This is a genomic window from Marinobacter aromaticivorans (genome assembly GCF_002806975.1).
Classification (GTDB): Bacteria; Pseudomonadota; Gammaproteobacteria; order Pseudomonadales; family Oleiphilaceae; genus Marinobacter; species Marinobacter aromaticivorans.
On record NZ_NIHD01000009.1, the window covers coordinates 112680 to 159732 of the forward strand.

At 55.7% G+C, this 47053-nt stretch carries 45 protein-coding genes and 1 rRNA gene (1 of these 46 running past the window's edge); 36 read left to right on the top strand and 10 right to left on the bottom strand.

Features of this window, described 5'->3' with window-relative positions; all coding sequences use genetic code 11:
* From glyA to CDH48_RS13875, 8 genes are all read left to right on the top strand, one after another.
* On the top strand, window positions 1–662 hold the 3' portion of the coding sequence (glyA, locus tag CDH48_RS13840) for a serine hydroxymethyltransferase (RefSeq protein WP_100689334.1). It extends 592 nt beyond the left edge of the window; the window shows 662 of its 1254 coding nt (coding positions 593–1254); its start codon lies beyond the left edge, outside the window; it ends in the stop codon at window positions 660–662.
* 70 nt (window positions 663–732) lie between these two features.
* Window positions 733–1251 carry a transcriptional regulator NrdR gene (nrdR, locus tag CDH48_RS13845; protein WP_100689335.1) on the top strand — a complete coding sequence of 173 codons (519 nt, stop codon included), beginning with the start codon at window positions 733–735 and terminating at the stop codon, window positions 1249–1251.
* Window positions 1248–2363, top strand: coding sequence for a bifunctional diaminohydroxyphosphoribosylaminopyrimidine deaminase/5-amino-6-(5-phosphoribosylamino)uracil reductase RibD (ribD, locus tag CDH48_RS13850; RefSeq protein ID WP_100689336.1), 1116 nt, complete (start codon window positions 1248–1250; stop codon window positions 2361–2363). The genes nrdR and ribD overlap by 4 nt, the downstream gene beginning before the upstream one ends.
* Window positions 2364–2439: 76 nt before the next feature.
* Window positions 2440–3558 (top strand): bifunctional 3,4-dihydroxy-2-butanone-4-phosphate synthase/GTP cyclohydrolase II, encoded by a 1119-nt coding sequence (gene ribBA / locus CDH48_RS13855; protein ID WP_100689337.1) that lies wholly within the window; start codon window positions 2440–2442, stop codon window positions 3556–3558.
* A gap of 44 nt (window positions 3559–3602) precedes the next feature.
* On the top strand, window positions 3603–4079 hold the full coding sequence (gene ribH, locus CDH48_RS13860; protein ID WP_100689338.1) for a 6,7-dimethyl-8-ribityllumazine synthase: 477 nt from the start codon (window positions 3603–3605) through the stop codon (window positions 4077–4079).
* Window positions 4079–4555 (top strand): transcription antitermination factor NusB, encoded by a 477-nt coding sequence (gene nusB / locus CDH48_RS13865; RefSeq protein WP_100689339.1) that lies wholly within the window; start codon window positions 4079–4081, stop codon window positions 4553–4555. The genes ribH and nusB overlap by 1 nt, the downstream gene beginning before the upstream one ends.
* A gap of 3 nt (window positions 4556–4558) precedes the next feature.
* Complete coding sequence (gene thiL / locus CDH48_RS13870; protein WP_100689340.1) at window positions 4559–5515, top strand: thiamine-phosphate kinase; 957 nt, start codon at window positions 4559–4561, stop codon at window positions 5513–5515.
* On the top strand, window positions 5512–6039 hold the full coding sequence (locus CDH48_RS13875) for a phosphatidylglycerophosphatase A family protein (protein ID WP_100689341.1): 528 nt from the start codon (window positions 5512–5514) through the stop codon (window positions 6037–6039). Before thiL ends, CDH48_RS13875 begins: the two co-directional genes overlap by 4 nt.
* Window positions 6040–6090: 51 nt before the next feature.
* Here CDH48_RS13875 and CDH48_RS13880 read toward each other — a convergent pair whose 3' ends face one another.
* Complete coding sequence (locus CDH48_RS13880) at window positions 6091–6294, bottom strand: DUF6316 family protein (RefSeq protein ID WP_100689342.1); 204 nt, start codon at window positions 6292–6294, stop codon at window positions 6091–6093.
* A gap of 156 nt (window positions 6295–6450) precedes the next feature.
* Between CDH48_RS13880 and CDH48_RS13885 the strand changes: the two genes are divergently transcribed.
* On the top strand, window positions 6451–7152 hold the full coding sequence (locus CDH48_RS13885) for a DUF2057 family protein (RefSeq protein WP_100689343.1): 702 nt from the start codon (window positions 6451–6453) through the stop codon (window positions 7150–7152).
* 24 nt (window positions 7153–7176) lie between these two features.
* On the opposite strand, the gene CDH48_RS13890 is transcribed toward CDH48_RS13885, so the two are convergent.
* Window positions 7177–8718, bottom strand: a complete 1542-nt coding sequence (locus tag CDH48_RS13890) for a WS/DGAT/MGAT family O-acyltransferase (protein ID WP_100689344.1) — start codon at window positions 8716–8718, stop codon at window positions 7177–7179.
* Between the two features lie 116 nt (window positions 8719–8834).
* Window positions 8835–9755 carry a LysR family transcriptional regulator gene (locus tag CDH48_RS13895; protein WP_100689345.1) on the bottom strand — a complete coding sequence of 307 codons (921 nt, stop codon included), beginning with the start codon at window positions 9753–9755 and terminating at the stop codon, window positions 8835–8837.
* 172 nt (window positions 9756–9927) lie between these two features.
* On the opposite strand from CDH48_RS13895, the gene CDH48_RS13900 reads away from it, so the two are divergent.
* The gene (locus tag CDH48_RS13900; RefSeq protein WP_100689346.1) at window positions 9928–10914 is read left to right on the top strand and encodes a glutathione S-transferase family protein; all 987 of its coding nucleotides are present in this window, start codon (window positions 9928–9930) and stop codon (window positions 10912–10914) included.
* Here CDH48_RS13900 and ispB read toward each other — a convergent pair.
* Window positions 10907–11875 carry an octaprenyl diphosphate synthase gene (ispB, locus tag CDH48_RS13905; RefSeq protein WP_100689347.1) on the bottom strand — a complete coding sequence of 323 codons (969 nt, stop codon included), beginning with the start codon at window positions 11873–11875 and terminating at the stop codon, window positions 10907–10909. The genes CDH48_RS13900 and ispB overlap by 8 nt on opposite strands.
* Window positions 11876–12138: 263 nt before the next feature.
* Here ispB and rplU point away from each other — a divergent pair, with 263 nt between their 5' ends.
* The 4 genes from rplU to proB all read left to right on the top strand — a co-directional run bounded on the left by rplU (window position 12139) and on the right by proB (window position 15271).
* Window positions 12139–12450: a 50S ribosomal protein L21 gene (gene rplU, locus CDH48_RS13910; protein ID WP_096784044.1), complete on the top strand. Its 312-nt coding sequence runs from the start codon at window positions 12139–12141 to the stop codon at window positions 12448–12450.
* A 35-nt stretch (window positions 12451–12485) separates the two neighbouring features.
* Window positions 12486–12746, top strand: a complete 261-nt coding sequence (rpmA, locus tag CDH48_RS13915) for a 50S ribosomal protein L27 (protein ID WP_100689348.1) — start codon at window positions 12486–12488, stop codon at window positions 12744–12746.
* A 146-nt stretch (window positions 12747–12892) separates the two neighbouring features.
* The gene (gene cgtA, locus CDH48_RS13920) at window positions 12893–14083 is read left to right on the top strand and encodes an Obg family GTPase CgtA (RefSeq protein ID WP_100689349.1); all 1191 of its coding nucleotides are present in this window, start codon (window positions 12893–12895) and stop codon (window positions 14081–14083) included.
* 63 nt (window positions 14084–14146) lie between these two features.
* Window positions 14147–15271 carry a glutamate 5-kinase gene (gene proB, locus CDH48_RS13925; RefSeq protein ID WP_100689350.1) on the top strand — a complete coding sequence of 375 codons (1125 nt, stop codon included), beginning with the start codon at window positions 14147–14149 and terminating at the stop codon, window positions 15269–15271.
* 101 nt (window positions 15272–15372) lie between these two features.
* Here proB and rpsT read toward each other — a convergent pair whose 3' ends face one another.
* Complete coding sequence (gene rpsT, locus CDH48_RS13930) at window positions 15373–15642, bottom strand: 30S ribosomal protein S20 (RefSeq protein WP_100689351.1); 270 nt, start codon at window positions 15640–15642, stop codon at window positions 15373–15375.
* Window positions 15643–15948: 306 nt separating this feature from the next.
* Here rpsT and murJ point away from each other — a divergent pair, with 306 nt between their 5' ends.
* The 13 genes from murJ (at window position 15949) to CDH48_RS13995 (ending at window position 30325) form a co-directional block, all read left to right on the top strand.
* On the top strand, window positions 15949–17529 hold the full coding sequence (murJ, locus tag CDH48_RS13935; RefSeq protein ID WP_100689352.1) for a murein biosynthesis integral membrane protein MurJ: 1581 nt from the start codon (window positions 15949–15951) through the stop codon (window positions 17527–17529).
* An 83-nt stretch (window positions 17530–17612) separates the two neighbouring features.
* Window positions 17613–18587, top strand: a complete 975-nt coding sequence (ribF, locus tag CDH48_RS13940; RefSeq protein WP_100689353.1) for a bifunctional riboflavin kinase/FAD synthetase — start codon at window positions 17613–17615, stop codon at window positions 18585–18587.
* A gap of 58 nt (window positions 18588–18645) precedes the next feature.
* Window positions 18646–21465, top strand: coding sequence for an isoleucine--tRNA ligase (gene ileS / locus CDH48_RS13945; RefSeq protein WP_100689354.1), 2820 nt, complete (start codon window positions 18646–18648; stop codon window positions 21463–21465).
* A complete protein-coding gene (gene lspA, locus CDH48_RS13950; RefSeq protein ID WP_100689355.1) occupies window positions 21465–21992 on the top strand; it encodes a signal peptidase II in 528 nt (175 codons plus the stop codon). Before ileS ends, lspA begins: the two co-directional genes overlap by 1 nt.
* Window positions 21993–21997: 5 nt before the next feature.
* Complete coding sequence (locus tag CDH48_RS13955) at window positions 21998–22450, top strand: FKBP-type peptidyl-prolyl cis-trans isomerase (RefSeq protein WP_100689356.1); 453 nt, start codon at window positions 21998–22000, stop codon at window positions 22448–22450.
* A 2-nt stretch (window positions 22451–22452) separates the two neighbouring features.
* Entirely contained in the window at window positions 22453–23406 is a 954-nt protein-coding gene (ispH, locus tag CDH48_RS13960; protein WP_100689357.1) for a 4-hydroxy-3-methylbut-2-enyl diphosphate reductase, read from the top strand.
* A gap of 181 nt (window positions 23407–23587) precedes the next feature.
* Window positions 23588–24046, top strand: a complete 459-nt coding sequence (locus CDH48_RS13965) for a prepilin-type N-terminal cleavage/methylation domain-containing protein (protein ID WP_100689379.1) — start codon at window positions 23588–23590, stop codon at window positions 24044–24046.
* 13 nt (window positions 24047–24059) lie between these two features.
* On the top strand, window positions 24060–24464 hold the full coding sequence (pilV, locus tag CDH48_RS13970; protein WP_100689358.1) for a type IV pilus modification protein PilV: 405 nt from the start codon (window positions 24060–24062) through the stop codon (window positions 24462–24464).
* Complete coding sequence (locus CDH48_RS13975) at window positions 24465–25547, top strand: PilW family protein (protein WP_100689359.1); 1083 nt, start codon at window positions 24465–24467, stop codon at window positions 25545–25547. It begins immediately after the preceding gene.
* A gap of 9 nt (window positions 25548–25556) precedes the next feature.
* A complete protein-coding gene (locus CDH48_RS13980; RefSeq protein ID WP_100689360.1) occupies window positions 25557–26132 on the top strand; it encodes a pilus assembly PilX family protein in 576 nt (191 codons plus the stop codon).
* Complete coding sequence (locus tag CDH48_RS13985) at window positions 26129–29512, top strand: pilus assembly protein (protein WP_100689361.1); 3384 nt, start codon at window positions 26129–26131, stop codon at window positions 29510–29512. Before CDH48_RS13980 ends, CDH48_RS13985 begins: the two co-directional genes overlap by 4 nt.
* Window positions 29513–29555: 43 nt before the next feature.
* Window positions 29556–29900, top strand: a complete 345-nt coding sequence (locus CDH48_RS13990; protein ID WP_157807834.1) for a hypothetical protein — start codon at window positions 29556–29558, stop codon at window positions 29898–29900.
* The gene (locus CDH48_RS13995; RefSeq protein WP_188437759.1) at window positions 29897–30325 is read left to right on the top strand and encodes a type IV pilin protein; all 429 of its coding nucleotides are present in this window, start codon (window positions 29897–29899) and stop codon (window positions 30323–30325) included. The genes CDH48_RS13990 and CDH48_RS13995 overlap by 4 nt, the downstream gene beginning before the upstream one ends.
* 5 nt (window positions 30326–30330) lie before the next feature.
* On the opposite strand, the gene CDH48_RS19720 is transcribed toward CDH48_RS13995, so the two are convergent.
* From CDH48_RS19720 to CDH48_RS14010, 3 genes are all read right to left on the bottom strand, one after another.
* Entirely contained in the window at window positions 30331–30888 is a 558-nt protein-coding gene (locus CDH48_RS19720; protein WP_100689363.1) for a GspH/FimT family pseudopilin, read from the bottom strand.
* An 81-nt stretch (window positions 30889–30969) separates the two neighbouring features.
* Window positions 30970–32352 (bottom strand): sigma-54-dependent transcriptional regulator, encoded by a 1383-nt coding sequence (locus tag CDH48_RS14005; RefSeq protein ID WP_100689364.1) that lies wholly within the window; start codon window positions 32350–32352, stop codon window positions 30970–30972.
* Window positions 32353–32382: 30 nt separating this feature from the next.
* Window positions 32383–34023: a sensor histidine kinase gene (locus tag CDH48_RS14010; protein ID WP_100689365.1), complete on the bottom strand. Its 1641-nt coding sequence runs from the start codon at window positions 34021–34023 to the stop codon at window positions 32383–32385.
* 93 nt (window positions 34024–34116) lie between these two features.
* On the opposite strand from CDH48_RS14010, the gene CDH48_RS14015 reads away from it, so the two are divergent.
* A complete protein-coding gene (locus tag CDH48_RS14015; RefSeq protein ID WP_100689366.1) occupies window positions 34117–35781 on the top strand; it encodes an NAD+ synthase in 1665 nt (554 codons plus the stop codon).
* Between the two features lie 9 nt (window positions 35782–35790).
* Here the strand turns inward: CDH48_RS14015 and CDH48_RS14020 are convergent, their stop codons facing one another.
* Window positions 35791–36624 carry an outer membrane protein assembly factor BamD gene (locus CDH48_RS14020; protein WP_100689381.1) on the bottom strand — a complete coding sequence of 278 codons (834 nt, stop codon included), beginning with the start codon at window positions 36622–36624 and terminating at the stop codon, window positions 35791–35793.
* A 144-nt stretch (window positions 36625–36768) separates the two neighbouring features.
* Between CDH48_RS14020 and rluD the strand changes: the two genes are divergently transcribed.
* From rluD to clpB, 3 genes are all read left to right on the top strand, one after another.
* Window positions 36769–37746: a 23S rRNA pseudouridine(1911/1915/1917) synthase RluD gene (gene rluD / locus CDH48_RS14025; RefSeq protein ID WP_100689367.1), complete on the top strand. Its 978-nt coding sequence runs from the start codon at window positions 36769–36771 to the stop codon at window positions 37744–37746.
* Entirely contained in the window at window positions 37736–38503 is a 768-nt protein-coding gene (pgeF, locus tag CDH48_RS14030; RefSeq protein WP_227521093.1) for a peptidoglycan editing factor PgeF, read from the top strand. The genes rluD and pgeF overlap by 11 nt, the downstream gene beginning before the upstream one ends.
* 134 nt (window positions 38504–38637) lie before the next feature.
* The gene (gene clpB, locus CDH48_RS14035; RefSeq protein ID WP_100689368.1) at window positions 38638–41214 is read left to right on the top strand and encodes an ATP-dependent chaperone ClpB; all 2577 of its coding nucleotides are present in this window, start codon (window positions 38638–38640) and stop codon (window positions 41212–41214) included.
* A gap of 69 nt (window positions 41215–41283) precedes the next feature.
* Here the strand turns inward: clpB and CDH48_RS14040 are convergent, their stop codons facing one another.
* Window positions 41284–41751 (bottom strand): DUF4124 domain-containing protein, encoded by a 468-nt coding sequence (locus CDH48_RS14040; protein ID WP_100689369.1) that lies wholly within the window; start codon window positions 41749–41751, stop codon window positions 41284–41286.
* A gap of 523 nt (window positions 41752–42274) precedes the next feature.
* Between CDH48_RS14040 and CDH48_RS14045 the strand changes: the two genes are divergently transcribed.
* The 5 genes from CDH48_RS14045 to CDH48_RS14065 all read left to right on the top strand — a co-directional run.
* Window positions 42275–43993 carry an acetolactate synthase 3 large subunit gene (locus CDH48_RS14045; RefSeq protein ID WP_100689370.1) on the top strand — a complete coding sequence of 573 codons (1719 nt, stop codon included), beginning with the start codon at window positions 42275–42277 and terminating at the stop codon, window positions 43991–43993.
* A 2-nt stretch (window positions 43994–43995) separates the two neighbouring features.
* Window positions 43996–44487: an acetolactate synthase small subunit gene (ilvN, locus tag CDH48_RS14050; RefSeq protein WP_100689371.1), complete on the top strand. Its 492-nt coding sequence runs from the start codon at window positions 43996–43998 to the stop codon at window positions 44485–44487.
* A gap of 65 nt (window positions 44488–44552) precedes the next feature.
* Window positions 44553–45569, top strand: a complete 1017-nt coding sequence (ilvC, locus tag CDH48_RS14055) for a ketol-acid reductoisomerase (RefSeq protein ID WP_100689372.1) — start codon at window positions 44553–44555, stop codon at window positions 45567–45569.
* A gap of 89 nt (window positions 45570–45658) precedes the next feature.
* Complete coding sequence (gene pssA, locus CDH48_RS14060; protein ID WP_100689373.1) at window positions 45659–46510, top strand: CDP-diacylglycerol--serine O-phosphatidyltransferase; 852 nt, start codon at window positions 45659–45661, stop codon at window positions 46508–46510.
* Window positions 46511–46947: 437 nt separating this feature from the next.
* Window positions 46948–47053 (top strand): 16S ribosomal RNA (locus CDH48_RS14065); the annotation flags it as partial.

Genomic DNA, 47053 nt, shown 5'->3' on the forward strand with positions numbered 1-47053 from the left:
TGTTCGTGGACATGGCTCATGTTGCTGGCCTGGTTGCTGCCGGCGTTTATCCCGATCCGGTTCCGCACGCGCACGTGGTCACAACCACCACCCACAAAACCCTGCGCGGACCCCGTGGCGGCCTTATTCTGGCCTGCGACGACGAAGCATTGCACAAAAAGCTGAACTCGGCGGTTTTCCCGGGTAACCAGGGCGGCCCGCTGATGCACGTGATTGCTGCCAAGGCGATCTGCTTCAAGGAAGCCATGAGCGATGAGTTCAAGGCCTATCAGCAGCAGGTGGTGAGGAATGCCTCGGCCATGGCACAGGTATTTGTTGACCGCGGCTACGATGTGGTTTCCGGCGGCACTAAAAACCATCTGTTCCTGGTGAGCCTGATCAAGCAGGATATTACCGGTAAAGATGCCGACGCGGCGCTTGGCCGTGCCCACATCACCGTGAACAAGAACGCTGTTCCCAATGACCCGCGCTCGCCATTTGTGACCTCTGGCCTGCGTCTGGGTACGCCAGCCATCACAACCCGTGGTTTTGGTGAGGCGGAATGCCGTGAGCTGGCAGGCTGGATTTGCGATATTCTTGATAACCTGGAAGACGAATCTGTCATCACCCGTGTTCGCGAGCAGGTAGAAGCCCTGTGTGCGCGTTTCCCGGTATACAGCTAAGCACCTTCAAGACCCTGCCGGGCAGGGTGTGCGTTAGTCGCGCCACCCGGCCCTCTCCGGAGTACCTGATATGCATTGTCCCTTCTGTGGTGAAGCAGATACCAAGGTTATTGACTCGCGGCTCGTGGCCGAGGGTGATCAGGTGCGCCGCCGCAGAGAGTGCCTCTCCTGCCGGGAGCGTTTTACCACATTTGAGTCTGCCGAGCTGGTTATGCCCCGGGTGGTCAAGCAGGACGGCATCCGGCAACCGTTTGACGAAGAAAAACTGCGCTCCGGTATTATGAAAGCCCTGGAAAAGCGCCCTGTCAGCATTGAGCAGATCGATGCTGCCCTGAATCGCATAAAATACCGTTTGCGGGCCACCGGTGAGCGCGAGGTAAAGTCCATGCAACTGGGCGAAGAGGTGATGACCGAACTTCGCCAGCTCGACAAGGTTGCGTATGTACGGTTTGCGTCTGTTTATCGCAGTTTTCAGGATATCAATGAATTCAAGGAAGAAATCGAGCGGCTCTCGGCCACCAACGGCGAAGCGGCCGTTGATGTTGCAAAGGCGCTGGCGGACAACCATTCTCCTGAAGGAAAAAAATGACCGAACTCCGGGAACGGTCCATGATGGCCCGGGCTGTGCAGCTTGCATGGCGGGGCCGCTATTCAACGCATCCCAACCCCCGGGTTGGCTGTGTGATAGCCCGTGGCGACAGGATTCTGGGCGAAGGCTGGCATGAGCGGGCCGGAGAGGCCCATGCTGAAACCCGCGCCCTGAGCCAGGCTGGTACGGCGGCCCGGGGTGCGACGGCTTATGTCACTCTGGAACCCTGCAGTCATTTTGGTCGCACGCCGCCCTGTGCCCGTGCCCTGATTGATGCGGGTGTGTCGCGGGTTTTTGCGGCCACGCAAGATCCCAACCCTTCGGTCTCCGGGCGGGGGCTGGCCATGCTTCGGGAAGCCGGTATCAGGGTCGAGCTGGGGCTGCTCGCGGAGGAGGCTGCACGCCTGAACCCGGGATTTATGAAGCGTATGAAGACCGGTCGCCCCTGGGTCCGGCTGAAAATGGCGGCGAGCCTGGATGGGCGCACGGCCATGGCCTCCGGTGAGAGCCAGTGGATTACCGGTAGTGAGGCGCGCCGGGACGTTCAGCGGCTGCGGGCTGTCAGTGATGCGATCCTTACCGGCGTTGGTACGGTGCTTGCGGACGACCCTTCGTTAACCGTGCGCCGTGAAGAGCTCGGTGACATAGGTGACGCCACGGAACCGTCGCGACAGCCGTTGCGAGTGATTGCCGACAGGGACGCCAGGACACCACCCTCCGCTACAATTTTACGTGGTGGCAAGGTGCAGGTGTTCTGCGCATCGTCTACGCTGGCAACAGCGCCCGCACAGGATCTTGCCGCATTGGGGATACGGCTGAAAGGCGTTGCCTGGAAGGATAACGGTGTTGATGTCTCCGAGCTTCTGGATTCGCTGGGTGAGCTGGGCATCAACGAATTGCTGGTTGAGGCCGGGCCCACGCTGGCAGGCACGTTTATCAGCGAGCAACTGGTAGACGAACTCTGGTTGTACCAGGCTCCGGTTTTTCTGGGCAGTACCGGCCGGCCCACGGCGCATCTGCCACTGGAAACCATGGCTGACAAAATCGAATGGACGGTGCAGGACCGGCGACAGGTAGGAAACGATCAGCGTCTGATTCTGGTCCGCCGCTAAACGTTTAAATTCACAGTGCGTCTCAAAACCTCTGCGTTGGGCAGTGGAAGGTGCATTGAAAGGGTGCAAAAACAGTATGGCACTGAACAGTGTTGAAGAAATCATTGAAGACATCCGCCAGGGCAGGATGGTTATCCTGATGGATGATGAAGATCGTGAAAATGAAGGCGATCTGGTGATGGCGGCAGAACACTGCACCGCCGAAGACATAAACTTTATGGCGCGCTTTGGTCGCGGCCTTATCTGCATGCCCATGACCCGTGACCGGTGTGAGCAGCTGGGTCTGTCGTTGATGGTGCAACAGAATGCTTCAGGCTTCGGCACCAAATTTACCGTGTCCATCGAAGCGGCCACGGGCGTCACCACAGGTATTTCAGCGGCAGATCGCGCACGCACGGTGCAGGCGGCAGTGGCCCGTAATGCCAAGGCGTCGGATCTGGTTCAGCCCGGGCACATTTTCCCGCTGATGTCAGACCCCGGGGGTGTCCTTAGCCGGGCTGGCCATACAGAAGCTTCCTGTGATCTGGCATCTCTGGCGGGCTGCGAGCCCGCCGGTGTTATCTGCGAAATCATGAATGACGACGGCTCCATGGCGCGCAGGGAAGATCTTGAGCGCTTCGCCCAGGAGCACAACCTGAAGATCGGCACCATTGCCGACCTGATTCACTACCGCACCACCCATGAACGCACCGTTGAGTGCGTTGAAGAGAACCAGCTTGATACTGAGTATGGTGTGTTCAAACTGCGTACCTACCGGGACGTTATCCAGGGCTCTACCCACCTGGCCATGATATTTGGGGAGATTCCAGCGGATGAACCCGTGTACGTGCGTGTTCACATAACCGATACGCTCCGGGACTTGCTGGGCGCGCGCCGTAAGGATTCCCGCAGCTGGCCGCTGCATCATGCGCTTGAAAAAGTCGCCGCGGAAGGCAGTGGTGTGGTGGTTCTGCTCAACAGCGCGGAGGACAGCTACAACCTGGAGGACCGCATCCATGATTTCTTTGATCAGGGGGAGCGGCCCGCAGGCAAAGGCAGCTCTGGTGTTTATTTCACCATAGGCACCGGCTCCCAGATTCTGCGGGATATAGGCGTAAGCAAAATGCGCCTGTTGAGCCCACCTGTAAAATACTCGGCGATTTCCGGGTTCGACCTGGAAGTGGTTGAGTACATTCCCTACACCCCGGACCGATAAACCTGGTCGCAGCCCAGCGGCTGCGACCCGAGAAGGAGCCACCGATGGCAGATATCAAAGTAATTGAAGGTGATTTTACCCAGTGCACCGGGCGCTACGCGCTGGTGGTTGGTCGATTTAACGGTTTTGTGGTGGAAAGTCTGGTAGATGGTGCCATCGATACCCTGCGTCGTCACGGTATCGCGGACAGCGATATTACAATCGTGCGTGTGCCCGGAGCCTATGAAATGCCTCTGGCAGTGAAGCGCGTTGCAGAAACCGGTGGCTATGATGCCATTATTGCCCTGGGCGCGGTTATTCGTGGCGGAACTCCGCATTTTGAATACGTGGCGGGTGAAGCGTCCAGCGGTATTGGCGCGGTGAGCCTGGAAACCGATGTGCCGGTGACGTTTGGTGTACTGACTGTGGATTCCATTGAACAGGCCATTGAGCGCTCCGGCACCAAAGCCGGTAACAAAGGTGCTGAGGCAGCTATCACGGCGCTTGAAATGGTCAGCCTGTTCAATAAGCTGGGTGAGTAATGAGCGACATTGAAGGTACGACACCAGGCCCGGCGTCATCCGGTCAGCCAAAAGCTGGCGATCGTCGCCGTGCCCGGATTCTGGCAATGCAGGGACTTTACCAGCGCCACTTTGCCAAGAGCCCCATTTCCGATATCGAAGCCGAGTTCATGGTCGACAACGACATGACCAAGGTGGATACCCTGTATTTCCGTGATGTTTTACGCGGTGTCCACCGTGAGCAGGCAGAACTGGACAAACTGATCGAGCCTTTTCTTGATCGCCCGCTGAACGAAGTGGACCCGGTAGAGCTGGCGATCGTGCGCCTGGGTGCCTATGAGTTGCGCCATCGCCTTGATGTGCCCTATAAAGTGGTCATTAATGAAGGCATTGAGCTGGCCAAGCGGTTTGGTGGCACCGAAGGGCATAAGTTCGTGAACAGTGTGCTGGACAAGCTGGGCCGCCGTTTGCGCCTTGCCGAGACCCGTCCGCGTTGATCAATGGGTGAATTCGAGCTGATCCGGCAGTATTTTTTGCCGTTAGCCCGTGTGCGCGGTTCCCACTCGCTGGTGCTGGGGCCGGGCGACGACTGTGCCGTGCAGAGAATTCCGCCTGGTTCTGATCTGGTTTTTTCCATCGATACGCTGGTTGAAGGCGTACATTTCCCTCCCGGCTACCGCCCGGATTTCCTGGGCTGGCGCGCGCTGGCAGTTGCGGCCAGCGATCTTGCGGCCATGGGTGCCACCCCTTCCTGTTTTACGCTGGCGTTGACGCTGCCTGCGGCCCGCGAGCCCTGGTTGCGTGATTTTGCACAGGGGCTGGGTAAGGCCGCCGAATCCTTTGGCCTTGTACTAGCCGGAGGTGATACCACCCGGGGCCCTCTGGCGCTGAGCATACAGGTGCATGGCCTGGTGGAGCAGGGCGCCGCTCTCTGCCGCTCCGGAGCCCGCATTGGTGATCTGGTTGTGGTTTCCGGTACCCTGGGTGATGCCGGCGCAGCCCTGGACTATCTTGATGCCGGCAACCCGACGGCAGACGAGAAGTTTGTGCTGGAGCGTTACCACCACCCCCGGCCAAGGCTGAAACTGGGGGTCGCCCTGAGAGGCCTTGCCACGGCTGCGATTGATGTGTCTGATGGATTGCTTGCCGATCTTGGTCATATTCTTGAAGCGTCGGCAGTGGGTGCAAACATCGACCGTGCCAGGGTGCCCGTGTCGCCGGCGCTTGCTCGCCTGAAAGGGGAATCGGCGCTGGATTACGCATTGCATTGCGGCGACGATTATGAACTCTGTGCCGCCCTCCCGGAAGCAGGCTGGGCGGCTGCGCCGCCGTCATTAAAAGCTCAACTCACTGTTATAGGCGTGATCGAGGCAGAACCCGGTTTGCGTGTTGACGGCATCGCTGTATCGTCAGGCTCAGGTGCTGAGGGTTTTGACCATTTCAGGAGAGCAACATGAGCGCGGAAGACCAGTGGCCAGAACCGGATTTACCCCAGGCCCTGCTGCCGCCGGGGTTTCTTAAAAACCCCGTGCACCTGCTGGCTTTCGGTTTTGGCAGCGGCGTAGCGCCACGTGCGCCTGGTACCTGGGGGAGCCTTGTGGCGATTCCCCTGTGGTATGGTTTTGCATGGTTGCCGCCGGTAGCATACTGGCTGGTGGTGGTTCTGGCGTTTGTGGTGGGCATCTGGCTTTGTGGAAAAACAGCCACAGACCTGAAAGTGCACGACCATGGCGGTATCGTCTGGGATGAGTTTGTGGGAATGTGGATTGCCCTGGGGCTCTTCCCGGATCAGATTTACGGTGTTCTGCTGGCATTTCTGGTTTTCAGGTTTTTCGATGTGCTCAAACCCTGGCCCATCAATTGGCTGGACGAACGCTTGCCCGGGGGGCTTGGAATCATGGTGGATGATGTGGTTGCAGGCATAATGGCACTGGCGTGCCTTTTCGCTATTGATGTCTGGCTGATGCCCTACATTATCTAGAAGCAGTTTTCGACGGAGGGGCAGTGAGGTTAATACGAGAGCCGCAGCTAATCAGTGTACCTGATGCTCTTCCGGAAGCATTTTTACAACGTGCAGGAAGCGCTTCAGGCCGATTTCAGCTCGTTCCCGGGAGGCAAAGGGGCCGCTGTCAAAACCTTCGCGGGTTGTGAAGTACCATTTGCTCCCAACACAAAAAAAGCGACTGCTGCGAAAGGGGATGCGCCCTTCTTCTCCTGATCTGACCTGGGTGTTCATGGCCGGCTCCCGTGCCCGCTTGCTGTTTCGTCATTCCGGGGCTGTGTGGTTGATAAGAGTTTGTTTAAAATTAATACAATTTCCGGCGAATTCAACATTTTTTGACAATTATGTGATGGCTCTTGCAGGCCTTCCCGGTATCGCAAAGGAGAAAACATGAATAACTGCACTATCTTGAACACCGCCAGATTTGACGTGAGCGACTCACGCCGGAGTTTCCGGACCATCCGGGTTTTTCTTGCCGCAGCGGCCATGCTGATTCTTGCGGGCTGCTCGTCAGCGCTTACCCGGCTGGAAACCTGGGAAGGAACACCCGCCCGGGCCGCCGATGCGGCAACCCTGAAAGCCCCGGGCGCTATTCAGGTGAGCCAGGTGAACGGTCGCAAAATGACCAACTACCTGATGGATGACCTGGCACTGGACTATGCCCTGTTGCCTGGTGAAAACGAGGTGGTATTCACTTACAAGACCATATGGGCCAAATCCGGTGTGGTGAGAAACGGTGAGTCCAAGGTGCATGTGATTGAAAGCGATCCGCAGGTGGTGCGCTTTGAGGCGAGTCCCAACGAAACCTACAGGTTTGAGTTCGAGAAGCCGGAATCCCGTCGCCAGGCAGAGCAAATGCTGCCGGAATTTTCGGCGGCCATTGTTGCCGCCGATGGTCAGGCGCTGGCCCGCTCAACCAAATGGTCAGCCAGCGAAAAACGCACAGAAGGGCTCTCCTTGACCGAGCGCCAGGCTCCCGATGATGCAGTCAGTATCGATCAGGACGGAAGCTCGTTGGAGCGCCTGAAAGCTGTCTGGGCCACCGCTACCGAGGAAGAGAAAAAGGCGTTTTTGCGCTGGGCTTTTGAGTGAGCAGGTTGTTGTCCGGTTGCAGTGTCAGCGTTTCAGGCGAGTCGTCAGCTTTTTCAGTGCCTTCTCTAGCGTGTTGCCAAGCAGGTTTACAGCATCGTCCAGCAGTGTCTGGTTCCGGGTTTCCGTGAGCAGTGCGTGCACTTCTTCCGGGTCCAGCGTGCCTGCGGCATTCTCAATTGCCTCGAGGCTGTCCAGAACATGGCCCCGGATAGATTCGCATTCGGGCACTGTGTCCGGGCACACGGTGAAATTGAGGGTCAGGCTGCCCTGATAGCTGACAACAACAATAGCCAGCCCCATGCTGTCGAACAGAGGGGCGGCGTTGTATTGCTGTACGAGTTTCGCGCCCCTCAGATAGAGCGGCACCTGGGGGCCAGGCACGTTGGTGATGGGCAGGTTGAACACGGGTTGAAAACGCTGGGCAATCTGCAGTTCTGAATACAGCCTCGCAGACAGCATCAGCATGGTTGTTGGCAAAAGCTCGGTGAGCCGGTCTGCGGCAATGGCTTCGCGATAGGGTTCGGACGCCACGGCATTCCAGTGAATCCGGCGTATGCGTCTGGCCGGGTTATGCTCGTTGGTGGCAAGGTCCAGAAGCATGGCCGACATCTGGTTGCCGGTGGTTCTGCGCAGCGTGTTTGAGCGCACCGAGATGGGGGCCATGGCGATCAGGGACTGGTCGGTGTCCATGCCCTGCCCGTCAAGGTAACTTCGCAGCGTTTCCGCGCAAAGCCCCAGCACCACATCATTCAGAGTAACATCCCCCAAAGACGCCTTGATTGCTTTAAGGCGGGATAATTCAACCCGCGCCGATATGATCCGGCGGTTGGCGGTAATTTGCCGGTTAAACGGGCACTGGGGTGCAGAAAACAAAGGGAATGGCAGGGGGAGTTTGCGTAACTGTTTCTGAACAAGGCCACGGGCGGTTGCTTCCGCTGCACCCGCGATCAATGAGGTGATTTGCCAGGGGGTTCGTAATATGTTCGCCCCGGCCTGGATCATTACCCGCTCCTCGGAGGGTTCGGGGCGCGGATGCCAGGGGCGCGGCGCACTTATGGCCTGCGGCATCGGGGTATATTCCATCAATTTGCCGATAATTTCCTCACCACTGAATGCGTCAATGGCGGCATGATGCAGCTTCACAATCAGTGCAAGGCCAGCCTTGCCTTCTTGTTCCTCCCCCAGTTGAAACCCGTCCACGAAGGTTATGTGCCAAAGTGGTCGATCCCGCCTCAGCGGTTGTTCCAGAATCCGTTCGGCAAGGGTCATCAGGCTGTCTTCGCGGCTGTTGGTGCCCAGGCTGACATAGGCCAGGTGGCGTTCAATGCTGAAATCCGGATCATCAATCCAGTAGGGCCGCCCCAGGCGCAGGGGAATTTCTTTGAGGCGCTGGCGGAAAACCGGCACCACGTGAAGGCGGCTCCGCAGGTAGGCAATGAAGGTGGTGAATGCCAGTGGCGCTTCCTGTTCACTGGCGTCAAAAAGATAGATGCTGCCGCTATGCATTGGCGCATTTGCAGATTCCAGATACAGGAAAGAGGCGTCCAGTTCCGATAGCTGCCGCATCAAGGGGCTCCGCTCGTTGTCAGGGTTTGTCTCAGTATAAACGAACCGGCGGCTTTTTCTGTTGACTTATCTGCCTGCCGGGCCGCCGCGGCCGGGCCATTATTGCCCTCTGATGTTCAGGGGGAAAGATCATCCAGCCAGTTTGTTATTGCCGGGTCGTCAACCAGTCTTTGCCAGAACCACATCAAAGCCTTGCCTTTATCTTCCGCGTGTCTTGCCGCCTGAAGCACAACGGGCTGCCTGGGCTCCTGCACCTGTTTTTCCACGAGTTTGCCAGCGGCGAGAAGGGTCTTTATTCGTGATCTCGGCAACCATCCTACGCCAATGCCCGCCTGTTGCATTGCGATTTTGTGGCCAATGCTGGCGCCGGTGACTGTGCTCTGGCGATGAAATATGCCGGCATGCCCGGCAGGTAACGACCGTGAGGTATCCGCCGCGACAGCAGCGGGAAAGCGGCAGATAGCTTCCTCGCTCAGGGGTTCGTCCACATCCGCAAGTGGATGGTCGGGCGACACGGCAAAAACAAAGGACATCTGGCCGAGGATATGGCTGGTGAAATTTCCTGCCGGTTTGCTGATGTCGTCGGCACCCACAATCAGGTCCACTCTGCGGCTTTGCAGGGCGTCCCAGGTTCCGGCAAACACTTCTTCGGTTATCTGTACGTCTACGGGGATGCCCAGATTGTAGAAGTCTTTGATGGCAGGGAACAGGCATTCGGCCGGCAACAGTGAGTTGAGCCCGATGCGCAACCGGGTCTCCCAGCCCTGCGCCACCTGACGGGTTGAATGCGCGAGATTTTCCGCCGCCTCAAGCAGGGTTCGGCCTTCTTCGAGCAGGTAGCGGCCGGCCGGGGTGAGTACGGCACGGTGCCCGCTCCGGTCAAAGAGGGTTACGTTCAGGTCTTCTTCGAGTTTCTGCACGGTGTAACTGATGGCGGAGGGTACCCGGAATAGCTGGCTTGCGGCGCCAGCAAAGGTGCCTTTACGATCGATGGCATCAAGGACTCTGAGGGCATCTATGGTGATGGCTGTGTGCATGTTCGAATTATCTGAGGTAGTTGGCCAGAATTGCTTGTTTGAGAGTGTAGCAGTATAGCCGCTATCCTATTTTATATGTGGAGTTCGCGGCTGCCCGGCAGCCGCCCGATACTATGTGCCGGCCTTCTTAAAGCCTGGCATGGCAATTCGAAAAAATTGAGGTTTATGCGTTATGGGACTTCTCGTTGATGGAAAATGGCAGGACAAGTGGTACGACACCAGTAAAACCGGTGGCAAATTCGAGCGTGAAGCGGCGCGGTTCCGCAACTGGGTAACCGCGGATGGTTCGCCGGGGCCGGCAGGCGAAGGCGGCTTCGCCGCAGAGTCGGGGCGCTACCATTTGTATGTGTCGATGGCCTGCCCCTGGGCTCACCGTACATTGATTTTTCGCAAACTGAAGGGGCTTGAGGATCATATATCCGTGTCGGTTGTGCATCCGGACATGGTGGAGAACGGCTGGGAGTTCCGCCCTGGTGAGGAAACGCACAGGGATGATTTGTACGATTATCGCTTTATGCACCAAGTATACACCAAGGCGGCGCCAGGCTACTCGGGGCGGGTGACGGTGCCGGTGCTGTGGGACAAGCACCGGCAGACCATTGCCAGCAATGAGTCGGCAGACATTATCCGCATGTTCAACTCGGCGTTTGATGGCCTCGAAGGCGTGAACTCTGATCTGGATTTTTATCCGGAGGCGCTGCGGGCAGAGATTGATGCGGTGAATGAGCGTGTGTACGACACAGTCAACAACGGCGTTTACAAGGCAGGTTTTGCGACGGCTCAGGATCAGTATGAAAAGGCCTATTCCGAGTTGTTCGATTCGCTGGACTGGCTGGAGGCCAGGCTTTCAGGGCAGCGTTATTTGACCGGAAGCGCCATTACAGAAGCGGACTGGCGGTTGTTCACGACACTGGTCCGGTTTGATGCGGTTTACTACAGTCACTTCAAGTGCAATCGCCAGCGCATCAGTGATTTTCCGGCGCTTTCAGGTTATCTGAGGGAGCTGTATCAGGTGCCTGGTGTGGCCGGTACCGTGGATATTGGCCAGATCAAGCGTCACTATTATGTGAGCCAGCGTACCATTAACCCCACCCAGATTGTGCCGGTGGGGCCGCAATTGGATTTCACCGCTCCCCACGGTCGCGATCGTCTTAGCTGACCCGTGCCACGGCTACCTGGGTCAGTAGCTCCAGGGCGTCTTTATGGGCTGAGTCGGGGAGGGCGCTCAGGGTGTCAGAAGCCTTGGCAGCTTCGGCCCTGGCCCTTTTCATGGTGTATTCCAGGGCGCCGGAGCTTTCAACAAGCCTGAGTATCTGAGGCAGGTTATCCAGGCCCGCTTTGCGGATGGCCTGGCGGATGAGCTGGCGGTCTTCCTCGGTGCTTTGGGCCATGGCGTGAATCAGGGGCAGGGTGGTTTTGCCCTCTGCCAGGTCGTCGCCCACATTTTTGCCCATGGCTTCGGCGTCGCCCCGGTAATCGAGAACATCGTCCACCAGCTGGAACGCCAGCCCCAGGTGCTTGCCATAGTCCTTTAGCGCCTGTTCCTGGGCGTTGTCTGCGTTAGCAAGCAAGGCGCCGGTGTGCGAGGCCGCTTCGAACAGCATGGCCGTTTTATTGTGTATCACGGTCATGTACTGTTCTTCGGTGAGATCCGGGTTTTTCACGTTCATCAGCTGCATGACTTCGCCCTGAGCGATTACCGCAGTGGCACGAGACAGAACCTCCATAATGGGGAGGCTTTTCAGCTCGACCATCATCTCGAATGCGCGGGCGTAGAGGAAATCACCTACCAGTACGCTTGGGGCGTTCCCCCAGTTGGCGTTCGCTGTGCTCCGGCCCCGGCGCATATCCGATGTGTCCACCACGTCATCATGGAGCAGGGTGGCGGTATGCAGGAATTCAATGACAGCGGCGAGCTTGAGATGTTCGTCTTTCGTATAGCCGGCAGCCCGGCTGGAAAGCAGAACCAGTAAAGGCCTCAGGCGCTTGCCACCACTTTCAATGATGTACTGGGCTATTTTTTCTACCAGAGGAACGTCCGAAGAAAGCCGCTGGATGATCAGGTCATTAACGCGGCGGAAGTCGTCTGCCACGGTGTCGTAAATGCGCTGGGCTGTCATGCGGCTAATGGATCCCTTGCTGGTATTGTTGCTGGTGACGTGGTTGTTATCTGTTGTCTGGCTTGCTGTTGATGCAGGCAGGTTGCGGCAATGCTAGGTATTGCGGCGGTTAGTGTCAACTTGGCTTGTATTGCGAGGCGCCTTTTCGTACAATCACGCGCCCAACTCATCCCAACCTGCGCTCCCTGCTATAGGGTTGCCGAAGCGCTTCCCTTAGAACCAGGTGGATAAGAGCAGGGATGGGTCAATCGCGGAGACTATGAATGTACGCAGTTATTGTTAGCGGTGGTAAACAGCACCGTGTTAAGGAAGGCGAAACGCTGAAGCTGGAAAAGCTGGAAGTGGAGACTGGCGGCAACGTCGAGTTTGACCGCGTTCTGCTGATCGCTGATGGCGACAATTTCAAGGTTGGTGCGCCGGTTGTTGATGGTGCGAAAGTGACTGCCGAGGTGGTTAGCCACGGTCGTCATGACAAGATCAATATCATCAAGTTCCGTCGTCGTAAGCACTCAATGAAGCGTCAGGGCCACCGCCAGTGGTTTACTGAGGTCAAGATCACGGGTATTCAGGGCTAAGTTCCCGGAATAGACCCCATAACAGGAGGCTTGTCATGGCTCACAAAAAAGCAGCAGGTAGTACCCGTAACGGTCGCGATTCCGAGTCGAAACGGCTTGGTGTCAAGCGCTATGGTGGCGAAGCAGTATCTGCAGGCAGCATCATTGTTCGTCAGCGCGGAACCCGTTTCCACGCCGGCACCAATGTTGGTCTGGGTAGGGACCACACACTGTTTGCGAAAGCAGACGGTCAGGTCAAGTTCGAAACCAAAGGCCCGCAGAACCGCAAGTTTGTCAGCATCGTTCCGGCTGCGTAAGCAGCGGCGAGCCGGTTCTGTCAAGCATTGGGTTGACCTGATATCCTGCTGGTAGATGCAGGGTTGAGAGCAGCCCGGAGCCCCGCATAGCTTCCCAGAGGCTGCGGGGCTTTTTAGTTTATGCGCCATGCGCAAAGGGTTTAATCATGAAGTTCGTAGACGAAGCCACCATCATCGTGGAAGCCGGTAAAGGCGGCCACGGCTGCCTGAGTTTCCGGCGTGAAAAATACGTTCCCAAAGGCGGCCCCGATGGTGGTGATGGCGGTGATGGCGGCTCCGTGTACCTTGAGGCTGACGATTCCCTCAACACGCTGATCGATTACCGCTTTCAGCGTAAACACAAGGCACAGAACGGCGAGCCGGGTTCCGGCCGCAACTGTACCGGTACCAAGGGTGAAGACCGGGTGTTGCCCGTGCCTGTGGGTACCACGGTCGTGGATATGGATACCCATGAGGTGCTTGGCGACCTGACCCGCGCCGGCCAGCGCCTGAAAGTGGCCCAGGGGGGCTTTCACGGCCTGGGTAATACCCGGTTCAAGTCCTCGGTGAACAGGGCGCCGCGCCAGACAACCAAGGGTTCCGAGGGTGAGTTGCGGAATTTGCGCCTGGAACTGAAGGTGCTGGCGGATGTCGGGCTTCTGGGCCTGCCCAATGCCGGCAAGTCCACCTTTATACGTTCGGTATCTGCAGCAACGCCCAAGGTTGCGGACTATCCCTTTACCACGCTGGTGCCCAATCTGGGTGTGGTGAGTGTGCAGGCGCACCAGAGCTTTGTCATCGCCGACATTCCCGGGTTGATTGAGGGGGCGGCGGAAGGCGCAGGCCTGGGTATTCGTTTTCTGAAACATCTGGTGCGTACCCGTTTATTACTGCACCTGGTGGATGTTGCGCCCTACGATGGTTCGTCACCGGTCGATGCGGTGAAGGTGATTGTTCGCGAGCTGGAAAAGTTCAGTGAGACCCTGGCGGGACGTGAGCGCTGGCTGGTGCTGAACAAGGTCGACATGGTGCCGGAAGAGGATCGTGAGGCGCATTGTCAGGCCATTGTCGATGAGCTTGGTTGGCAGGGGCCGGTATTCCGCATCTCCGCGCTAACCGGCGAAGGCACCAAACCGCTGACCCAGGCAGTGATGCGCTGGATAGAAGAACGGGCTGAGGAAGAAGCGGAAAATCCGGAGATTGCCGAGCGGGAAGCCGCCATACGCCGGCAGATGGATGAAGAAGCCAGGGCGGGCATAGAGGAAGAAAAGCTGGCCCGCCGGGCCGCCCGCGAACAGGATGATGATGACTTTGACGACGACGATTACGACGTTGAGGTTGTTTACGCGCCGGACTGAATCCCGGCCTTTGAACACCCGAGCTAACCCTTTTTTGTATCTGTAAGAGACCAAACCGGAAACATGACCGAACGCGCCCAACTGCGCCGGGCTCGCCGCCTGGTTGTCAAAATCGGAAGTGCCTTGCTGACCAATGATGGCCGCGGCCTGGATGTGCCGGCATTGGCATTGTGGGTAGACCAGATGGCCGCGCTGGTAAAGCAGGGCGTGGAACTGGTGGTGGTTTCTTCCGGCTCGGTTGCAGAAGGGATGAGCCGTTTGGGCTGGACCCGGCGGCCGGAGCAGTTGCATGAGTTGCAGGCCGCCGCTGCCGTGGGGCAGATGGGTCTGGTTCAAACCTGGGAGGCGCAGTTCAAGCGCCACGGAATTCACACCGCCCAGATATTGCTGACTCACGATGATCTGTCTGATCGCAAACGTTATCTGAACGGTCGCAGCACACTCAGGGCTTTGCTGGATTTTGGTGTTGTGCCTATCGTGAATGAGAACGATACGGTGGTTACTGACGAGATCCGTTTTGGTGATAACGACACTCTGGGTGCTCTTGTAACCAACGTGGTTGAGGCAGACGGCCTGATTATTCTCACGGATCAGCTTGGATTGTTTGATAAAGACCCGCGCAAGAACCCGGATGCCACCCTGGTAACAGAGCGGTTTGCGGGTGACAGTGAGCTGAATGCCATGGCAGGCGGCAGCGCCGGCGCGCTTGGGCGTGGTGGCATGCAAACCAAAGTGCGCGCTGCGCGGCTGGCAGCAAGGTCCGGTGCCTTTACGGTGATTGCAGGTGGGCGCATTGAAGATGTGCTTACCCGCCTGCGCCAGGGTGAGGTTGTCGGAACGCTTTTGTTGCCGGAACAGGGTCGTATAGCGGCGCGTAAGCAGTGGCTGGCCAGCCATCTGCAAACCCGTGGCAGGCTGACGCTGGACGATGGCGCGGTAAAGGTGCTTCGCCAGGGTGGCCGCAGCCTTCTTCCTGTTGGCGTCAAGGGAGTTGCAGGGCAGTTCCGGCGTGGTGAAATGGTGTCCTGTGTGGGGCAGGATGGTGTTGAGGTTGCCCGTGGCCTGGTGAATTATGACGCGGACGAGGCCCGGGCCATAGCGGGCCGCTCAAGTAACAGTATCACCGATGTTCTGGGCTATATCTCTGATGAGGAGATGATTCACCGGGACAACATGGTCATCATCTGAATCTGGCAATTACCGGAATAAAGTTCTGGCAGAATCAAAAAAACCGGCGTTTAAGCCGGTTTTTTTGATTCGCAATGAGGGTCGTTTAGCGCGGGGCGCTATTACGCACTCTTCAGCGCCTTGATTTTGGTGCTCATGCGGCTCTTCAGGCGAGCAACCTTGTTCTTGGCAAAAATGCCCTTGTTGACCATGCTGTCCATGATCGGCTGGGCTTCTTTAAAGGCAGCCTGGGCTTCTTCGTAGTTGCCGGCGTCGATTTTTGCCTGAACTCTTTTCATGTAGGTACGAGTCATGGAACGCAGGCTGGCATTGTGCTTGCGGTTCTTCTCGTTCTGACGTGCGCGCTTTTTGGCTTGCGGGGTATTTGCCACCGTAAAACTCCTGAAGTACTTAAATTCGTTACTGAATGATTCGTACGGAAGGCTCTGGGCAAAATACCATCCAGAGGCTCCCTGAAATCGCGGGCGCGCAAAATCAAGCGCGTCGAAATAAATGACGCGGAACTATGCCGCCCAAACCCGCAAATGTCAATACCAAACCTCCGTCAGACTCCAATCAGGCTCGGGCCGCGGCGAGGGTCCTGGTGTGGTTCCTGGTGTGGATAGTGCCCCGCTGCAAAAGGCCTGTGTTAAACTCGCGGCTCGCCGAAAAAGTGCACAGTCCGGATACGAGCCCGCATGTCATCGCAACCTGCAATACCACCTGAAAAAAAACCGCCTGCCAAAGCGCCCGGGTTGCTGCGGTCTTCCGGTTTGGTGGGTGTTATGACCATGCTGTCCCGGATTCTGGGGTTGGTCCGGGATATGGTTATTGCGCGTTACTTCGGCGCCGGCGCCGGAGCGGATGCGTTTTTTGTGGCATTCAAGATTCCCAATTTCCTGCGCCGGCTGTTTGCCGAAGGTGCCTTCTCCCAGGCATTCGTTCCTGTTCTTTCATCCTATCGCGAGAACCAGAGTGCCTCCGATGTGAAGCGCCTGGTGGATGCGGTTGCCGGCTCCCTCGGCCTGGTCCTGCTGGGTATCACCTTGGTGGCGCTGCTGGGCGCACCCATACTGACGGCTGTCTTTGCCCCCGGTTTTCTGGATGACGACGTCAAGTTTGCGTTAACCAGCGATATGCTGCGCATCACCTTTCCCTACCTGTTGATGATCTCCCTGACCGCCTTTGCCGGTGGCATTCTCAACAGTTATGACCGTTTTGCAGTGCCTGCCTTTACGCCGGTGCTGCTGAACCTGGCGATGATCGGTGCCGCCGTCTATCTCACGCCCCTGATGAGCCAGCCGGTTATGGCCCTGGCCTGGGGAGTGTTCATTGCCGGTGCCCTGCAACTGTTCTTTCAGTTGCCGTTCCTGATGCGTCTGGGGCTTATGCCCCGGCCCCGGGTTGATTATCGGCATGAAGGCGTCAGCCGTATTCTCAAGCTCATGGTGCCGGCCCTGTTTGGTGTCTCGGTGAGCCAGATCAATTTGCTGCTGGATACGGTTCTGGCCTCGTTCCTGCAAACCGGCAGCGTGTCCTGGCTGTATTATTCGGACCGCCTTTCAGAATTGCCTCTGGGGGTGTTCGGCATCGCCATCGCAACAGTGATCCTGCCCAGCCTTTCTCGCAAACATGCGGCTGCCTCCAGCGACCAGTTTGCGGCTACACTGGACTGGGCCGTTCGTGCCGTACTCCTGATCGGTGTGCCCGCGGCGCTGGCGCTGGCGCTGCTTGCGGAACCACTGATCGCAACCCTGTTCCATTATGGCGAGGTCACCGACACGGATGTGGTTATGTCGGCCAGGAGCTTGCGGGCCTATTCCGCAGGTTTGCTGGCGTTTATGGTGATCAAGGTGCTCGCGCCGGGCTTTTTTGCACGCCAGGATACCCGCACGCCGGTGAAAATCGGCATCATTGCCATGGTTGCCAATATGATTTTCAATCTGGCGCTCATTCTGCCCCTGGCCCATGCCGGCCTGGCGCTGGCAACGTCACTGTCAGCCTGGCTCAATGCCGCATTGCTCTGGCGCGGTCTCAGGCGGCAGGGCGCCTGGCAAAGCCAGCCCGGCTGGGGCAAGTACCTGGCACAGATTGGTGTGGCGAACGCCGCTATGGTTGCGGTTATTCTCTGGCTGAATTATCCCGTAATGCGCTGGCTGTCGGCGGATGGCATCGAGCGCTCCCTGTATATGGGCGTTATGGTGGTGGCAAGCGCCGGTGCCTACTTCCTGGTTCTGGCTCTGGCCGGGGTGCGGGTAAGACATTTTCGCCAAAGGTAAGGTATAATCGCGCGTTTTCTCACCAGCGTCTTGCACAGTGATCCGGCGCTGAAAGCCAACTGGCAAATGAAGGTTCGCATTGCATGCGTCTTATCCGGAGCCTGACCAACCTGAAAATGCTCTCCAGGCAGGAGAATTCACCGCTTGCAGATGGCTGCGTTGCCACCATTGGCAACTTCGATGGTGTTCATCTGGGCCATCAGACCATTATTGACCAGGTAAAAAACAAGGCCCGGGCGTTGAATCTGCCCTCGGTTGTGATGATTTTCGAGCCCCAGCCAAGGGAGTTTTTTCAGGGGCTGGACGCGCCCCCCCGGCTTATGGGGTTCCGGCAAAAGTTTGAAGCTCTTCTGGACGCCGGTATCGATATCGTGCTGTGCCTCAGGTTCAACGGGACTTTTCGCAGTTATTCGGGCATGGGTTTTATCAATGATGTGCTCATCGACGGGCTCGCGGTGCGCCATCTGGTGGTTGGAGATGACTTCCGCTTCGGGTGCGATCGTGCCGGCGATTTCGCGTTGCTGGAAAAAGTGGGCAAAACCGCCGGCTTTTCCGTGGAGAATACCCGCACAGTCACCGTTGCCGGCGAGCGCGTAAGCAGTACCCGGATACGAAATCTGCTGCTGGAAAACCAGCTGGAAAAGGCGGAAGCCCTGCTGGGGCACCCTTACGGCATACGTGGCCGGGTGGTTTATGGCCGGCAGTTGGGCCGGCGTATCGGATCACCCACGGCTAACGTGCTGTTGCGCCAGATGCCTGCCTTGCGCGGTGTTTATGTGGTGAGCGTTACGCTTGAAAACGGAACCCGGCAGGACGGCATTGCCAACATCGGCCTGCGCCCGACAGTTGATGGTAAGCAGCCGGCGCTGGAAGTGCACCTGTTTGACTTTACTGGCACACTCTACGGCCAGCGTATAGACGTTGTTTTCCGCCACGGACTGCGGGATGAGGAAAAATTTGAATCCGTTGACGCGCTAAAAGCGCAGATTGCCAAAGACTTCGACGCCGCAAGAGCGTGGCTGGCCGAACACCCGTTACCCGTTAAAGAGCAGCGCTGATCCGGATTGACTGACGAAGCTGACCAACAAACTGACCTGAAGAGTACGCACACAAACCATGAGCGACTATAAGCATACCCTGAATCTGCCGGAAACCGCCTTCCCCATGCGCGGTAACCTGGCCAAGCGCGAGCCCGAGATGCTCAAGCGCTGGCAGGATCTGAACGTATACGCCAACCTGCGCCAGCAGCGCGAAGGGCGCGAAAAGTTCATCCTTCACGATGGCCCTCCCTACGCCAACGGCAGCATTCACATTGGTCATGCGGTCAACAAGATTCTGAAAGACATGATCGTGAAATCCCGCGGCTTCATGGGCTATGACGCGCCCTACGTGCCGGGCTGGGATTGCCACGGCCTGCCGATTGAACACAAGGTGGAACAGAAGATCGGCAAAGCCGGCGTAAAAGTGGACTACAAAACTTTCCGCCAGGCGTGCCGCGATTATGCAACCGAGCAGATTGCCGGCCAGAAAGCCGACTTTATCCGCCTCGGCGTGATGGGGGAGTGGGACAAGCCCTACCTCACCATGGACCCGAAAGTGGAAGCAGGCATTGTGCGGGCACTGGGGAAAATCATTGCCAAGGGTCATCTGGTAAGGGGTTACAAGCCGGTTTACTGGAGTGTGGTGGGTCAGTCCGCACTGGCAGAAGCGGAAGTGGAGTACCAGGACAAAACCTCAACACAGATTGATGTGCGCTTCACCGCCGTGGATCAGACCAGGGCGTTGTCGCTGTTTGGTACCGACAAGGGCCAGGGCGACGTTTCCGTGATTATCTGGACCACCACACCCTGGACCATCCCGGCCAACCAGGCGGTATCGCTTAATGCCGATCTGGACTATGCACTGGTGCAGGTTGACGCCGGTAACGGCCCGGAACGGATGATTCTGGCTTCGGCCATGGTGGACGGCATCATGGCGCGCTGGGACATTGAAGATTATGAAGTGCTGGGACACTGCCGGGGCTCGGATCTTGAACACCTGCTCCTGCATCACCCCATCTACGACAAGCAGGTGCCGGCCATTCTGGGCGACCACGTTTCCATTGAAGCCGGTACCGGTGCCGTTCACACGGCGCCCGATCACGGTATGGAAGACTTTGTGGTGGGTAAAGAGTACGGCATTGGCACACTGAACCTGGTGCAGGCCGACGGCACCTATACCAGTGCCGCCGGTGAGTTTGCAGGCATTCATGTTTACAAGGCCGACGAGCCGGTATGCGAGGCCCTTGAGCGCGAAGGCAAACTGGTGCGCAAGGAAAAATTCCGCCACAGCTTCCCCCATTGCTGGCGCACTAAAACGCCGCTGATCTATCGCGCCACTCCTCAGTGGTTCATCAGCATGGACAAGGAAAACCTTCGTGCAGACGCGCTGGAAGCCATCAAGGGCGTGCGCTGGGTGCCTGCCTGGGGCCAGAGCCGCATTGAAGGTATGTTTCAGCAGTCTCCGGACTGGTGTGTGTCACGCCAGCGCACCTGGGGTGTGCCGATTACCCTGTTCATCCATAAGGAAACCCAGGAACTGCACCCGGATACCCAGAACCTGATCGAGACAGTCGCCCAGGCTATCGAAACCGGCGGCATTGATGCCTGGTATGACATGGATACCCGGGAATTGCTCGGCACGGATGCGGACCACTATGAAAAAGTTCTGGATACCCTGGATGTGTGGTTCGACTCCGGTGTGACCCACGAATCGGTTCTGCGCGTACGCCCGGAGTTGGGCCAGTTCCCGGCGGATATGTACCTGGAAGGTTCCGATCAGCACCGCGGCTGGTTCCAGTCCTCACTGAAAACCTCCATTGCCATGAACGGTGTGGCGCCCTATAAGCAGGTACTGACCCACGGCTTCACCGTGGATGGCAAGGGCCTGAAAATGTCCAAGTCCCTGGGCAACGTGATTGCACCCCAGGAGGTTATGAACGAACTGGGTGCTGACATTCTCCGTTTGTGGGTTTCAGCGACGGATTACAGCGGAGAAATGACGGTTTCCAAGGACATCCTGAGGCAAACGGCTGACGGCTATCGTCGCATCCGGAACACCTCACGCTTTTTGCTGAGTAACCTCACAGGCTTTGATCCGAAGCAGCATATGGTTGCTCCGGAAGATATGATTGCCCTGGACCGCTGGATGGTGGACCGGGCCTTGCAGTTGCAGAACGAGCTGCATGAGGACTACGGAAACTATGCCTTCCTGCGGATCTATCAGAAGGTGTACAACTTCTGTGAAGCGACACTGGGCGGCTTTTACCTGGATATCATCAAGGATCGCCAATACACCACCCAGGCCGACAGCCTGGCGCGCCGCTCCTGCCAGACGGCGCTCTATCATGTCGCCGAAGCGCTGGTACGCTGGATTGCACCGATCCTGAGCTTCACGGCCGATGAGATCTGGCAGCACCTGCCGGGAGAGCGCGGTGATACCGTATTCTACGAAACCTGGTACCAGGGCCTCACAGCATTGCCTGAAAATGCCAAACTCGGTCGCGACTACTGGCGCCGGATTTCCGGGGTAAAGGAAGCCGTCAACAAGTGTATGGAAGAAGCCCGTGCCCGCGGTGAAATCAAAGGCTCCCTGAGCGCGGAAGTTACGCTGTACTGCGAAGGCGATCTGGCCGCGGACCTGGAGTTTCTTGGAGAAGAGCTGCGTTTTGTGCTGATTACCTCCGAAGCTACTGTAAGGCCGGTATCGGAAGCCGGCAGCGCTGAAGTGACCAGCTACGAAGGCCTGCGCGTTAAGGTAACTCCGGCAGCCCACGCAAAATGTGAACGCTGCTGGCACCACCGGGAAGATGTGGGTACTGATCCCGAGCATAAGGATTTGTGTGGCCGCTGTATCATCAACGTGGAAGGGCCGGGCGAAACCCGCTCGTTTGCCTGATGGATGCGGCAATGGCGAGTGAAAAGGCAACCGGAACCAAACTCAAGTGGCTGTGGCTGGCAGCGCTGGTGGTTGTGCTTGATCTCGGCACCAAGGCCATGGCTACGGCCATGCTGACCTATGGCAGCCCGGTGCCGGTTGTGCCCATGTTCAACCTGACGCTGCTGCATAATACGGGGGCGGCGTTCAGTTTTCTCGCCGGTGCCGCTGGCTGGCAGCGCTGGTTTTTCGTGACCCTGGCGCTGGTGGTCAGTGTGGTTCTGGTTGGCTGGCTGAGAAACCTGCAGCGCCATGAAACCTGGACCGCCATTGCCATCGTACTGATCCTGGGTGGTGCCCTTGGCAACGTATACGACCGGGTTGTGCATGGTTATGTTGTCGATTTCCTGCACTTTTACTGGCAGGACTGGCACTTTCCCGCATTTAATCTGGCCGATACCGCGATTACCATAGGGGCTACCATGATGATTCTTGATATGTTTCGCAAACCTGCTGACAGTGGCAAGCCTGCGAACGGGAGTGAATAAAGCCCATGAAAGAACTGCCTGTAGACAAGGGCACACGAGTAACTTTGCACTTTGCCCTGAAGTTCGAGAGCGGTGAAGTGATTGATACCACTTTTGATAAAGATGCCGCAACGCTGGAAATCGGCGATGAAAACCTGCCTGAAAACTTCGAGGCCTATCTCCTGGGCATGAAGGCCGGCGACAAGGCCAGTTATCAGGTACCGCCGGAAAAAGGCTTTGGCCAGCGCAACCCGAACAACGTTCAAACCTTCAAACGGCACGAATTCAGTGCAGATATGGTGCTGGAGCCGGGGGTGATGATCTCCTTTGCGGATGCACGCCAGCAGGAACTGCCTGGTGTGGTCAGCCGCGTGGAAGGGGACGAGGTGGAGGTAGACTTCAATCACCCGCTCTCCGGGCGTACACTGGTGTTTGACGTGGAAATTATTGACGTAGAACCGGCAGGGCAGACGCACTGACTATGCAAATCAGACTGGCAAACCCCCGTGGCTTTTGTGCGGGTGTAGACCGCGCCATCGAAATTGTAAATCGCGCTCTGGATGTTTTCGGCGCGCCCATTTACGTGCGCCACGAGGTGGTGCACAACAAGTTCGTGGTCGACAACCTCCGCGACCGCGGCGCCATTTTTGTGGACGAACTGGATGAAGTGCCAGATGACAAGCTGGTGATATTCAGTGCCCACGGCGTATCCCAGGCAGTTCAGAACGAAGCGACCCGCCGCGGCCTCAAAGTGTTCGACGCTACCTGCCCGCTGGTCACCAAAGTGCACATGGAAGTGATGCGCTACAGTCGCGATGGCCGCGAGTGCGTGCTCATCGGCCACCACGGCCACCCGGAAGTGGAAGGCACCATGGGCCAGTACGATCACAGTACCGGCGGCGACATCTACCTGGTCGAAAATGAAGAAGACGTCTCACGTCTGGAAGTAAAAGACCCCGCGCATATCTCCTACGTTACCCAGACCACACTCTCCATGGACGACACCGCCCGTGTAATTGATGCATTGCGTGAACGCTTCCCGCTGATTGAAGGCCCCCGCAAAGACGATATCTGCTACGCCACCCAGAACCGCCAGGATGCAGTAAAACAACTGGCCGGAGACTGCGACCTGATGCTGGTTGTGGGCTCCCCCAACAGCTCCAACTCCAACCGCCTGCGCGAGCTGGCAGAGCGCATGGGCACACCCGCCTACCTGATCGACGAAGCCTCCCAGATTGACCCGCAATGGCTGGAAGGCAAAGAGTCCGTTGGTGTAACCGCGGGCGCCTCCGCCCCGGAAGTGCTGGTTAATGATGTGATCGCCCGCCTGCGGGACCTTGGGGGTAGCGTGCCTGAAGAGATTGCCGGGCGTGAGGAGAACATTGTGTTTTCCATGCCTAAGGAATTGCGGATTGATGCTGTTGAGGTTTCCTGACGCTCGAATTGGTCACTGCAATCCGACGACGCGCTTTCGAAAATGCTTGGTTTGTGACTTACTTCACGTTTGCAGCTTCTCTATACCGTTTATCCCCCCCGAGCGCCCGCTCGTCATGCTGCAATAGCATGATTGTGACAGTCTTATTATCCTCTGATTAAAAGAACAGGATGGCTAGCTTATGTCTGGCAGATTCAGAAACGGTTTTACATTAATAGAGCTGCTTGTGCTCATCGCAATTCTGGGGGTTGTTGCCGCCGTTGCAGTGCCGAGCTTTTCCCGAATTGTAGAGAGCAATCAGCTAACCACCACTAACAATGATTTTGTTGGCGCACTGAATATGGCGCGTTCTGAGGCTGTGCGCTCTGGAACCCCTCGCTCGCTTGTTCCGATTACCACGTTTACGGACGGGTATCAAATTACCTCCGATGATGGAACCGTAATCAATGAGTTTGAGGGGGCTTCCGGGCAGTACACAATCACTCTCATCAGTGGCGCTAACCCGAGATTTGGCGCAACGGGTATGCTGCTGAGCGGTGCATCTGAATTTAATGTCTGCAGTGCGACCGGTGAGGATGGGACTCAGATATCGATAACAGCTGGTGGCCAGATCCGATCTACTCGGTTCACTTGTCCATAGAGAGGTCGTTTTGATGATTAACCCCCTTTTATCAGGAAAATCTCAGCATGGATTCACCATGATTGAGGTTCTTATTGCTGTGCTGGTTCTGGCGATTGGTCTTCTTGGCGTCGCAGGTGTCCAATTGGTTTCAATGCAACAAACGGTTAATTCAAATCTCCGCTCCGAAGCCACCATATATGCACAGTCCGTTGCTGAGCGTTTGAGATCCAATGGAGGCGTTACTCTCACAGCAAGTCAGATCTCTGCGTTGAAAAAACAGATGGAGGCAGACCTTGGATCTGGTGCTGACCTTAAAGTGACAATGAATGGCAGTTCTACTATTGCGGAAGTAGAGATTACCTGGACAGAGCGGGATCCCTTTGCGGCAAACAATGGTCAGGCTACCCAAACTCTTACGCTGGATGCGAGGTTGTAAATGAAGTGGTTCTCCTCTTTTTCGTCCAGCCCCCCCGGAACTCAGAAAGGCTTGTCTCTAATTGAGCTGATGATTGCGCTTTTGCTCGGTTCTTTATTAACGATTGGTCTGGTTCAGGTGTTCACCTCCAATAGCCAGTCGTTTCGGCAGAACGAATCTTCTGCTCGTGCGCTGGAGTCTGGCAGAATCGCCACGGACATACTCTCCCGGGCGATACGTAATGCCGGTTTTTTTGGCTGTTATCCGATCAATAGCGTTACGAACAATCTTGATAGCACTGATGGTGAATACGAAGCAGTGCTTCATGGATTTAATACGCTGGGCATATCGGCAACTGATACCGGCACCTACAGTGAGCGGCCAGCTTCGGCTATTGCTGGCACCGATTTCATTAATGTGACTGGAGTTAGACGGCCTGGTGCGATTGTGAAATTGAATCAGGATATAGAAAACACCAGTGATATCGAGCTAACTGCCATTGGTGGGCTTTCGGAAAGAGAGCTCGTCTATATATCAAATTGTGAACAAGGTGATATTTTTGAGATCACCAAGTTAACTGCTGCCACCAAAAAAATAGAGGCAGATGACAGCAAAGGAAGCAATGGCGCGCCAGGTAACGATTTGAGCTCGAACGCTCCACCGGCTTGCAATTTACCGGGCTCCTGTCTAAGCGCTGACTATAGGCAAGGCACAGAGATTTTTCAACCATACAGTGAGGCCTACTTCATCGGAAATGCCACTGGTGGAGGACGTTCTCTGTTTATGAGGCAAGCAGATGGTTCAGAAATTGAGCTCGTTGCGGGCGTAGAAGATATGAGGGTGCGGTTTGGTGAAGGTACCGTTACTACCGGCGTCCAGAACTGGCGGGCACCATCGGCTGTTACCAACTGGAATAACGTGCTTGCCGCGGAAGTGAGCATCCTTATTGCCGCACCTAATACCAACGCGATGGACAGTGCCCAGACGTATTGTTTCCCTGGCTGGGAAGACTGTGTCGCGGATGCTAGCAAACTGACAACGGCGACCGACCGGAGAATGTATCGTGTTTACACGTTCACCAACGCCCTTAGAAATCCTTTTTAGCAGAGTGGTATGAAAATGCAGACAATAAATACACAGAAAGGTGTGGCATTGTTGCTGTCTCTTGTGATCCTGCTGGTACTGACCCTTCTGGCAATCTCCGGGATGCAGGGCAGTATTATGCAGGAGCGTATGTCTACTGCGCAGAGAGATGGCCTGTTTGCGCTGGAGATTGCAGAAACTGCCATGCGTGAAGCAGAAGCCACTCTGGATGGGCTTACTGATCTGTCCGACTTTGGGTCAACAACCGGGTTTTATGATGGCACTGTTGCCAGCACAACGGTGCCATCACCTTTTGATTCGGCCACATGGGATGTGGACGGTTCCGGGAGTCCAAAAAACGCGATCAAAGGAACAACCGTAAACGGTGTAGACCCGCAGTTCATGTTTGAATACAAAGGCAAAGTGACCGTGGATTCCCAGGGTCAGCTGCCTCGAGATTTTAGCCAGTACGGTAGTGCCGGCCCCGCAGAGTTCGATTATGCACGCATTCTTGTAAGGACAGCCGGGCCTTCTGGCTCGAGTATGCGCTTACTAGAAGGTTTCTACGTATTCCAGCCCGGTGGGTTCGGAGGAGGCAATCAATGAAGGCGTTTAACTTGAAAGTCATGATTTCAGCGGCTTTGCTGGTTCTTCCCACCGCGGGTTACTCGGCAAGGCCGGATTTTGCGCAGGAGCCATTGTTTATCGGGAGCGCCGTTGCGCCTAACCTGATGTTTATACTGGACGACTCGGGCTCTATGGGTTGGGAATACATGCCGGATGAGATAAGCGGTTACAATGGGATACAGTCAAGTCAGGGAGATCCTTATTATCAAGAAGGTAAGGATGCTTATTATCCGTTTTATTATTCTTCAAGGGTTAACAAGATTTGGTATAACCCTAGTTATACTTATGATCCACCTCTGAAAGCAGATGGTACCGGTTCCTTCCCGGACTCCTCGTACACGTCCGCCCCCATGAATGGGTATGACAGCAGTAGTAGTACTCGCGATCTTAGAACGAAGTTTTCTATTCGGGATTATAACGTGGAAGGCGGGGGATTCTATTGGGAATTTAACAGTTCGGCATCCTGCGATGTGAATCCCACCCTAAATAGCTGTTACACCTATGTTTCGGTTAACAATCTGTCTGCAAGCGAGCAGACCAACTTTGCGAATTGGTATTCTTACTACAACACCCGTGTAAAGGCTGCCAGAGCAGGTATCAGCGAGGCGTTCTACAATTTACCCACAAGTTTTCGTCTCGGCTGGGGTCGGATTAACTACGGCTCCCATACGGTTGATGGAGCCTCGGGCATTCGCGCAGTTGAGGAAGGTGTAAGGGAGTATACGTCTGATAGAAGGGAAGATTTCCTGGATTGGCTCTACGCCGCACCATCCAATGGTGGCACGCCTCTGCGTAGAGCTTTGGAGGGTGCTGGAAAATACTACGAAAAGAGTAAACGTGCCTGGGCTGATGATCCTGGCAAATCTGTAAGTGACACCAACCCAGTCAGGGAGTGCCGGCTTGCCTACACAATCCTGATGTCCGACGGTTACTATAATGGTAGTGATCCGTCTGACTCCACTATTTATCAGTCAGACGACAAAGATGGTACGGAAATAACTAATAATCGCGGTTACTCGTTCAAGTACGCTGCGAGTGATCCTTTCAAGGATGGGCGAGGTTCATACACACTTGCAGACGTCGCTATGCATTATTGGAAAAGGGACCTGAGATCTGACATAACCAACTATGTGCCAACCTCCGAGAAAAACCCAGCGTTCTGGCAACATATGTCAACCTATACTGTGGGTCTTGGTGTTCAGGGCTCTGTTGATCCCGTCGCTGCGTTCAATGCCATCAAAGCTGGAACCTACATTGACTGGTGGGGCGGTACTTCAAATGAAAATAAAGTCAATGACATGCTCCATGCGGCAGTTAACGGAAGAGGCGGTTTCTTCAGTGCGTCAGACCCGGAAGAATTTGCAAAAGAGCTTGCGGGTACAGTGGGGGATATTGTTGCAGAAGCGGGCTCATCTACCGCAGTTGAGTTCGACGTATCATCCTTTCAGCAGGGTGCGCTGATATTCTCGACCCAGTTTGATCCTAACGGTTGGACAGGTGACCTGAAGGCCGCAAAGTTGGGCGGCACGGACAGCCCGGTAGTACCTAACTTCAGTGATGCAATCAAAAATGGTGATGGTTGGTCTGCACGCACAATTTTGGATAACCGTGATCTATCGAATGATGACCGTGTCATCATCACCTATGGCAATGGTGCCAAAGGTTTTCGCTGGACCAATTTATCTTCAGCGCAGAAAGATGATCTTCGGTATGGCAGTGTAGGCGATACAGTAGCCGAGCAAAGGCTAAACTATTTGAGAGGCGACACATCTTTGGACGGAACCACAGGATGGCGCAAGCGTGGTAGCCGCCTGGGCTCAATTGTTAATTCGTCGCCCGAGTTTGTCGGTGAGCCGCGGGCAATCTGGCCAGATACAGCGCCTTTCGGCTCCGCGACAAAACGCTTTTCTGATTTTGCCAGTAGCAAAAAAAGCCGTACACCGGTTGTTTATACTGGATCAAACGACGGCATGCTCCACGGCTTCAAAGGGACCGTGAACGGCGGTAATGAGGTTCTCGCTTATGTGCCGGGATTTGTTTATAACTCCTCAGCCAGCAATGCCGGGCTTCATTTTCTGACAGACCCGACGTATCAGCACAGGTACTATGTGGATCTGGAAATTCGCCAACAGGATATTTTTACCAAAGGCAAAAATGCCAACGGGACGCTGACTTCAAATGAGGACTGGCGAAGCATTATAGTGGGCGGCGGTCGCGCAGGAGCGAAAGGTATCTTTGCTCTGGATATCACCGATCCTTCGCAGTTTACTGAAGCAAACGCAGAAAAAATCGTGCTTTGGGAGTTTTCGGGCTCGGACAACGCACACATGGGCTATGTGACCCAGGCACCGATTATTGCAATGACAAAATGGGGCACAGAGACACGCTGGACCGCCTTTGTTTCCAATGGGTATAACTCGGATACTGCCAGTACAGGGTTTTTCATGCTGGATATCGAGGGTGGAATGGATGGTACCTGGGATGCAGCAGACGTTCGTTATGTTGAGTTCGAGTCTGGCGGTGCCGGCCTTTCTCCACTAGCCGCACTGGATACCACAGGAGATTACCTGGTAGACCGGGTATACGCAGGGGATCTGGACGGCAATCTTTGGGCAGCAAAGTTGACCAGTTCCGGCACATGGACCACAGCTTATGGAACAACTAGCTCCCCACAACCCCTTTTCACGACTAAAGCAAATCAGGCGATTACCGCTGCGCCAGTTGCAGCGGCTAACAAGACGATGCCTCGCGCCGGTAATCTACCGAACCTGATGGTATATTTTGGTACCGGTAAATACCTTGAGGCCAGTGATGTTACATCCGATGAATCACAATCTGTTTATGGTGTCTGGGATAGAGGAACTTCTGGGCTTTCTCGTAGTAATCTGGAGTCGCGCAGTATCACTGAGGGAAGTTTGACTCTCCCTGATACTACAACCGCCAAAGTTCGCTATTCGACTGGTAACAAAATGGATTATACAACAGCCAAGGGCTGGTATGTTGATCTACCGACGGACGGAGAAAGAGCCGTGCTCAGTGCACAGGTTCGTGGAGAGTTTCTCTATCTGAATACCATGATTCCAGACCAGAACCCCTGTCTGGGTGGTGGCACTGGTTGGTTGATGGCGTTAGGCCTGGATGGTCTGACACCTGAGAAAAGGGCCTTCCTCAAATTTGGAGCCAAAGTCGCTGGCTACCAGAGTAGTGGCCTTCCGAATCAGTCAACTTTTTTGGGTAATTTCCGCTTCACACCTGGCAGCGACAACAAGGATCCGACTGATGTTGTTGAGGTACCACCTCTTAGTGGAGCGGTTGTCAACGCTGGACGCCGCGGTTGGAATGAGTTGATCAATGAGTAACGTTGAGTGCAACGACACTGGCCACACAAAGGGGAACAAACGCATGAAGATGTTGCTTTCTATTACTGCGATTGTGCTGCTTGGAGCGTGGAGCTTTGGCTCCACGGCCCAGGAGCAGACCGGTAGAGCCTCTCGGAATTTTATAGAACTAGGTGGTGAAGTAAGCGAGAGGGGCGCAGTGCTTGATGCACTTTATCCGGAAGAAATGCGATTAGTGATTGATGATAATGAATATTTTCTTGGGGGGGCGGTGACTGTTAATGGCCAAGTGATTTCAGCCAGTAGCGCGATGGCGGTTCTCCGGGAGGGCCAGCGCCTTCTGAATGTTGTTTCTGAACGCGATGGTGATACTGGTCGTTTGGTACTGTACGGAGTCGATACGCTTTGAATACTAAACTACGATCCGACAACAACCGCCGAGAGGCGGGGTTTACCTTAATAGAACTTATGATTGTCGTTGCGATTATTGGTATTATTGCTGCGATTGCATACCCATCGTATCAGGATAATGTCAGAAAGACTCGACGGGCAACGGCGCAAGCTGACTTGATGGAGCTCGCCCAGTGGATGGAAAGGCAATATGCGGGTGATTTTTCTTACCTTGAAGGTGGGAACCAGCCAACGCTGCCTTTTACTCAGTCTCCTCGCAACGGAACTGCTTTTTACAATTTCAGTTTTAATGGCACCGTGACGGCAAATGCCTTCACAGTGCAGGCAGTTCCAGCAGGCGATCAGGCCAACGATGGCTGTGGCACATTAAGATTGACCCAGGCTGGCGTTAAAACATCAACGTCTGGATCGAATTGCTGGTAGAAATATCAGCAACGCAGAGGTCGGCCTCGCGCGTCTTCAGGGATGCCGTCGTTATCTGTATCCCGGGCAACTCTGACACGTCCGCCCCGGCTCACGATGATCTGGCCTGCCAGTGATGCGTCTCGCGATTTGGGGCACCACGTAATGTTGCCCAAATCACTGTGAATGAATCCGGTCGGTCTGAATTGAAAGTAGCTTCGATGGAGTGAGCGGACTATAAAGTACCCGTTGCTTGCCGGCGAAATTGTTCTGAGGAGGTTTTCGTTTGCACTCAGTTTTCTTGTGTTTCCAGAATCCACGAAAGCGTGAATCTCGCCGTTCCAATCCTTGCCACAGGCGCCATTGCCATCAAGAGGACAGACCGTGATAATTTCCCCGTGCATTACTGCGTGTTGCCGCGCAAATGCAAACACACCTATAAGGTCATGCAATGCTCCCCTTCGCTCTTGATTGTATGCAAGAATTGTGAGTGAGGGTAGTGCCACATTTATAAGTACTGCAGCAACAGCCACTACCATCATTAATTCCAGAAGCGAAAAGCCACGATTTTTGTGTGCAAACATTTTTTAACATCCATGTACTAGAAAAAAGTAACGAACGCATCCTGCGTATCGTCGTCCTGTTGCCTTAATATACCTCGAAAATCACTCCATCCCCAACTTCTTCAACCGATACCGCAACGCCCGAAAACTGATCCCCAGCTTCTTCGCCGCTGCAGTCTTGTTCCAGCGCGTCGCCTCAAGCGCTTTCTCTATCGCCTGGCGCTCAATGGATTCGAGGTAACCTTCCAGATCAATATCTCCCTCTGGTACCAGCGTGGGGCAGGCATCCGAGATCGCGGCGCCGCTGGCGACCTCTGATCCACCCGAGGCCATGCCATTGCCCATATGCAGGTCCGCAGCACTGATGCGGTCTGCGTCGCACAGGGTAAAAGCACGCTCAAGAATGTTCTCCAGTTCCCTCACATTGCCGGGAAAATCGTGTTCTTTCAGCCGCTCCACGGCATCGGCATTAAGCACAGCGGGGTCGCATTCATACTCGCGCGCAATCCGTTCAAGGATATGGTTGGCCAGAAGCTCGATGTCGTCCTTGCGGTCCCGGAGTGGGGGTACGGCCAGTTCGATCACGTTAATCCGGTAGAACAGATCCTGACGGAAGCCTCCGCCCTGAACCAGTTCGGCCAGGTTTTTATGAGTAGCGCTGAGCAGGCGGATATCGACCGGGATTTCTTTGGTGTCCCCCACCGGGCGCACGGCTTTTTCCTGAATGGCCCGTAGCAGTTTTACCTGCATGGCGAGAGGGAGGTCGGCTACTTCGTCCAGAAACAACGTTCCGCCATCGGCTGAACGGAACAGCCCTTCCTTGTTGTCAACGGCGCCGGTAAAGCTGCCTTTTTTGTGACCGAAAAATTCGCTCTCCATGAGCTCGGAAGGAATGGCGCCGCAGTTAACGGCGATAAAGGGCCCATCCCGGCGCGGGCCTTGCAGGTGAATCATTCTGGCCACCAGTTCTTTGCCGCTGCCGGATTCACCGTTGATAAATACCGGTGCCTGGCTTCTCGCGAGTTTGCGGGTCTGGTTGCGCAGTTTTTTGATTTGTACGGAGTTGCCCAGTAACAGCCCGGGCTCGTCGGTGGCCGACTCCTCCTGGGATTCGGGCTGTGCCAGCTTCAGTGCACTGTTTACCAGTTCTCTGAGCCGGTTGAGCTCAACGGGTTTGGACACGAAATCAAATGCGCCGGCTTTCAGCGATTCAATGGCGGTGTCCATGTTGCCATACGCGGTGATTACGGCAACAGGGGTGGCTGGCCGGTGCTGTTGAATCCACTGCACCAGCTCTATGCCGTTGCCATCGGGCAGGTTCATGTCTGTCAGGCATAGCTGCGGGTTATGGCTTTCCAGCAGTTTGAGAGCGCTCGTAAGATCCGGGGCAGTCAGGGTTTTAATGCCCATACGAGTCAGGGTGATTTCAAGCAGGTCCCGGATGTCCGGTTCATCATCAACAATCAGCGCAGTGTGAGTGGTCATCTTGTCGTGTTGGTTCCGTGTCGGTCCATGTCAGATCATTCGCCCGGGGTGGGCGAAGGTTATGCGAAAGCAGCAGCCTGGCTGATCGTCTTCCACCAGAGACAGATGGGCCTGGTTAGATTCGCACAGTTCCCTTGCCAGATAAAGCCCAAGCCCGGTACCGCCCTGGTCGGTTGTGTAAAAGGGCTCGAAAACCGAGTGGCTGGCACTTTTAGCGACGCCTGGGCCGAAGTCCCTTACGTCCACATAAGCCCGTTCACCATCAGCAGTGGCTCCGGCGCGCAGCTCGATTTTACGCACGCCACAATGCTGCTGGCTGTACCGCAGGCCGTTGTCACACAGGTTGACCAGCACCTGCTCGATCTGACTTTTATCAAATCGGGCTTCGGGTACGCCAGGTGTGATCTTGACAGCGATATCGGTTGGCGGCTTGGTTTTCTCCTGGGTTTGCAGGAAGTCGGTTTTGAATTCTTTCAGCCACGCCGCAACATCTACAAGGTCTGCATTCGCCGGTTTACGCCGTGAAAGGCTGAGCACGTTCTCCACAATGCCGTTCACGCGCCGTGAGTGGCGGCGGATAATATCCAGCATCTGCTTGTCACCCTTATCGAGGTTGGGTGATTCTTCCAGCAGCTGGGCTGCGTGGCTTATTGCACCGAGAGGATTGCGTATCTCGTGAGCGATGCCCGCCGTCAGTCGCCCCAGGGAGGCCAGTTTCATTTGCTGCGCCTGCTGGGTCACTTTGCTCATATCCTCGATAAAAACCAGGATCTGGTCGCCACGCTTCTGGTCGAGCTGGGTAAAGTTAACCTGAAGCAGAGGCGATGTGGGTGCCGGTTGAAACGGCTCGGTGCGCTTTTCAGGATTCTTCAGCCAGGCTTCCAATCCGGCTTTCAGGGGTTGGGGAAGGGTATGGGAGCGGCTGGCTGATGGTCTCGCATCTGTTGGGGTGCCGAACAGCAATTCTTCAGCCGCGGCGTTTGCGAGGCGTAGCTGCCCGTGCCGGTCGAGCACAAGAATACCCGTGCGCATACGCTGAATGATCTGCTGGTTGATCTGCTCCAGTTCTGCAATGCTTTGCGCCCGGCTTGTGGCCAGTGCTTCGCTGCGCATCATCCGCCGGGAAATGTTCTGCAGAACAAACGCTGCGGCAAAATAGAGAATACCCAGGGAGCCCGCCCGCACGATATCGTCGCCCTGCCCATCGAGCGTCAGGGCTGCCCACCCTGAAATGCTCAAAGAGCAGATCGCCGCAAGTGCCGCGTAGAAGGTTCCCATGCGGCTGGGGGTCAGAATGTTTCCTGCCGCAACAGAGACGATAACCAGGTTGGCCAGCCCATTGGTGATACCGGTACTGGTAAACAGCAGCCCGTGCATGATCAGAATGTCCAGAAGAATGGACAGGGTGATGTGCCGTTGCCCCGGCTGAAAACCTGCGAGAATAACCAGTGCCACAAAACAGTTCAGTGCCAGGTAACCCACCACGCCAAGCTGGTAGTAATCAAGCAGGCGGAAACGGGTGTCAAAATTCACCGGGTCAACAAACAACAGGGCAACCAGCATCAGGCTGATCACAACCCTGTAGTGGTTGTATATTCGAAACAGTTTTGCCTGCTGCAAACCGGGTGTTCTTTGGCCGGCGCTGACTGCGGATACCGTATCTGTCGCCATGGTTTTGAGAAATCCGTTGCTGAGCGGAAGAAATCAGGGTCTGTGCGGGGTTATAATAGCCTTTTCGTGGCAATGAGTTACAGGAGCCAGTTTATGTCTGTGTCCGGGAGCACCCCGTTTTCCAGTGCATTACCCCGTAATCTGCGGGTGGTGATGGCGCAGTTGGATTTTCTTGTGGGGGATATTCCCGGCAATACTGACCGGATTATTGCTGTGGCGAAGCGTGCGCGCTCAGAGCAAGACGCAGATATCGTGGTTTTCCCGGAGCTTTGCATCACCGGTTATCCACCGGAAGACCTGCTGCTGCGCCCCAGTATGGATGTAAGAGTGAGTGAGGCCCTGGAGCGGCTGCAAGGTGCAGAGCTGGGGGCTGCAATTGTTGTCGGTGCGCCGCTTCGCAGCGGTGGCCTGTTATACAACGCAGCCGTGGTGATTGAAGGCGGCGAAATTACTGGCCGGTATTTCAAACGGTTTCCTCCGAATTACCAGGTGTTTGATGAAAAACGCTACTTTGCCGAGGCTGCGGACGCGGTTGTTGTGGAAATCTGTGGTGTGCCGGTTGGTCTTACCGTGTGTGAGGATATCTGGGCCGATGGCCCGGTTGAGGATTCCGCTGCGGCTGGCGCCCGCCTGATCATCAACCTGAACGCATCGCCCTATGACATTGATAAACAGGCCCGGCGAAAAGCACTGCTGGAGCGTAAATCCCGCGAGAACCAGGTGAGTATCGTTTACACCAATCTGGTAGGCGCGCAGGATGAGCTGGTGTTCGACGGCGGCTCAATGGTCTTTGACCACTCGGGTACTCTGGCGGTTGAGGCGCCGCAGTTTGCCGATGGGTTGTTCCCGGTGGATTTTCTGTGCGAGCGCCATTGTCAGCCTACTTCCCAGCCGCTGCCACCGGAGCCCTCTGTGGAAGCTAACGTTTACAGCGCGCTTGTTACCGGTGTTCGGGATTATGTAAACAAAAACGGCTTCAAATCGGTGGTGCTCGGGCTTTCCGGTGGCATCGATTCTGCTGTGGCCCTGGCTGTCGCCACGGATGCGCTGGGGCCGGAACGTGTCCGTGCTGTGATGATGCCGTTTCGGTATACGTCAGACATCAGCCTTGAAGACGCAGAGGCCCAGGCTCAGGCCATGGGGGTTCAATACGATGTGTATTCCATAGAGCCCATATACGAATCCTTTATGGCGACCCTGGCAGCGCCGTTTGAGGGCACCTCGCCGGATACAACCGAGGAAAATCTGCAGGCCCGTATTCGCGGCGTGGTGCTCATGTCGCTGTCCAACAAGTTTGGCTCGCTGGTGCTTACAACAGGGAATAAAAGCGAGCTGGCGGTGGGGTATTCAACTCTCTATGGCGACATGGCGGGTGGTTTCGATGTGCTGAAGGATGTGCCCAAAACGCTGGTGTTCCGCCTGGCCTGGTACCGTAACTCCGTGTCGCCGGTGATTCCTGAGCGCGTGATAACGCGGCCACCCTCGGCGGAGCTGGCTCCGGATCAGAAAGATGAGGATAACCTTCCCGGCTATGACGTGCTGGATCAGATTCTGAATTTGTACGTGGAGCGGGATTTCAGTGCAGATGCAATCATTGCCGAGGGCTTTGATCCGGCAGATGTTAACCGTCTGATTCGGCTGGTGGATATCAACGAATACAAACGCCGGCAGGCACCCATCGGGGTGCGCATTACCGAGCGCGGTTTTGGCAAGGACCGCCGCTACCCCATTACCAGTGGCTGGAAAAGCGGCAAATAGAACGCCGGGTTATTCGTCGCCCATAAGCCCGAAGGTTATCACGCTGGACAGCGAACGGTTCTCGCGCTTCAGCAGGTTGGCTTCAAATTCGCCGCGGCTGTTGAATGCCTGGCTTTCAGGGAAGTTCTGGCGAAGCATGGCGATTGCGTCGTTAGAACCCTTCTTGAACTTCAGGAAATCGAAGGTTTCCGCCAGAATAATCAGGGCTTCTTCAACGGAAGGTGAGGTGGGGTAGTTCTCTACGATGTAGCGCGCCCGGGTATTGGCTGCCACGTAGGCTTCACGTTTGATGTAGTAGCGTGCGGCGTGAAGCTCCAGCTCCGCCATGCGGTTGCGTATGGCGATCATGCGCTGGCGGGCATCGGCAGCGTACTCACTCTCCGGGTAACGGTTCAGCAGTTCACTGAAATCCCGGAATGCCTGCTGCTGTTCTCCGGGATCCCTGGCGGCCACATCTATGGGGAAATAACGCGCGGCCAGCCCGATGTCCAGGTTATAGGAAGCCAGCCCCCGCATGTACAGCGCGTAATCGGCATGATCGCTTTGCGGGTTCAGGCGCAGGAAGCGATCGGCTGCCGCTCTGGAGCCTTCAAGGTCCAGATTCTGGTAACGGGCATAGATGAGATCAAGTTGTGCCTGCTCGGCGTAACGACCAAACGGATAATAGGTTTCCAGGGCATCGAGGTTCTGCTCGGCTTCGTTAAAGTTGCCGGAGTTCATGGCTTGCCGTGCATTGTCGTAATAGGTTTTTTCCGGCAATACTTCCTCCTGCTTGTTGGACGCGCAGGCACTGATCAAAACAATCAGTGTGGAAAGTAGCAGTAAACGAAAACCTGATCTCATGCCGGAATCCCGTATAATGTCGATTAATTCGAGTGCGTCATTGTAGCGGGGAACGCGCCCCATGTGCAGTATCACATAGAGTGCGGCGCCCGATTGTTTCAAAATTCTGACCGCAACGTAACACACACAGGCCCCGGGGGCTTAATGTCATCTGAAAACCGAATAACGGCCAGTTTTTCTGTACCGCCAGGGCTGAGTGACCGGCGTCTGGACCAGGCAGCGGCCGAGCTTATGCCCGAGCACTCGCGCTCACGCCTGCAATCCTGGATTCGCAGCGGCGCCCTGACGGTGAATGGAGGCGCCCGAAAGCCCAGGGATAAGGTGATGCTGGGGGACAGGCTGGAGTTGGATGCCGAACCGGAAGCACAGGTTACCTGGCAGGCGGAAGAGATCAGCCTGGATATTGTTTATGAAGACGAGCACCTGCTGGTAATCAACAAGCCCGCAGGCCTTGTGGTGCACCCTGCTGCGGGCCACGCTGATGGTACGCTGGTAAACGCGCTGCTGAACTACGCCCCGGAGGTGGAGAACCTGCCCCGGGCCGGTATTGTTCACCGCCTCGACAAGGACACCTCCGGCGTCATGGTGGTTGCGCGAAGCCTGATCGCCCACACCTCGCTGGTGGATCAGCTGCAGACTCGCAGTATGGGCCGGGAATACGAGGCGGTTGTTGTGGGTACGCTCACCGGAGGCGCCACGGTCGATGCGCCGATTGGCAGGCACCCCCAGGACCGGAAAAAAATGGGCGTGGTCAAAAGCGGAAAGCCCGCAGTAACCCATTACCGGCTGATTGAGCGTTTCGCTGCGCATACTCATGTGCGCTGCAAACTGGAAAGCGGCCGCACGCACCAGATTCGCGTGCATATGGCTCATGTGAAGCATCCGCTGGTTGGCGACCCGCTTTACGGTGGCAGGTTGCGCTTACCCAAAGGCACAACCGAAGAGTTGCGAGAGGTTCTGGCGGCATTCAACCGGCAGGCACTGCATGCCCGTAAGCTCACGCTGGAGCACCCGGAAACCGGTGAAATCCTGAGCTGGGAAGTGCCGCTGCCTGAGGATTTTTCAGGCCTGCTCGCGGCGCTACGCAAGCATCTTCAGGAACTGGAGAATAATGAATTCTGAAATGGTCCGGGGGTTGTCGCTTATTCGCCCGGATTGGCCGGCGCCCCCGAACATCCGTGCGGTTTGCACAACCCGCCCGGGTGGATTCAGTCCACCACCCTGGGACAGCCTGAACCTGGGGAGCCATGTGGGTGATGCCCCGGAACGGGTTCTGGAAAACCGCAAAGCGCTGGCCGATGCCTGCGGTCTTTCTGTCGGAGCATTCGGCTGGCTGAATCAGGTTCATGGGGTTGAGGCGGTGAATTTGTCGTCTGGAAATGCTCGCGGGATTCCGGAGGCCGATGGCAGTTTCACGCGGGCAAGGGGTCAGGCTTGCGCCATTCTCACTGCCGACTGCCTGCCCGTCATCCTCTGTGATCATCAGGGCGATGTTGTGGCGGCTGCGCACGCCGGTTGGCGAAGCCTCTGTGGCGGCATACTGGAAAACCTGGTAGCTGGTATGGAATTGCCAGGGAGTGCTTTGATGGCCTGGCTCGGGCCAGCCATAGGCCCCGACGAATTTGAGGTGGGCCCTGAAGTCAAAGCCGCATTCATGGCGCAGGACCCGCATGCAGAAACAGCGTTCAGAACCCCGGGCGCCCGCGAGGGTCATTTCATGGCAGATATCTATACACTGGCCCGGCAACGGTTGGAGAGGCTGGGTATCGATAATATACACGGTGGTGGTTTTTGTACGGTCACCGACCGTCAACGTTTCTATTCTTATCGCCGCGATGGCCAGACCGGGCGCATGGCGACGGTTGTCTGGAAAAGCTGAGCCGTGTCAAATTTCTGACGTGTTTGATGGGCGTGACCTTGAACTTCCCCGGGTCGGCACTACATTAGTTCTCAAAGCAAACCGAATGCGCACTAACAAATCGCATTCGCCGGACGAATCGGGGAAGAGAATTCATGAGAATCGACAAGCTCACCAGCCTATTGCAAGGTGCACTGGCAGACGCCCAGTCACTGGCCGTTGGCAAGGATCACAACTTCATTGAACCGCTGCACCTCATGCAGGCCATGCTTGACCAGCAGGGCAGCTCCATCAAGCCGCTGCTCAAGCAGGCCGGTGCCGAGCCCGGTCGGGTTCGCCAGGCCGTGGCACAGGAAATCGAGAATCTGCCCGAAGTACGCGGCAGTGCGGGCGATGTGGCCATGTCCAACGATATGGGCCGTCTTTTCAATATTGCGGACAAGTTGGCGCAGAAGCGCAAAGACCAGTTTATCTCCAGTGAGCTGATGTTGCTGGCGGCCCTGGAAGACCGTGGCACCCTCGGTCGTATTTTGCGTGAGCAGGGCGTAGACAAGGCGGCACTGGAAAAGGCGATCGATTCAGTACGTGGAGGTGAAACAGTGGATGACCCAGGGGCTGAGGAAAATCGCCAGGCTCTCTCGAAGTATACGATTGACCTGACCGAGCGCGCAGAAGCCGGGAAACTTGACCCGGTGATTGGCCGTGACGACGAAATACGCCGCACCATCCAGGTGTTGCAACGCCGCCGCAAAAACAACCCGGTGCTCATCGGGGAGCCGGGCGTGGGTAAAACCGCCATTGCCGAAGGCCTGGCCCAGCGGATTGTAAACGGCGAAGTGCCTGAAGGCCTGAAAAACAAGCGGGTGTTGTCTCTGGATATGGGCGCGCTCATAGCCGGCGCCAAGTTCCGTGGGGAGTTTGAAGAGCGCCTGAAAGCGGTGCTTAACGAACTGGCCAAACAGGAAGGCCAGATTATCCTGTTTATCGATGAAATCCACACGGTGGTAGGTGCGGGTAAAGCCGAAGGCTCCATGGATGCTGGCAATATGCTCAAGCCGGCATTGGCCCGTGGTGAATTGCACTGTGTAGGCGCCACTACTCTGAATGAATACCGCGAGAACATTGAGAAGGACGCCGCCCTGGAACGCCGCTTCCAGAAAGTGTTGGTGAATGAGCCCAGTGAAGAAGACACGGTCGCCATTCTCCGTGGTCTGAAAGAGCGTTACGAAGTACACCACGGCGTGGAAGTGACCGACGGAGCGATTATTGCTGCGGCCAAGCTGTCCCAGCGTTACATCACTGACCGCCAGTTGCCGGACAAGGCCATTGACCTGATCGATGAGGCAGCGAGCCAGATCCGTATGGAAATGGACTCCAAGCCAGAGCCTCTTGATCGACTTGAGCGTCGCCTGATTCAGCTGAAAATTGAACGTGAGGCGATGAAAAAGGAAACCGATGCCGCATCGAAGAAGCGCCTGGAAGAATTGTCTGACGTAATTCTGAGTGTTGAACGGGAATACTCGGATCTTGAAGAAGTATGGAACGCCGAGAAAGCGGCTTTGCATGGTTCTCAGGAAATAAAGAGCCAACTGGAACAGGCTCGGATCGATCTGGAAAACGCCCGCCGGGCTGGCGATCTGGGCAAAATGTCCGAGTTGCAGTATGGCCGCATTCCAGAGCTGGAGCGCCAGCTGGATATGGCAGGCCAGGCTGAAATGATGGAAATGACGCTTCTGCGCAATCGCGTTACCGACGAGGAAATCGCGGAGGTTGTCTCCAAGTGGACAGGTATTCCGGTATCCAAAATGCTGGAAGGCGAGCGCGACAAACTGATGCGCATGGAAGACGCACTGCATAATCGTGTTATTGGCCAGAATGAAGCAGTAGAAGCCGTGTCGAACGCCGTGCGCCGATCCCGCGCTGGCCTGGCAGATCCGAACCGGCCTAACGGTTCCTTCCTGTTCCTTGGGCCCACCGGTGTTGGTAAAACGGAATTGTGTAAGGCTTTGGCGTCATTCCTCTTCGATACCGATGATGCCATGGTGCGGATTGATATGTCCGAGTTTATGGAGAAGCACTCCGTTGCCCGGCTGATTGGTGCGCCCCCCGGGTATGTGGGGTATGAAGAGGGTGGATACCTCACTGAAGCCGTTCGTCGTCGCCCCTATTCCGTGCTGCTGCTGGATGAAGTTGAAAAGGCGCACCCGGATGTCTTCAACATACTGCTTCAGGTGCTTGATGATGGCCGCCTTACCGATGGCCAGGGCCGTACGGTGGACTTCCGCAATACGGTTATCGTGATGACCTCGAACCTGGGTTCGGACATCATTCAGCAGAAGGCTGGCGAAGAAAATTATGAAGCCATGAAGAGTGCAGTCATGGAGGTGGTGGGAACCCACTTCCGGCCAGAGTTTATAAACCGTGTAGACGAGGTGGTTGTATTCCACCCGCTTGCAGGAGATCAGATTCACGGCATCGCGAAAATCCAGATCGAGATTCTCAACAAGCGTCTGCAGGAGCAGGGTGTGAAACTGGAGCTGGACGAAGCTGCGCTGGATTTACTTGCAGAAGTCGGATACGACCCGGTTTACGGTGCGCGGCCTCTCAAGAGGGCAATTCAGCGGATGATTGAAAACCCGCTGGCGCAGAGGCTGCTTCAAGGTGATTTCGTGGCCGACGATACCATTCGTGCCACTGTCGATGATGGCAAGCTGGTGTTCAAGGCAGCGTAACCGGAGTAAAACATGTCTGAAGGGGCAGCGCCTAAGGGCCTGCCCCCATTTTTTAACTGGCGTTAGAGCTTATTGCTGACCGTCTTCGGGCTCACAATTTTCAGCGACAATTTCTTCGTACTTCTGTTTCTGCTCAGCGATTTCTTCGGGCGTAAGATAGCGCTGCTCGCCATCTTCTTCCACGCGAATGCGTGAATTTGAATTGATGATATCCAGATTTGCCTTTGCGGTTGCACAGTTGGCCTCGCGCTGTTTCCGCCGTGCAGCTTCAACTGCCGACTCCTTTTGTTTCTGCGCCTCCTTTCGTTGCTGCTCCTGAATCTCGTCGAGCTGCTGCTGAGGGCTGGGGCGATTGCTGCTGGCACTGGAGCTGGTGCCGGAGCGTACGTTAATGGTCTCGGAGCTGGCGCCTACCGGTTGGCGGTCACCAAAATGAGTTACACCGTTTTCGTCCGTCCATTTATACACCGAAGCGCCCATTGCCAGGCCTGGTGTGAGGGCGATTAATAGTGTCAGCATCAGGGTTTGTCTGTTCATGGCTCTACTCATGGTGTGTTCACTGCTCCCGGGCAAGCCTTTAACCTGACAGAGACCGGGCCCCTAGTTCTGTTTTGTGTTTGGGTATAATGCCATTTGTGCAATGTATTTTCTTCTGTCTGGTTCAAAACTCTGTATCGGAATTGTGAAGACTAATGTCAGGTGTTTCGTCAGATATGGTTGTATTAAGCGCCTGGAGCTATTGACAGGGAGTTTCGCGCTGTCAGAATTACCGATTGCCTGAAGACTGGGGCTAATACGGCAGGCAACCCCGTGCAAGTATCCCCCGTTATTTACCACACTGAGCGTGCCGCGCATCTGTCGCGGAATGGTTGTTGCATACGTGCAACCCGTCCATTGGCCGTTCTCCGCAACCCTCAGGAGGGCGGCTGGCCAGGAGACAACCTCTTAATAAAGTGTGGAGCAGCAGCCGGTTCCGCTTTCACAAGAAGCATGGCAACCGTGAATCCAGGCAACCGGGCGTGTGCCCGGCTCATTCACTCGTAGAAGAGGGTAAAAAATCGTGGAGTTATTGTCTGGCGCCGATATGCTGATCCGCTCCCTGCAGGACCAGGGGATCGAGTACATATACGGCTATCCGGGTGGCGCAGCCCTTCATATTTATGACGCGCTGTTCAGGCAGGATCAGGTCAAACATATTCTGGTGAGGCACGAACAGGCGGCGGTGCACATGGCAGATGGCTATGCGCGCGCTACCGGGCAGCCCGGAACCGTGCTTGTAACCTCCGGCCCTGGAGCCACCAACACCATTACCGGAATTGCCACTGCGTTCATGGACTCCATTCCCATGGTGGTTCTGTGCGGTCAGGTTGCGTCCACCCTGATTGGCGAAGACGCGTTCCAGGAAACGGACATGATGGGCGTCTCCCGCCCCGTGGTTAAGCATAACCTCAGTGTGCGCCATCCTTCAGAAATTCCGGAAATTATCCGCAAGGCGTATTACATCGCTTCAACGGGCCGCCCCGGGCCGGTTGTAGTGGACATCCCCAAGGATATGACCGCGCCAAATGAGCGTTTTGAGTACGCTTACCCGAAAAAGATCAAGTTGCGGTCATATAACCCGGCTATACGGGGTCATGCGGGGCAGATCAAGAAAGCCGTCGATATGATGCTGGCGGCCCGCAGGCCCGTGATTTACGCCGGTGGCGGTGTCATTCTTGGTAAAGCCTCGGGGCAACTGACAGAACTGGTGCGCAAGCTGGGTTATCCGATCACCAATACCTTGATGGGCATTGGCTGTTACCCGGCCAGCGACAAACAGCACCTTGGCTGGCTGGGTATGCACGGAACCTACGAAGCCAACATGGCAATGCACCATTCCGATCTTATTCTGGCTGTGGGCGCACGGTTTGATGACCGGGTAACCAACGCCACTGAAAAGTTCTGCCCCGGTGCCCGTATCATTCATATCGACATTGACCCCGCATCCATTTCCAAGACTATCGACGCCGATGTGCCCATCGTGGGCCCGGTTGATGTGGTCCTAAAGGAAATGCTGGCGCTGGTGAAAGATAGCAAGGAAAAGCCGGATGCGGATGCGTTAGCCTCCTGGTGGAAACAGATTGACGAATGGCGTGCATTCCACGGCATGCGCTATGAAACCAGCCCGGATGTGATCAAACCGCAGGAAGTTGTGGAAATGCTGTGCCGTCTTACCAACGGAGATGCGTTTGTTACCTCCGATGTGGGGCAGCACCAGATGTTCGCCGCCCAGTACTACAAGTTTGACAAGCCTAACCGGTGGATCAACTCTGGCGGCCTGGGCACCATGGGGTTTGGCTTGCCGGCAGCGATGGGTATCAAGCTCACACATCCGGACGACGAGGTGCTCTGTATCACCGGTGAAGGCAGTATCCAGATGAACATTCAGGAACTGTCCACCTGCAACCAGTACAAACTGCCGGTAAAGATCATCAATCTGAATAACCAGGCACTCGGCATGGTAAAGCAGTGGCAGGATATGAACTATGAGTCCCGGCACTCACATTCGTACATGGAGTCGCTGCCGGATTTCATCAAGCTGGCGGAAGCATACGGGCATGTTGGTATTCGCATCGACAGGAAAGAAGATCTGGAGCCAAAGCTTAAAGAGGCGCTTGCCATGAAGGACAGGCTGGTTTTCGTGGATATTCAGGTCGATCCCTTTGAGCACGTGTATCCGATGCAGGTGGCCCGTGGCTCCATGAAAGACATGTGGCTCAGCAAGACGGAGAGAGTGTGATCATGCGTCGAATCATTTCTGTTTTGCTTGAAAACGAGCCGGGAGCCCTGTCCCGCGTGGTGGGATTATTCTCGCAGCGAAATTACAACATTGAGACGCTCACCGTTGCCCCCACCGAGGATGAGACCCTGTCGCGCCTTACGGTAACAACGACCGGCTCAGACCGGGTTATTGAGCAGATCACCAAGCAACTCAACAAGCTTGTTGAAGTAGTCAAGCTGGTGGATCTCACGGAGGGCGCCCATATTGAGCGCGAGCTGATGCTGATCAAACTGAAAGCTACGGGATCGCAACGGGCGGAAATCAAGCGCACCGTGGATATATTCCGGGGCCAGATAGTTGACGTTACCAGTTCGGTGTACACCGTGCAGTTAGCCGGTGACAGCGACAAGCTGGATGGATTTGTTCAGGCGATCGGCACATCGGGCGTACTTGAAGTGGTGCGTTCGGGTGTATCCGGAATCGCCAGGGGCGAAAAGGTTTTAAGTCTCTAGGCAGTTTTAAATCATACGAACGACCAGGTCTCCTGAAAGGCCATCACAAATAACAGAGGTTACCCATGCAGGTTTATTACGATAAGGATTGCGATCTTTCCATCATCCAGGGCAAGAAAGTTGCCATCATCGGTTTTGGCTCACAGGGTCACGCCCATGCGTGCAACCTGAAAGAGTCCGGTGTGGATGTAACTGTAGGTCTGCGCCCAGGATCTTCTTCCATTGCCAAGGCAGAAGCCTACGGCCTGAAAACCAGCGACGTGCCATCTGCGGTGGCTGCTGCTGATGTCGTCATGGTTCTGACACCGGACGAGTTTCAGTCCCAGCTGTACAAAGCCGAAATCGAGCCGAACCTCAAGCAGGGTGCTACCCTGGCGTTTGCCCACGGTTTTGCCATTCACTACAACCAGATTGTTCCGCGCAAGGATCTGGACGTTATCATGGTTGCACCGAAAGCTCCGGGCCACACGGTGCGCACCGAGTTCGCCAACGGCGGCGGTATTCCTGATCTGATTGCCATCTTCCAGGATGCGTCCGGTAACGCCAAGAACCTCGCACTTTCCTATGCCAGCGGCATCGGCGGCGGTCGTACCGGTATTATCGAAACCACATTCAAAGATGAAACCGAAACCGATTTGTTCGGTGAACAGGCGGTTCTTTGCGGTGGCGCGGTTGAACTGGTGAAAGCCGGTTTCGAGACGCTGACCGAAGCCGGTTACGCGCCCGAAATGGCCTACTTCGAGTGCCTGCACGAACTCAAGCTGATTGTGGACCTTATGTACGAAGGCGGTATCGCCAACATGAACTACTCCATTTCCAATAACGCGGAGTATGGTGAGTATGTGACTGGCCCGGAAATCATCAACGAGCAGTCCCGCGAAGCTATGCGTAATGCCCTCAAGCGAATTCAAAGTGGTGAATACGCGAAAATGTTCATCTCCGAGGGTGCTCTCAACTACCCATCCATGACTGCGCGTCGTCGCCAGAATGCGGCACATGAGATTGAGGTCGTGGGGGAGAAGCTGCGTGGAATGATGCCGTGGATCTCTGCCAACAAGATCGTGGATAAGGATAAGAACTAAGCGCAGTTTCGCTTGGTGTAACAAAACGCGGCCCGGGTGGCCGCGTTTTTCGTATATACTCCGCCCAAATACTTTCCGGAGTTATGGGAATGACTGAAGATAGAAAAGATGCCGAATTGGGTTCCTCCGCCAATGAGCCGGAATTGTCCGAGAGCACGGCGGGTGAATTTGATATTGAGCCAGGTGAGGTTGTTGAGGAAGAGTTGGTAGAAGGTGCACCGGTGCGCAGGAAAGGCATTTACCTTCTCCCGAACGCGCTTACCACGGCCTCGCTGTTCTCTGGCTTTTACGCCATCGTGTCTGCAGCTGGTGGCGTTTTTGATAACGCAGCGATTGCGATCTTTGTTTCCATGATACTCGACGGGCTTGATGGCCGTGTTGCCCGCATGACCAATACCCAGAGCAAATTTGGTGAGGAGTATGACAGCCTTGCCGACATGGTTGCATTCGGTGTCGCGCCGGGCTTCGTTGCCTTCTTCTGGTCGCTGAACGGGCTCGATAAAATTGGTTGGGCTATCACCTTTATATACGTTGCTGGCGCAGCGTTGCGTCTCGCCCGTTTTAACACCCAGATCGGATCCGTGGACAAAAAGTATTTTGTTGGCCTGCCCAGCCCAGCGGCGGCAGCATGCGTTGCTGGTCTGGTATGGTGTTTTCACGCATGGGAGCCTGCAGCCTGGCTCACATTCCTGACTCTGGTTGTTGTCGGTGGTTCGGGTGTGCTGATGGTCAGCAATGTTCTGTATCGCAGCTTCAAGGATCTTGATCTCCGCGGCCGAGTGCCCTTTGCAGCTATTTTGCTTGTGGTCCTGATGTTCGTAGTTGTTGCACTGGATCCGGCCACGGTGCTTTTTACCGGATTCCTGATCTATGCCCTCTCGGGCCCGGTGCGTGCGTTGTTTCGTAGAAAAACGCGGCGTCCGGCCGGTGGCAAGGGCTAGTGCTTGGCTGCAGGATCAGTGTTGTGCGATTTTTGATCGGTTTTTCTCGTTTTTTGCAGTATTTATAGGTGGAAACCGAGAACTTTGAGAGTTAATTCAAAAACCCCGTTGACAGTTCTGCGGGTGTCTGTAGAATGCGCATCTCCTTCGAGGGGCACGCCGCTGAGGCGGGGTGATTCTGGAAGGGCAACTGTTTGAAAGTATTGAAGAAAGCGGAGTTTAACTTTCTTCAAATAAACGGTTGACAAGGCGGCGGATCGATGTAGAATACGCCACCTTGATTGAGCAACGGCTCAACGGCTCTTTAACAAATTGACCAAGTAATTCGTGTGGGCGCTGGCTGGAGTATTTCGACAGGAAATACCAAGACAGCGACTCGTCGAAATTGAGTTTTGTCTTGAGCAAGAATTAAGAATCTACGGATTCTTGTATGATTTAAACTGAAGAGTTTGATCATGGCTCAGATTGAACGCTGGCGGCAGGCTTAACACATGCAAGTCGAGCGGAAACGATGGTAGCTTGCTACCAGGCGTCGAGCGGCGG

What these genes read in the sequence shown, in the direction of transcription:
- CDH48_RS14005 (WP_100689364.1), bottom strand. Translation starts at nt 32,352, where the DNA reads ATGACCACTCACACTGCGCTGATTGTTGATGATGAACCGGACATCCGG.
- nrdR (WP_100689335.1), top strand. Translation starts at nt 733, where the DNA reads ATGCATTGTCCCTTCTGTGGTGAAGCAGATACCAAGGTTATTGACTCG.
- rplU (WP_096784044.1), top strand. Translation starts at nt 12,139, where the DNA reads ATGTACGCAGTTATTGTTAGCGGTGGTAAACAGCACCGTGTTAAGGAA.
- murJ (WP_100689352.1), top strand. Translation starts at nt 15,949, where the DNA reads ATGTCATCGCAACCTGCAATACCACCTGAAAAAAAACCGCCTGCCAAA.
- ribH (WP_100689338.1), top strand. Translation starts at nt 3,603, where the DNA reads ATGGCAGATATCAAAGTAATTGAAGGTGATTTTACCCAGTGCACCGGG.
- CDH48_RS13885 (WP_100689343.1), top strand. Translation starts at nt 6,451, where the DNA reads ATGAATAACTGCACTATCTTGAACACCGCCAGATTTGACGTGAGCGAC.
- CDH48_RS13965 (WP_100689379.1), top strand. Translation starts at nt 23,588, where the DNA reads ATGTCTGGCAGATTCAGAAACGGTTTTACATTAATAGAGCTGCTTGTG.
- CDH48_RS14020 (WP_100689381.1), bottom strand. Translation starts at nt 36,624, where the DNA reads ATGAGATCAGGTTTTCGTTTACTGCTACTTTCCACACTGATTGTTTTG.
- ileS (WP_100689354.1), top strand. Translation starts at nt 18,646, where the DNA reads ATGAGCGACTATAAGCATACCCTGAATCTGCCGGAAACCGCCTTCCCC.
- CDH48_RS13955 (WP_100689356.1), top strand. Translation starts at nt 21,998, where the DNA reads ATGAAAGAACTGCCTGTAGACAAGGGCACACGAGTAACTTTGCACTTT.
- ribBA (WP_100689337.1), top strand. Translation starts at nt 2,440, where the DNA reads ATGGCACTGAACAGTGTTGAAGAAATCATTGAAGACATCCGCCAGGGC.
- CDH48_RS13985 (WP_100689361.1), top strand. Translation starts at nt 26,129, where the DNA reads ATGAAGGCGTTTAACTTGAAAGTCATGATTTCAGCGGCTTTGCTGGTT.
- CDH48_RS14015 (WP_100689366.1), top strand. Translation starts at nt 34,117, where the DNA reads ATGTCTGTGTCCGGGAGCACCCCGTTTTCCAGTGCATTACCCCGTAAT.
- ilvC (WP_100689372.1), top strand. Translation starts at nt 44,553, where the DNA reads ATGCAGGTTTATTACGATAAGGATTGCGATCTTTCCATCATCCAGGGC.
- cgtA (WP_100689349.1), top strand. Translation starts at nt 12,893, where the DNA reads ATGAAGTTCGTAGACGAAGCCACCATCATCGTGGAAGCCGGTAAAGGC.
- CDH48_RS13975 (WP_100689359.1), top strand. Translation starts at nt 24,465, where the DNA reads ATGAAGTGGTTCTCCTCTTTTTCGTCCAGCCCCCCCGGAACTCAGAAA.
- CDH48_RS13990 (WP_157807834.1), top strand. Translation starts at nt 29,556, where the DNA reads ATGAAGATGTTGCTTTCTATTACTGCGATTGTGCTGCTTGGAGCGTGG.
- ribF (WP_100689353.1), top strand. Translation starts at nt 17,613, where the DNA reads ATGCGTCTTATCCGGAGCCTGACCAACCTGAAAATGCTCTCCAGGCAG.
- thiL (WP_100689340.1), top strand. Translation starts at nt 4,559, where the DNA reads ATGGGTGAATTCGAGCTGATCCGGCAGTATTTTTTGCCGTTAGCCCGT.
- pgeF (WP_227521093.1), top strand. Translation starts at nt 37,736, where the DNA reads ATGAATTCTGAAATGGTCCGGGGGTTGTCGCTTATTCGCCCGGATTGG.
- CDH48_RS19720 (WP_100689363.1), bottom strand. Translation starts at nt 30,888, where the DNA reads ATGTTTGCACACAAAAATCGTGGCTTTTCGCTTCTGGAATTAATGATG.
- CDH48_RS14040 (WP_100689369.1), bottom strand. Translation starts at nt 41,751, where the DNA reads ATGAACAGACAAACCCTGATGCTGACACTATTAATCGCCCTCACACCA.
- nusB (WP_100689339.1), top strand. Translation starts at nt 4,079, where the DNA reads ATGAGCGACATTGAAGGTACGACACCAGGCCCGGCGTCATCCGGTCAG.
- rluD (WP_100689367.1), top strand. Translation starts at nt 36,769, where the DNA reads ATGTCATCTGAAAACCGAATAACGGCCAGTTTTTCTGTACCGCCAGGG.
- clpB (WP_100689368.1), top strand. Translation starts at nt 38,638, where the DNA reads ATGAGAATCGACAAGCTCACCAGCCTATTGCAAGGTGCACTGGCAGAC.
- CDH48_RS13890 (WP_100689344.1), bottom strand. Translation starts at nt 8,718, where the DNA reads ATGCGGCAGCTATCGGAACTGGACGCCTCTTTCCTGTATCTGGAATCT.
- CDH48_RS14010 (WP_100689365.1), bottom strand. Translation starts at nt 34,023, where the DNA reads ATGGCGACAGATACGGTATCCGCAGTCAGCGCCGGCCAAAGAACACCC.
- ribD (WP_100689336.1), top strand. Translation starts at nt 1,248, where the DNA reads ATGACCGAACTCCGGGAACGGTCCATGATGGCCCGGGCTGTGCAGCTT.
- CDH48_RS13980 (WP_100689360.1), top strand. Translation starts at nt 25,557, where the DNA reads ATGAAAATGCAGACAATAAATACACAGAAAGGTGTGGCATTGTTGCTG.
- proB (WP_100689350.1), top strand. Translation starts at nt 14,147, where the DNA reads ATGACCGAACGCGCCCAACTGCGCCGGGCTCGCCGCCTGGTTGTCAAA.
- CDH48_RS13895 (WP_100689345.1), bottom strand. Translation starts at nt 9,755, where the DNA reads ATGCACACAGCCATCACCATAGATGCCCTCAGAGTCCTTGATGCCATC.
- pssA (WP_100689373.1), top strand. Translation starts at nt 45,659, where the DNA reads ATGACTGAAGATAGAAAAGATGCCGAATTGGGTTCCTCCGCCAATGAG.
- CDH48_RS13875 (WP_100689341.1), top strand. Translation starts at nt 5,512, where the DNA reads ATGAGCGCGGAAGACCAGTGGCCAGAACCGGATTTACCCCAGGCCCTG.
- CDH48_RS13900 (WP_100689346.1), top strand. Translation starts at nt 9,928, where the DNA reads ATGGGACTTCTCGTTGATGGAAAATGGCAGGACAAGTGGTACGACACC.
- lspA (WP_100689355.1), top strand. Translation starts at nt 21,465, where the DNA reads ATGGATGCGGCAATGGCGAGTGAAAAGGCAACCGGAACCAAACTCAAG.
- ispB (WP_100689347.1), bottom strand. Translation starts at nt 11,875, where the DNA reads ATGACAGCCCAGCGCATTTACGACACCGTGGCAGACGACTTCCGCCGC.
- ispH (WP_100689357.1), top strand. Translation starts at nt 22,453, where the DNA reads ATGCAAATCAGACTGGCAAACCCCCGTGGCTTTTGTGCGGGTGTAGAC.
- rpmA (WP_100689348.1), top strand. Translation starts at nt 12,486, where the DNA reads ATGGCTCACAAAAAAGCAGCAGGTAGTACCCGTAACGGTCGCGATTCC.
- CDH48_RS13880 (WP_100689342.1), bottom strand. Translation starts at nt 6,294, where the DNA reads ATGAACACCCAGGTCAGATCAGGAGAAGAAGGGCGCATCCCCTTTCGC.
- ilvN (WP_100689371.1), top strand. Translation starts at nt 43,996, where the DNA reads ATGCGTCGAATCATTTCTGTTTTGCTTGAAAACGAGCCGGGAGCCCTG.
- pilV (WP_100689358.1), top strand. Translation starts at nt 24,060, where the DNA reads ATGATTAACCCCCTTTTATCAGGAAAATCTCAGCATGGATTCACCATG.